57 protein-coding genes, 1 tRNA gene and 1 pseudogene (2 of these 59 cut by a window edge) are annotated in these 57671 nt (G+C 50.3%); 37 read left to right on the top strand and 22 right to left on the bottom strand.

Features of this window, described 5'->3' with window-relative positions; translation table 11 throughout:
• The 15 genes and pseudogenes from P4D80_RS17845 to P4D80_RS17775 form a co-directional block, all read left to right on the top strand.
• Positions 1 to 866 carry the 3' portion of a class I SAM-dependent methyltransferase gene (locus P4D80_RS17845; protein WP_421655354.1) on the top strand. 19 nt of this gene lie to the left of the window's left edge, so 866 of the gene's 885 nt are visible here — the last part of the coding sequence; the start codon falls outside the window, past its left edge; the stop codon is at positions 864 to 866.
• 2 nt (positions 867 to 868) lie between these two features.
• Complete coding sequence (locus P4D80_RS17840) at positions 869 to 1783, top strand: glycosyltransferase family 2 protein (protein WP_421655353.1); 915 nt, start codon at positions 869 to 871, stop codon at positions 1781 to 1783.
• A 373-nt stretch (positions 1784 to 2156) separates the two neighbouring features.
• On the top strand, positions 2157 to 3074 hold the full coding sequence (locus P4D80_RS17835; RefSeq protein ID WP_421655352.1) for a glycosyltransferase family 2 protein: 918 nt from the start codon (positions 2157 to 2159) through the stop codon (positions 3072 to 3074).
• Positions 3071 to 4165 (top strand): glycosyltransferase family 2 protein, encoded by a 1095-nt coding sequence (locus P4D80_RS17830; RefSeq protein ID WP_421655351.1) that lies wholly within the window; start codon positions 3071 to 3073, stop codon positions 4163 to 4165. Before P4D80_RS17835 ends, P4D80_RS17830 begins: the two co-directional genes overlap by 4 nt.
• 163 nt (positions 4166 to 4328) lie before the next feature.
• A pseudogene (locus tag P4D80_RS17825) lies at positions 4329 to 5088 on the top strand (IS5 family transposase).
• A 724-nt stretch (positions 5089 to 5812) separates the two neighbouring features.
• Positions 5813 to 7504 carry a potassium-transporting ATPase subunit KdpA gene (gene kdpA, locus P4D80_RS17820; RefSeq protein ID WP_421655350.1) on the top strand — a complete coding sequence of 564 codons (1692 nt, stop codon included), beginning with the start codon at positions 5813 to 5815 and terminating at the stop codon, positions 7502 to 7504.
• Between the two features lie 204 nt (positions 7505 to 7708).
• Positions 7709 to 9799 carry a potassium-transporting ATPase subunit KdpB gene (kdpB, locus tag P4D80_RS17815; protein WP_421655349.1) on the top strand — a complete coding sequence of 697 codons (2091 nt, stop codon included), beginning with the start codon at positions 7709 to 7711 and terminating at the stop codon, positions 9797 to 9799.
• Between the two features lie 127 nt (positions 9800 to 9926).
• Entirely contained in the window at positions 9927 to 10196 is a 270-nt protein-coding gene (locus tag P4D80_RS17810) for a potassium-transporting ATPase subunit F (RefSeq protein WP_421655348.1), read from the top strand.
• On the top strand, positions 10196 to 10840 hold the full coding sequence (kdpC, locus tag P4D80_RS17805; protein WP_421655347.1) for a K(+)-transporting ATPase subunit C: 645 nt from the start codon (positions 10196 to 10198) through the stop codon (positions 10838 to 10840). Before P4D80_RS17810 ends, kdpC begins: the two co-directional genes overlap by 1 nt.
• 25 nt (positions 10841 to 10865) lie before the next feature.
• Complete coding sequence (locus tag P4D80_RS17800) at positions 10866 to 11999, top strand: universal stress protein (RefSeq protein WP_421655346.1); 1134 nt, start codon at positions 10866 to 10868, stop codon at positions 11997 to 11999.
• Positions 12000 to 12001: 2 nt separating this feature from the next.
• Positions 12002 to 12481, top strand: a complete 480-nt coding sequence (locus P4D80_RS17795) for an anhydro-N-acetylmuramic acid kinase (protein ID WP_421655345.1) — start codon at positions 12002 to 12004, stop codon at positions 12479 to 12481.
• The gene (locus P4D80_RS17790) at positions 12429 to 12899 is read left to right on the top strand and encodes an anhydro-N-acetylmuramic acid kinase (RefSeq protein ID WP_421655344.1); all 471 of its coding nucleotides are present in this window, start codon (positions 12429 to 12431) and stop codon (positions 12897 to 12899) included. The genes P4D80_RS17795 and P4D80_RS17790 overlap by 53 nt, the downstream gene beginning before the upstream one ends.
• Before the next feature lies 1 nt (position 12900).
• Positions 12901 to 13287 carry an anhydro-N-acetylmuramic acid kinase gene (locus P4D80_RS17785; RefSeq protein WP_421659561.1) on the top strand — a complete coding sequence of 129 codons (387 nt, stop codon included), beginning with the start codon at positions 12901 to 12903 and terminating at the stop codon, positions 13285 to 13287.
• A gap of 66 nt (positions 13288 to 13353) precedes the next feature.
• A complete protein-coding gene (locus tag P4D80_RS17780) occupies positions 13354 to 13800 on the top strand; it encodes a hypothetical protein (RefSeq protein ID WP_421655343.1) in 447 nt (148 codons plus the stop codon).
• A gap of 187 nt (positions 13801 to 13987) precedes the next feature.
• Positions 13988 to 15547, top strand: coding sequence for a serine/threonine protein kinase (locus P4D80_RS17775; RefSeq protein WP_421655342.1), 1560 nt, complete (start codon positions 13988 to 13990; stop codon positions 15545 to 15547).
• Between the two features lie 63 nt (positions 15548 to 15610).
• Here the strand turns inward: P4D80_RS17775 and P4D80_RS17770 are convergent, their stop codons facing one another.
• Both P4D80_RS17770 and P4D80_RS17765 read right to left on the bottom strand, forming a co-directional pair.
• Positions 15611 to 16489: a universal stress protein gene (locus P4D80_RS17770; RefSeq protein ID WP_421655341.1), complete on the bottom strand. Its 879-nt coding sequence runs from the start codon at positions 16487 to 16489 to the stop codon at positions 15611 to 15613.
• A gap of 338 nt (positions 16490 to 16827) precedes the next feature.
• Entirely contained in the window at positions 16828 to 17025 is a 198-nt protein-coding gene (locus P4D80_RS17765) for an NblA/ycf18 family protein (protein ID WP_421655340.1), read from the bottom strand.
• A gap of 578 nt (positions 17026 to 17603) precedes the next feature.
• Here P4D80_RS17765 and thrC point away from each other — a divergent pair.
• From thrC to P4D80_RS17730, 7 genes are all read left to right on the top strand, one after another.
• Positions 17604 to 18905 (top strand): threonine synthase, encoded by a 1302-nt coding sequence (thrC, locus tag P4D80_RS17760; protein ID WP_421655339.1) that lies wholly within the window; start codon positions 17604 to 17606, stop codon positions 18903 to 18905.
• 301 nt (positions 18906 to 19206) lie between these two features.
• Positions 19207 to 19482, top strand: a complete 276-nt coding sequence (locus P4D80_RS17755) for a MoaD/ThiS family protein (RefSeq protein ID WP_421655338.1) — start codon at positions 19207 to 19209, stop codon at positions 19480 to 19482.
• An 89-nt stretch (positions 19483 to 19571) separates the two neighbouring features.
• Complete coding sequence (locus tag P4D80_RS17750; RefSeq protein WP_421655337.1) at positions 19572 to 20558, top strand: energy-coupling factor transporter transmembrane component T family protein; 987 nt, start codon at positions 19572 to 19574, stop codon at positions 20556 to 20558.
• A gap of 133 nt (positions 20559 to 20691) precedes the next feature.
• The gene (locus P4D80_RS17745) at positions 20692 to 21279 is read left to right on the top strand and encodes an NAD(P)H-dependent oxidoreductase (protein WP_421655336.1); all 588 of its coding nucleotides are present in this window, start codon (positions 20692 to 20694) and stop codon (positions 21277 to 21279) included.
• Complete coding sequence (locus P4D80_RS17740) at positions 21228 to 21947, top strand: cation:proton antiporter (protein WP_421655335.1); 720 nt, start codon at positions 21228 to 21230, stop codon at positions 21945 to 21947. Before P4D80_RS17745 ends, P4D80_RS17740 begins: the two co-directional genes overlap by 52 nt.
• A 5-nt stretch (positions 21948 to 21952) precedes the next feature.
• On the top strand, positions 21953 to 22528 hold the full coding sequence (locus P4D80_RS17735) for a cation:proton antiporter (protein ID WP_421655334.1): 576 nt from the start codon (positions 21953 to 21955) through the stop codon (positions 22526 to 22528).
• 74 nt (positions 22529 to 22602) lie between these two features.
• Positions 22603 to 23226, top strand: a complete 624-nt coding sequence (locus P4D80_RS17730; protein WP_421655333.1) for an NAD-binding protein — start codon at positions 22603 to 22605, stop codon at positions 23224 to 23226.
• A gap of 82 nt (positions 23227 to 23308) precedes the next feature.
• On the opposite strand, the gene P4D80_RS17725 is transcribed toward P4D80_RS17730, so the two are convergent.
• The gene (locus P4D80_RS17725; protein ID WP_421655332.1) at positions 23309 to 24649 is read right to left on the bottom strand and encodes a TIGR03279 family radical SAM protein; all 1341 of its coding nucleotides are present in this window, start codon (positions 24647 to 24649) and stop codon (positions 23309 to 23311) included.
• A complete protein-coding gene (locus P4D80_RS17720) occupies positions 24646 to 27264 on the bottom strand; it encodes a DUF3656 domain-containing U32 family peptidase (protein WP_421659560.1) in 2619 nt (872 codons plus the stop codon). The genes P4D80_RS17725 and P4D80_RS17720 overlap by 4 nt, the downstream gene beginning before the upstream one ends.
• A gap of 381 nt (positions 27265 to 27645) precedes the next feature.
• Between P4D80_RS17720 and ctpC the strand changes: the two genes are divergently transcribed.
• Positions 27646 to 28959: a carboxyl-terminal processing protease CtpC gene (gene ctpC, locus P4D80_RS17715; protein ID WP_421655331.1), complete on the top strand. Its 1314-nt coding sequence runs from the start codon at positions 27646 to 27648 to the stop codon at positions 28957 to 28959.
• A 27-nt stretch (positions 28960 to 28986) separates the two neighbouring features.
• Here the strand turns inward: ctpC and P4D80_RS17710 are convergent, their stop codons facing one another.
• Complete coding sequence (locus tag P4D80_RS17710; RefSeq protein ID WP_421655330.1) at positions 28987 to 29181, bottom strand: hypothetical protein; 195 nt, start codon at positions 29179 to 29181, stop codon at positions 28987 to 28989.
• Between the two features lie 370 nt (positions 29182 to 29551).
• Here P4D80_RS17710 and P4D80_RS17705 point away from each other — a divergent pair, with 370 nt between their 5' ends.
• The 8 genes from P4D80_RS17705 (at position 29552) to P4D80_RS17670 (ending at position 36308) form a co-directional block, all read left to right on the top strand.
• Positions 29552 to 30925: a type IV pilus twitching motility protein PilT gene (locus P4D80_RS17705; protein ID WP_421655329.1), complete on the top strand. Its 1374-nt coding sequence runs from the start codon at positions 29552 to 29554 to the stop codon at positions 30923 to 30925.
• Positions 30926 to 30945: 20 nt separating this feature from the next.
• Entirely contained in the window at positions 30946 to 31785 is an 840-nt protein-coding gene (locus P4D80_RS17700; RefSeq protein ID WP_421655328.1) for a circadian clock KaiB family protein, read from the top strand.
• A 188-nt stretch (positions 31786 to 31973) separates the two neighbouring features.
• Positions 31974 to 32873, top strand: coding sequence for a DMT family transporter (locus tag P4D80_RS17695; protein WP_421655327.1), 900 nt, complete (start codon positions 31974 to 31976; stop codon positions 32871 to 32873).
• 88 nt (positions 32874 to 32961) lie between these two features.
• A complete protein-coding gene (locus P4D80_RS17690) occupies positions 32962 to 33807 on the top strand; it encodes a YaaW family protein (protein WP_421655326.1) in 846 nt (281 codons plus the stop codon).
• Positions 33808 to 33809: 2 nt separating this feature from the next.
• Complete coding sequence (locus P4D80_RS17685) at positions 33810 to 35225, top strand: O-antigen ligase family protein (RefSeq protein WP_421655325.1); 1416 nt, start codon at positions 33810 to 33812, stop codon at positions 35223 to 35225.
• A gap of 127 nt (positions 35226 to 35352) precedes the next feature.
• The gene (locus P4D80_RS17680; RefSeq protein ID WP_421655324.1) at positions 35353 to 35988 is read left to right on the top strand and encodes a J domain-containing protein; all 636 of its coding nucleotides are present in this window, start codon (positions 35353 to 35355) and stop codon (positions 35986 to 35988) included.
• 22 nt (positions 35989 to 36010) lie between these two features.
• On the top strand, positions 36011 to 36220 hold the full coding sequence (locus P4D80_RS17675; protein WP_421655323.1) for a DUF3143 domain-containing protein: 210 nt from the start codon (positions 36011 to 36013) through the stop codon (positions 36218 to 36220).
• A complete protein-coding gene (locus P4D80_RS17670; RefSeq protein ID WP_421659559.1) occupies positions 36192 to 36308 on the top strand; it encodes a DUF3143 domain-containing protein in 117 nt (38 codons plus the stop codon). The genes P4D80_RS17675 and P4D80_RS17670 overlap by 29 nt, the downstream gene beginning before the upstream one ends.
• A 171-nt stretch (positions 36309 to 36479) precedes the next feature.
• Here P4D80_RS17670 and P4D80_RS17665 read toward each other — a convergent pair whose 3' ends face one another.
• The 5 genes from P4D80_RS17665 to P4D80_RS17645 form a co-directional block, all read right to left on the bottom strand.
• Entirely contained in the window at positions 36480 to 36596 is a 117-nt protein-coding gene (locus P4D80_RS17665) for an undecaprenyl diphosphate synthase family protein (protein WP_421655322.1), read from the bottom strand.
• Positions 36547 to 37230: a polyprenyl diphosphate synthase gene (gene uppS / locus P4D80_RS17660; protein WP_421655321.1), complete on the bottom strand. Its 684-nt coding sequence runs from the start codon at positions 37228 to 37230 to the stop codon at positions 36547 to 36549. Before uppS ends, P4D80_RS17665 begins: the two co-directional genes overlap by 50 nt.
• Before the next feature lie 339 nt (positions 37231 to 37569).
• The gene (cdaA, locus tag P4D80_RS17655; RefSeq protein ID WP_421655320.1) at positions 37570 to 38502 is read right to left on the bottom strand and encodes a diadenylate cyclase CdaA; all 933 of its coding nucleotides are present in this window, start codon (positions 38500 to 38502) and stop codon (positions 37570 to 37572) included.
• A gap of 106 nt (positions 38503 to 38608) precedes the next feature.
• Positions 38609 to 39331, bottom strand: a complete 723-nt coding sequence (locus P4D80_RS17650; protein ID WP_421655319.1) for a diaminopimelate decarboxylase family protein — start codon at positions 39329 to 39331, stop codon at positions 38609 to 38611.
• A 179-nt stretch (positions 39332 to 39510) separates the two neighbouring features.
• Positions 39511 to 40122, bottom strand: a complete 612-nt coding sequence (locus P4D80_RS17645) for a diaminopimelate decarboxylase family protein (RefSeq protein ID WP_421655318.1) — start codon at positions 40120 to 40122, stop codon at positions 39511 to 39513.
• 92 nt (positions 40123 to 40214) lie between these two features.
• Between P4D80_RS17645 and rimI the strand changes: the two genes are divergently transcribed.
• Together rimI and P4D80_RS17635 are read left to right on the top strand one after the other, a co-directional pair.
• The gene (rimI, locus tag P4D80_RS17640; RefSeq protein WP_421655317.1) at positions 40215 to 40916 is read left to right on the top strand and encodes a ribosomal protein S18-alanine N-acetyltransferase; all 702 of its coding nucleotides are present in this window, start codon (positions 40215 to 40217) and stop codon (positions 40914 to 40916) included.
• A gap of 168 nt (positions 40917 to 41084) precedes the next feature.
• Positions 41085 to 43556, top strand: a complete 2472-nt coding sequence (locus tag P4D80_RS17635; protein ID WP_421659558.1) for an ATP-dependent Clp protease ATP-binding subunit — start codon at positions 41085 to 41087, stop codon at positions 43554 to 43556.
• Positions 43557 to 43609: 53 nt separating this feature from the next.
• On the opposite strand, the gene P4D80_RS17630 is transcribed toward P4D80_RS17635, so the two are convergent.
• Positions 43610 to 44014, bottom strand: coding sequence for a DUF6398 domain-containing protein (locus tag P4D80_RS17630; RefSeq protein WP_421655316.1), 405 nt, complete (start codon positions 44012 to 44014; stop codon positions 43610 to 43612).
• Here P4D80_RS17630 and rsmG point away from each other — a divergent pair.
• Positions 44013 to 44798, top strand: a complete 786-nt coding sequence (gene rsmG, locus P4D80_RS17625; protein WP_421655315.1) for a 16S rRNA (guanine(527)-N(7))-methyltransferase RsmG — start codon at positions 44013 to 44015, stop codon at positions 44796 to 44798. The genes P4D80_RS17630 and rsmG overlap by 2 nt on opposite strands.
• A 171-nt stretch (positions 44799 to 44969) precedes the next feature.
• Here the strand turns inward: rsmG and P4D80_RS17620 are convergent.
• The 6 genes from P4D80_RS17620 to P4D80_RS17595 all read right to left on the bottom strand — a co-directional run bounded on the left by P4D80_RS17620 (position 44970) and on the right by P4D80_RS17595 (position 49039).
• A tRNA-Arg gene (locus P4D80_RS17620) sits at positions 44970 to 45043 on the bottom strand.
• A 14-nt stretch (positions 45044 to 45057) separates the two neighbouring features.
• Positions 45058 to 46242: a tocopherol cyclase family protein gene (locus tag P4D80_RS17615; RefSeq protein WP_421655314.1), complete on the bottom strand. Its 1185-nt coding sequence runs from the start codon at positions 46240 to 46242 to the stop codon at positions 45058 to 45060.
• 11 nt (positions 46243 to 46253) lie between these two features.
• Positions 46254 to 46610: a DUF760 domain-containing protein gene (locus P4D80_RS17610; protein WP_421655313.1), complete on the bottom strand. Its 357-nt coding sequence runs from the start codon at positions 46608 to 46610 to the stop codon at positions 46254 to 46256.
• Positions 46611 to 46960: 350 nt separating this feature from the next.
• Positions 46961 to 47464, bottom strand: a complete 504-nt coding sequence (gene scpB, locus P4D80_RS17605; RefSeq protein ID WP_421655312.1) for an SMC-Scp complex subunit ScpB — start codon at positions 47462 to 47464, stop codon at positions 46961 to 46963.
• Between the two features lie 380 nt (positions 47465 to 47844).
• The gene (locus P4D80_RS17600; RefSeq protein WP_421655311.1) at positions 47845 to 48726 is read right to left on the bottom strand and encodes an ABC transporter ATP-binding protein; all 882 of its coding nucleotides are present in this window, start codon (positions 48724 to 48726) and stop codon (positions 47845 to 47847) included.
• Positions 48727 to 48805: 79 nt separating this feature from the next.
• Positions 48806 to 49039: a hypothetical protein gene (locus tag P4D80_RS17595; RefSeq protein ID WP_421655310.1), complete on the bottom strand. Its 234-nt coding sequence runs from the start codon at positions 49037 to 49039 to the stop codon at positions 48806 to 48808.
• 150 nt (positions 49040 to 49189) lie between these two features.
• Between P4D80_RS17595 and P4D80_RS17590 the strand changes: the two genes are divergently transcribed.
• Complete coding sequence (locus P4D80_RS17590; protein WP_421655309.1) at positions 49190 to 51355, top strand: NAD(P)/FAD-dependent oxidoreductase; 2166 nt, start codon at positions 49190 to 49192, stop codon at positions 51353 to 51355.
• A 428-nt stretch (positions 51356 to 51783) separates the two neighbouring features.
• Here the strand turns inward: P4D80_RS17590 and P4D80_RS17585 are convergent, their stop codons facing one another.
• From P4D80_RS17585 to P4D80_RS17575, 3 genes are all read right to left on the bottom strand, one after another.
• Positions 51784 to 53664, bottom strand: coding sequence for a hypothetical protein (locus P4D80_RS17585; protein WP_421655308.1), 1881 nt, complete (start codon positions 53662 to 53664; stop codon positions 51784 to 51786).
• Positions 53665 to 53933: 269 nt separating this feature from the next.
• Positions 53934 to 54824, bottom strand: coding sequence for a polysaccharide pyruvyl transferase CsaB (csaB, locus tag P4D80_RS17580; protein ID WP_421659557.1), 891 nt, complete (start codon positions 54822 to 54824; stop codon positions 53934 to 53936).
• On the bottom strand, positions 54814 to 54987 hold the full coding sequence (locus tag P4D80_RS17575) for a hypothetical protein (protein WP_421655307.1): 174 nt from the start codon (positions 54985 to 54987) through the stop codon (positions 54814 to 54816). Before P4D80_RS17575 ends, csaB begins: the two co-directional genes overlap by 11 nt.
• Before the next feature lie 60 nt (positions 54988 to 55047).
• On the opposite strand from P4D80_RS17575, the gene P4D80_RS17570 reads away from it, so the two are divergent.
• Both P4D80_RS17570 and tsaB read left to right on the top strand, forming a co-directional pair.
• Entirely contained in the window at positions 55048 to 55785 is a 738-nt protein-coding gene (locus P4D80_RS17570) for a DUF3593 domain-containing protein (protein WP_421659556.1), read from the top strand.
• 745 nt (positions 55786 to 56530) lie between these two features.
• Positions 56531 to 57193, top strand: a complete 663-nt coding sequence (gene tsaB / locus P4D80_RS17565; protein ID WP_421655306.1) for a tRNA (adenosine(37)-N6)-threonylcarbamoyltransferase complex dimerization subunit type 1 TsaB — start codon at positions 56531 to 56533, stop codon at positions 57191 to 57193.
• Here tsaB and P4D80_RS17560 read toward each other — a convergent pair.
• Positions 57154 to 57603, bottom strand: coding sequence for a GlcG/HbpS family heme-binding protein (locus tag P4D80_RS17560; RefSeq protein WP_421655305.1), 450 nt, complete (start codon positions 57601 to 57603; stop codon positions 57154 to 57156). The two genes, tsaB and P4D80_RS17560, sit on opposite strands and share 40 nt — an antisense overlap.
• A gap of 40 nt (positions 57604 to 57643) precedes the next feature.
• Positions 57644 to 57671: the end of a BMP family ABC transporter substrate-binding protein gene (locus P4D80_RS17555; RefSeq protein WP_421655304.1), read on the bottom strand. Its footprint extends 1160 nt past the window's final position; the window shows 28 of its 1188 coding nt (coding positions 1161–1188); its start codon lies off the right edge, out of view; the stop codon is at positions 57644 to 57646.

Raw genomic sequence — 57671 nt, 5'->3', positions numbered from 1 at the left:
GAGAGAAAATCAATCAGAAATCACTAATTATTAGTGGATTTTTGGCAGTTTTTTTCCTTATATTCTCTCTATTACTTTGGATATATCTCAAGGAACTTTCAATAGTTTTTATCATAGCTACTTTGCTTTTTTTAATTACTTTTATTCAACTCGAAGCCTATTACCGGAATCAGAAAGTTTCTCTACAACAAAATGAGCAGTTGTTTGAATTGCTTGAGTTAAAGTCGCAAGCTGATAATCACTATCGGCAGATCGAAGCACTATTCTCAATTTTTAACTTGTTGGCTCTTCGTCATCCCCTACCTCCAATGAGGGGATGGGCAGTTTCCCCAGATTTTATGAAGCTAGTTATTAGCTCTGTTTTTGAACATAAACCCAGACTCGTAGTTGAGCTAGGTAGTGGTGTATCAACTCTCGTTGTTGGTTATTGTCTCCAAAAGCTAAATCAAGGTGAGGTTATCTCAGTGGATCATGAGGAATCCTACACTGAAATAACTAAAAATAGTGTATTGAATCATTCATTACAAAATGTTGTTCAGGTAATTTATGCACCCCTAAAGAATATAACGATATACGATAAGACATGGCTTTGGTATGACCCTAGTTTCCTTACGAGTTTGGAGCAACCGATTGATTTGCTCATTATTGATGGCCCACCAGGCGATTTACAAAAACTTTCTCGTTATCCTGCATTACCTCTTTTAATCGATTCACTAAGTGATAACGCCCTGGTACTTTTAGACGATAGTAACCGAGAGGATGAACAAGAGATTGTCAAACTTTGGAAACAAAATTTCTCATTGTCTAAAGTGGAACAAATTGTAACTGAGAAAGGTGCCCACATCCTGCAATTGAGTAAAAAGTGATTATGCCACCCACCATCAGTGTCTCAATGGCGGTTTATAACAGTGCTCCCTACTTGCAAGAATCAGTAGAGAGTATTTTGGGACAAACCTTTTCTGACTTTGAATTCCTCATCATAGACGATGGATCTACTGATAATTCCTTCGCAATCTTACAGAAATATGCCGCACAAGATTCTCGCATCCGTTTGACTAGTCGTGAAAATCGAGGCATTTCCAAAACTCGTAATGAGATGTTATTTCAGGCTCGGGGAGAGTTCATTGCTGTCATTGATGCCGATGACATTTCGCTGAGCCATCGTTTTGCTCGGCAAGTGGAATTCTTGCGCCAGAATCCGGAGTTCGTATGTGTAGGATCTTCAGTTGATTGGATTGATGATAAAAGCCGTTTTGTGGGCCACTGTTCAATGCCTGAGAACAATGATGAACTCCAACGATTGATGCTGGGTGGGGTTTCGCTATTGCATCATTCTTCGTCTATGTTTCGGCGTATTGCAGCCTTAGGTGTCGGAGGATACGATGAATCTTTGCAAACCTCACTAGATTTGGATTTGTGGCTAAAGTTGGGAGAGGTTGGCAAACTGGCAAACCTGAGAGAAACCCTGATTCTGTATCGGTTGCACCGAAATTCAGTTACCAATGTCAGACAAGTGCAGCAAAGTCAAGATGCCCTAACCGCCTGCCAAAATGCCTGGAAACGGCGGGGCATTCAAGGCGAGTTCTTTCGACAGCCAGCGAACCATATGCATCAGACCAACTTCTGGCTAAAGTGTGGCTGGGAAGGATTTATGAATGGAAACCGGGAGGTGGCAAGACGATGTGGGTTACGGGCGATCGCCATCAACCCTCTCTACCTGGAAAACTGGAAATTATTGGCCTGTGCACTAGTGAAACCAATGCCTTCGCCGCAAACGGATTGAGTGATTCGTACCGATGCTTGAAGAAATGTAACGCTTTATAAGCTGAACATGCGAATTCAATTTCAGACCAGGCGCTTATTAACAATTTCAGGAGTGCTGTGCTGAATTATCAATCTTCCATGGAGTTCATCCACCTGACGAGTATTGGGTTGCATCGTCAGCAAATGGGGAAAACCTATAAACGGCGGCTAGCCAGACGAGTACTGCAAAACAAAAGTTTTGAAGGGGGTGGAGGGGGTGAACCCCCCTTCTGGGGGCAAAGCCCCCAAACCCCCATGTTGCAAAATTTAGTGTTTGAAACACTAGTTAACTCTTATGGGTTTGCATCGCTTTTCTGCTCTGTTGTTCAAACGTTGCTTGGTGGAGTTGAGCAATGAATCAATCTCCAATCGTTTCAGTCTTGATGCCAGTCTTCAACGGTGGCCACTATCTGGAGGAAGCGGTCGAGAGTATCCTCAACCAATCTTTTACTCAGTTTGAACTGTTGATTATTAACGATGGCTCCACAGATGATTCCCTCAAAATTTTGCAGCAGTATGCGGAAAGCGATCGCCGAATTCGCTTATGGAGCCGTGAAAATCGGGGGCTGGTTCGGACATTAAATGAATTGATTGAAATGGCAAGCGGCAGGTTTCTGGCTCGGATGGATGCTGATGATGTCGCTTTACCAGATCGGCTGCTGCGTCAGGTTCAACAGTTAGAGAACCAGCCCAATCTGCTTTGTGTTGGTGGTGCCTATGACATGGTGGATCACCAGGGAGAATGGCTTCTCCACGTTTCGCCCGTTCTCCAAAATAATGAGATTCAACAACGACTTTTGTCCGGAAACTCGCCAATTCAGCATTCCTGTGCCATGATGCGGCGGTCAGCCGTACGGCAAGTTGGGGGATACGATCCGGCTACCTTTCCTGCCGAAGATCTGGATTTGTGGTTACGCTTGGGTGAGTTGGGGGAACTGGCTAATCTTGAGGAAACGATTCTAAAATATCGGGTTCATACCGCTTCGATCACATCAAAACGGTTAAAGCAGCATAGTCAGACGGTACGAAAGGTATGTGAACAGGCGTGGCAGCGCCGCGGCCTGAAGGATCCCCCTCGCTGTGAAAAGGTTGAGCAACGCTATCAACAATTGATGCTCCGGTGTGGTTGGCAAGCGTTTCTCAACAGACAGCGAGAGGCAGCGGTTTCCTATGGGGTGAGAGCTGTACAGGCACTGCCACTCGATCTGGAAAGCTGGAGGTTACTTGTTTGCGCCGCCATCAAACCTTTTCCTAAAGGAGATTCGGTATGAGCCCTACCGTTTCAGTTCTCATGCCAGTTTACAATAGTCAGCGGTATGTAGCGCTGGCGATTGAAAGCATCCTGGGTCAATCGTTTCAGGATTTTGAATTGATCATCACCGATGACGGTTCAAACGATACCTCACTGTCGATTTTGAAGCGCTACGCTGAAAAGGATCAGCGAATCCGTTTAATTAGCCGGGAGAATCGGGGGATTTCTCGCACCCGAAATGAGATGCTGTGGCAGGCAAAGGGTGAGTTCGTTGCTGTTATGGATGCGGATGATATTGCTCTTCCCGATCGCCTGACTCGCCAGGTGATGTTTCTGCGGCAGAATCCAGATGTGGTTTGTGTTGGCAGTTCTTACCAACTCATTGACGAAGAGGGCCGTCTGTTGCTGATCTGTTTTCAGTTGGCGGAGGACGATGCCACAATTCAGAAGCAGTTGCTGGCAGGGTTTGGGGCCATTCACCAGCCAACGGTGATGTTCCGGCGGGTACCTGCGATCGCCATTGGTGGATATAACCAGACGATGCCAGTCTGTGAAGACCTGGATCTGTGGATGCGATTGGGAGAAGTTGGCAAACTGGCCAATCTGCCCCAGCCTCTGGTGCAGTATCGGCTCCATCCTAATTCAATCAGTGAGAAAAACCCCAGCCTGGAAATGGAAAAAGCACGGGAGGCGTGCGAACGAGCATGGAAGCGGCGAGGCATAGAAGGACAATTTGAAGCCATTGGTGAATGGCGTCCGGGAAGTAGCCAGGCTTCCCGTCACCGTTTCATGTTGCAGTATGGCTGGTGGGCATTCAACAGCGGTCAACGCCAAACGGCAATGACTTACGGATGGCGGGCGATTAAAACCTTGCCTTTTCATCTCGAAGGCTGGAGGCTATTGGTTTGTGCGGCAATCAAGCCATTACCGACGAACCAGGCTGAATGTTTTGCGAAGGATCGGTTAGACACGATAGCAGGAGATCGGGGCGTTGCTGGAAAGCAGTATGAATCGAAACGAAATTTCGAGCATACAGCTTCATACCCACATTCAGTAACACCGGAGATCGGTATTAGGGGGAAAGAGGGTAAGCCTAAAGAATCCATGTAAGCCTTGGGTTGGAAAGACCAGGAAAATCAAACCAAATCAGGATTGACCTGTTATACGTACCTCCAACCCAAGGACAAAAGCTATGAAAATTCTAGGGATTGATTTAGGGTGTGTCATCAAATAGGTAAGCTGGGATAGCAGACATTTATCCCACAAGCTGAGCATGACCACTCGCCGCTATGCTTTACGAGATGACCAATGGGAACGCATCAAAGATTTATTAGCTGGCAGTGACCAGTGGGTTGGAGTCAAGGCGAAGGACCATCGGTTGTTTGTCGAAGCTGTCTTGTATCGCTACCGAGCAGGCATCCCTTGGCGCGACTTGCCAGACCGATTTGGGCACTTTCGCAAAGTCCACACCCGGTTTCGGCGGTGGGCCAAAACGGGTGTATGGGAGCGAGTGTTTAGGATGTTAGCCCACAATGCAGACATTGAATACGCGATGCTCGACTGATTATGCGCGCCCACCAATATAGTGCCGGGGCAGAAGGGGGGCTGCCGATGCCCAAGCTATTGGTCGCAGCAACGGGGGATTGAGTACTAAAATTCATGCCTTGGTTGATGCTTTAGGCAATCCGCTTGGGTTTCACCTCACACCTGCGCAGGCATGTGACTTGGATGGGGCGGATGTGCTGTTAACCGACCTCAAAGCAGACACCCTGTTGGCAGACACGGGGTATGATGCAAACCCACGAGTGATTGAACGATTGCAACAGCAGGGCAAAACGTGTGTGATTCCCCCCAAGCGCAACCGCAAAACCCAGCGAGACTACAACAAGCACCTCTACCAAGCACGCCCTCTGATTGAAAACCTCTCTGCCCAACTGAAGCTGTATCGGGCGATTGCAACGCGCTACGACAAGTTGGCACAGATGGTTCTGAGTGGGATTTATCTGGCGGCTTTTGTCATCTGGCTCAATTGATGACACGCTCTAGAACCCCTAGCAAAAAAGGTCTAAATGCATTAGGTAGTCATCATTAATTGGTAAAGGGGAGTGAGGGCTTCGTCCCCGCGCAGAAGTGGAACCCCTGCACCCCATTCAAATTTCAAGAAGGATGCTATATACCTAGAAATATATAGAGAGCCTATATTTCCAAATATAAACCCTTTGCTATCTATCAAAAGTTCGGATTTCTATGAAAAGATTCTATGAAAAGATCTGAAACATCTAGCTTGCGTGATCTCTAAACAGAGATTTCTAAACAGAATTTATATCCGTTGCTGTATGTTACTGAATCTGAAACAGGTGGACAATGAGGCTATCAAGCTATTCTTAAAACCAACAGCTTTTGCTGCTACCAAGTCTATGAACACTTCACCATCTGGGCTTGTCCAGATAAGGATATTGCCTGATAACATTCATTGTGGTGTTTTCTTGACTACAATTCGATTACCTCAAGATTGTTATTTGTTAGGTCTAATTCGCTCAAATCATGTAATTTCAGCGATCGCCAATTCAAATTATTGCCAGTGGGGATCTTGTTCTTACAGTTAGTATCCACCAGCAAGAGGGGGTAGGGGTTTCGCCTCCACGCAGGGGTGGAACCCCTGCACCCCGTTCAAATTTCAAGAAAGACGCTATTGAACACTCTGTTGCAAACTGCTGATAAAAACCGTTGAGAGTTCCTTTCTGGTAATTCTGATTTATGTGGCAAGGTTTTTTCCAAATTGCGCTGACAATTCTCATCATCATAGTCATTACTCCATTTTTTGGGGGATACATGGCTCGTGTATATCAAGGGCAGACAACCCTTCTCGACCCTGTGCTCGACCCTGTTGAACGAATTGTCTACCGCCTTAGCGGCATTCAAGCATGGGAAGACATGACTGGCTGGCAATATGCACGGGCAGTGCTTTATAGCAATGCTGTCATGGGCTTGCTGATTTTTCTGATTCTGATGAATCAAAGCTGGCTGCCGTTTAACCCGACGGGGCTTGGTACTCCCACCTGGGATCTGGCCCTTCACACGACCATTTCATTTGTTACTAATACCAATCAGCAGCACTACTCTGGCGAAACAACATTGAGCTACTTTAGCCAGTTTGCCGCTCTGGGTTTCCTCATGTTTACCTCCGCTGCAACGGGCTTAGCTGTTGGAATTGCCTTTATTCGCGGTTTAACGGGTAGACCACTGGGTAATTTCTATGTTGACCTGTTTCGATCAATTACACGTATTCTGCTGCCAATTAGCATCGTGGGCGCAATCGCTTTAATATCGCAGGGAATTCCCGAAACGCTGGCGGGTCCGGTTGTTGTCCGAACGCTAGAAAATCCGGATTTGCAACAGGCGATCGCTCTTGGTCCTGTTGCTCATTTTGAAATCATCAAAGAACTGGGCGAAAACGGAGGTGGCTTCTTTGGTATCAACTCTGCCCATCCGCTTGAAAACCCCAATGGATTCACCAACTTAATTCAAATTGTTGGAATGGTTTCCATTCCCAGTTCGCTCATTTACACCTACGGCGTGATGGTCAATAACCGCAAGCAGGCGTGGCTGGTGTATGGCATGGTGCTGGCAATTTACATTGCATTTGTGGGGATTGTGGCGATCAGTGAACACAATGGCAACCCTGCGGTTAATGCTCTCCTGGGTAGCCAGCAACCAAACCTGGAAGGGAAAGAAGTCCGCTTTGGCTGGGCCCAGTCTGCCCTCTTCGCCGTCACTACCACAGCCACTATGTGTGGTGCGGTCAACAGTATGCACGACTCTTTTATGCCAAACGGTGGCTTTGTTCAGCTCTCAAACATGTTTCTGCAAATTATTTGGGGAGGGCAGGGCACTGGTACCGCCTACCTGTTTGCCTATCTCATTCTGGCAGTCTTTGTGACCGGGCTAATGGTGGGTCGCACTCCCGAATTTCTGGGACGCAAGATTGAGAAACGAGAAGTGGTATTAACGAGTTTTCTGATTTTGCTCGTTCACCCGATCGCCATCCTGATACCGGCCGCCATTACCATGGCATTCCCTGAGCAACTAGCCGGTATCAGCAACCCCGGCTTCCACGGACTATCTCAGGTGATTTATGAATACACCTCCGCCGCTGCAAACAACGGTTCTGGTTTCGAAGGGCTGGGCGACGCTACCCTCTGGTGGAATCTAAGCGCATCCTTCAGTCTCCTGGTCGGACGCTACATTCCTATCATTGCCCTGCTGCTGCTGGCAGATAACGTTTCCCGTAAACAACCCGTCCCCATGACCTCCGGCACTTTACGCACCGATACTGGATTGTTCACAGGTGTCACCGCAGGCATCATCCTGATTATGGGCGCGCTAACCTTCTTCCCTGTACTGGCGCTCGGTCCCATTGCAGAAGCCTTTCAGGTTTTTGGAGGTTAGTGGAAATTGTTAGTTGTTGGTTGTTAATTGTTAGTCACGTGAGGGAGTGATCGGGTAACGGGGTGATCGGGTGAGGTTACTTTACTCCCTACTCCCTACTCCCTACTCCCTACCTCCCCTCTTCCCAAATCCCAACTCCTAACCTCTGGCTCCTGACTTCTCTCTTTCTTCTTCCCTCTTCCTTTTTCCTCTCCCCCCATTCCAATGAAACCATCCAGCTCGACTTCTCGTCCTTACCGGGTTCCCACTGGAACTCGTGCTTCTCGGAAACACACGCCGAAAGCGAAAATGAGTGGGCTCTATCAGCGGGCAATTCGAGATGCATTTGTCAAACTTGACCCCCGAATTGCGGTGAAAAATCCGATTATGTTCGTGGTTTACATCGGCACCGTTGTGACTGCACTGGTGACAATCAACCCAGGCTTGTTTGGAGATATACCCAACGAAAACTCCCGTCTGTTGAATGGGTTGATTACCGCTATTTTGTTTTTCACGGTTGTCTTTGCTAATTTTGCCGAAGCGATCGCCGAAGGACGCGGCAAAGCTCAGGCAGACTCACTCCGATCCACCCGTTCTGATATGATCGCCCGCAAACTCCTTCCCGATGGTTCCATTCAGGAAATCAGTTCCACAGCGCTACAACGAGGCGACCAGGTAAAAGTCGTTGCAGGTGACATGATTCCAGCGGATGGAGAAGTGCTTCAAGGAGTTGGCTCGGTCGATGAGTCCGCGATTACAGGTGAATCGGCTCCTGTTTTGAAGCAACCGGGTACTGATATTGCCAGTTCAGTCACTGGTGGCACCCGGTTGTTATCAGACGAGTTAATTATCCGGATTACGGCAGATCCCGGTAAAGGGTTCATTGATCGCATGATTGCCCTGGTCGAAGGAGCTGAGCGCCGCAAAACTCCCAACGAGATTGCCCTGACGGTATTGCTGGCTGTCCTGACTCAGGTGTTTTTAATTGTAATTGCAACACTAACCCCTTTTGCAAACTATGTACAGTCTCCGGTAGGAATTGCCGCATTGATTGCATTGCTGGTTGCATTGATTCCAACAACCATTGGGGGATTGTTGAGTGCGATCGGAATTGCTGGCATGGACCGCGTAGCTCAATTTAACGTAGTCGCCACTTCGGGGCGCGCCGTAGAAGCCTGTGGTGATGTGAATACCCTGGTACTGGACAAGACGGGCACCATTACCCTCGGTAATCGCCTTGCCGATCAGTTTATTCCCGTCAACGGACATACAGTAGAAGAGGTTGCAAACGTTTCGCTAGCCTCCAGTGTGTTTGATGAAACTCCAGAGGGCAGATCCATCGTAGGCCTGGCAGAGTCGATGCAGGCATCTATCGATTTCAAACTGGATAGGGCTGAAGGCGTCGAGTTTTCTGCCCGAACCCGAATGAGCGGGACAGATTTGCCTGATGGACAGGAAGTTCGTAAAGGAGCTGTAGATGCCATCAAAGGCTTTGTTCGCTCCCGTGGTGGCCAAATCCCCTCTGACCTGGATGCAGCTTTTGAGCAAGTCTCCCACCTGGGGGGAACACCCCTCGCCGTTTGCCAGGGTAGCGAAATCTATGGAGTCATCTATCTGAAAGATATTGTCAAACCGGGTATTCGAGAGCGATTTGACCAACTCCGCCGTATGGGCGTCCGTACCATCATGCTGACGGGTGACAACCGAATCACCGCTTCAGTTATTGCTGAAGAAGCGGGAGTAGATGACTTTATCGCAGAAGCAACCCCAGAAGACAAAATCGATGTCATCCGATCTGAACAATCAAAGGGAAAGTTGGTGGCAATGACCGGGGATGGTACCAATGATGCTCCTGCGTTGGCTCAAGCAAATGTGGGGTTGGCAATGAATTCGGGTACCCAGGCAGCCAAAGAAGCCGCCAATATGGTGGATCTGGACTCTGACCCAACAAAACTGATCGATCTGGTCACAATTGGAAAGCAATTGTTGATTACGCGTGGAGCGCTGACAACATTTTCGATTGCAAACGACATTGCCAAGTACTTTGCCATCATTCCTACCATCTTTTCTACCGTAGGAGTTGGAGCTCTCAATGTTATGGGGTTGAAAAGTCCAACCTCTGCCATTCTGGCAACCTTAATTTACAACGCACTGATCATTCCGGCTCTGATTCCGCTAGCGCTCAAGGGAGTCCAGTTTCGTCCTTTGACAGCGGATCAGTTACTGAAGCGCAATATTTTTATCTATGGAGTCGGAGGAGTGATTGCGCCCTTTGTTGCCATTAAGCTGATTGACCTGGTAATTCCATTGACATAAAAGGCACTTAGTATGATCTGTGCCCATCCCTAAGCAGAAAATTCCCCCTGTAACTGCCCACTCCCTACTCCCTGTTTTTCAACTGATTCACCACCATTCCTTCTTACACTCCCCGATGTGACTGTGTATGAAACCAATCATTCCAACCCGATCTCTAACGACTTCGTTTCTGGAAACCATTGCCAAAATCTGGTTTGAGTGGCGTAGACAGAAGCTGCCGCTGTACCTGTTTCTGGGCATGGTCTTTAACCTTCTGGTTCTATCACCCGCCGTTTATGCTGCTACAGGCGCACAACTGACCCAATCCCAAATCGTCTGGCTGGCCATGCTGGGAATGGTTACGGTTGCACTCTCCATCTACCTTTTCTTTGTTATGTTTGTACCGGAGAAATTCTGATGAGCTTTAGCCGAGAAGTTTCCAGAGCCATTCGCTCAACGCTGATTCTTTGGATTGTGACAGGACTGATTTACCCCTTTGCCATGATTGCGTTTGGGCAAGTAGTGTTTCCCTACCAGGCAAACGGAAGTTTAATTAAAGATGCTCAGGGTCAGGTGGTGGGTTCAGCACTGATTGGACAGCCCTTTTCGTCCGATCGCTACTTCTGGAGCCGCCCCAGCACGACCAACTATAGCACCGCCGATCCAAAAGCAGAGGATGCTGGAGTTCTTAAAACAGGTATTTCAGGTGCCAGTAACCTTGCGCCCAGCAATCCAGCTTTGCTAAAGCGGATTGGGGGGCTGCAATCGCCTGACTTAGAAAAGGCAATAGCTGGAACCCTTCCCACATTACAAAAAGCTGGGATTCAACCCACCGCCGATCTGGTCTATACCTCCGGTTCCAGCCTTGATCCCCACATTACGCCGGAAGCAGCCCTGCAACAGAGCGATCGCATCGCTAAAGCCAGAGGGCTGGATCGCCAGCAGGTCGAGAAGTTGATTTCACAAAATACCGACGGGCGTTTTTTGGGTATTTTCGGCGAGCCCGGTGTCAACGTTCTGAAACTAAACCTGGCATTAGATAACCAACAATCCCCTACCTAAACGCCTGCCCTTTCCTCCCTGCCCCATGTACAACCCCTCTTCTCCAGCACCAGATACGCTCTATAACGGCACCACTCGCCGGGGTAAGCATAAAATTTTTATCGGCATGGCTCCAGGGGTGGGCAAAACTTACCGCATGCTGGAGGAAGGGCATTGCCTGCGGCAGGAAGGAATTGATGTAGTGATCGGGCTGCTGGAAACCCACGGTCGCGAAGAAACCGCTCAGAAAGCCGAAGGGCTAGAAATCATTCCGCGCAAAACCATCGAATGGTCAGGCGTCAGCCTCACAGAGATGGATACCGAAGCCATCATTGCCCGTAAGCCCCAACTTGCCCTGATTGATGAGTTAGCACACACCAATGTGCCTGGCTCAGATCGGGAGAAGCGGTATCAAGATGTTGAAAAAATTTTGGCCGCCGGAATCGATGTCTTCTCAACCGTTAACATTCAACATTTGGAGAGTCTGAATGATACAGTCGCCCGCATCACAGGCATTGTTGTGCGAGAACGGATTCCAGACCGCTTGCTGGAAGAAGCCGATGAAGTAGTCGTAGTCGATGTCACCGCCGAAACCTTGCAAGAACGGCTGGTAGAGGGAAAGATCTATGCTCCAGAGAAAATTGACCAGGCATTAAACAACTTCTTCCAACGACGGCACCTGATTGCTCTGCGAGAACTGGCTCTGCGAGAAATTGCCGATAACATTGAAGAGGAAGTGCTGGAAGAGGCCAATTCTCAAGCAGAAGCGCCTCAATGTAATATTCATGAGCGAGTTCTGGTATGTGTATCCACCTACCCCAATGCGATCCAGTTAATTCGCCGGGGTGCCCGGCTTGCCGCCTATATGCACGCTCCTTTCTATTGTCTATTTGTTGATGACCCCGATCGCTTCCTCCCCAAACAGGAAGCTCTGCACATCGAAACCTGCGAACAACTTTGCAAAGAATTTGGTGGCAAATTTATTCGCGTAACCGGGCACGACAAAGCCAAAGAAATCGCCGAGGTTGCCAGAACCTACCGCATCACCCAAATTGTGATCGGCGAAAGTCAGCGATCGTGCTGGAAAATTCTCCTGAGTGGCTCCCTCACCCAAAAACTGCTGCGCTTGCTTAAGCACATCGATGTGCATATCATCGCAACTGAAAAGCAACCTCCCTAACCATGCTTGTAATTGGTCTGATTAGCGGCACCTCAGTTGATGGCATCGATGCAGCCCTGGTCAAAATTTCTGGATTGACCCACGACCTGAAAGTTGACTTTCTAGCAGGAAACACCTTCCCCTATCCAACAGCCCTGCGAGAGCAAATCCTGACCGTCTGTGCAGGTCAACCCCTATCCATAGCAGACCTGGCAGACCTGGATGATCAGATCGCCTGGTGCTTTGCAAAAGCGGCAATCGATCTTCAGTTAAACCATTCACCCGCCGAGTTAATCGGTTCCCACGGACAAACGGTGTTCCATCGCCCACCGAGTAAAAATAGGATAATAAGACAATGGAGCGATCAGGAAAACCAAACAGGGTTCTCCGCTCCAATCCACCATCCAAACCCTAAAATACCCTCCTACCCCCCTCGGCTACAGCCTCCAGTTGGGACGCGGAGCCCTCATCGCCCACCTTACACGCATTACCACCATCAGTAACTTCCGGGCCGCCGATATTGCCGCTGGTGGAGAAGGAGCGCCTCTCGTTCCAGCCGTTGATGTCGCCCTCCTCTCCCACCCAACCCTCAACCGCTGCATTCAAAACATTGGCGGAATTGGAAATGTTGCCTACCTCCCAGCCAGATCCCAAACATCCATCCCCTCCCCCTCTGGTAACTACAAAGACGTTGACCCTACCCATCCACCCCCTCCCCCACTCCCTCCCATTATCGGTTGGGACACCGGACCCGGTAATATCCTCATCGACCTGGCTGTCCAACGATTCTCCAACGGCAGTAAAACCTATGACAGAGATGGAGCCTGGGCAGCCAGCGGCACTCCCTGTCAGGAACTATTACAACAATGGCTAAAGCAAGAATTTTTTCAGCTCCCACCCCCCAAAATCCACCGGACGTGAACTGTTCAGTCCGGCCTATTTAGAACAATGCCTGCTGGATGCTGAGCCATTCTCGCTGAACCATGCCGATATATTGGCCACCCTGACCGAACTGACTGCCGCATCAATCGCCCACAGCTACCACCGCTTTCTCCCCCAACTGCCCGACGAAGTTCTCCTATGTGGGGGCGGCAGCAAGAACCTATACTTAAAACAGCGGCTACAAGCTCATCTGGGAGCAGTTTCCGTTTTAACGACAGATGAAGTCGGTTTGAGCGCAGACTTTAAGGAGGCAATTGCCTTCGCTGTACTGGCCTACTGGCGGCAAAAGGGCATCCCTGGGAATATTCCAGACGTGACGGGTGCAAGAAAAGCCGTCCTTTTAGGGGAAATTCACCAGGTGAGCTGAACAACTGCGTGATAGTATGAACTACCGCTGGCATGGCGAAACCCAATCAACGCAAGGGATAGGGCTGTGGCTCACACCTTTTTAATGCAGGCAGGACGCTGGACCTTTCAAGGTAACTGGCTAGAACGCAACGGAGCCCCCATTACCGTAAAAGGTAGAACACTGGTGGGTTGGAGCCGCGATGACTGGTTCACAATGGTGACAAAGCTCGTCTTTCCGGGGACTGACCGGGAAGAAATTTCGTTTCAGTATCGTGGACGTATGGATGCAGGAGAGCGGCAGTATACCTTTGTATTACAGCACAGCCTGCTGGGTCGGGTTGAAGGAGAAGGGTGGGTGGCTCCCGAATCGATTGTTCAGCGCTATTGGGTGCTGGGCGATCGCCAGCGACGGAGCGGCTTCGAGACCCTATATCGCATGAACGATGACACCTACTACCTCTCAAGCGGCATCATGGCAGGCCACTACCTCACCAGCACCATGGAAGCGATTTTGGAACGCCAACCGGAGTAGCCCTATCCCTGCCTAAACCAATTAAGCCGCAATAGATCGATAGCATCACTTTACGGGATAACTAAGAATATCGGTGTATTTACTAACTTGAAGTAAATGTTCAGGTCTTAACTCCTCGCCCAGAGTTTTCCCTGCCAGGATCTCGATTTTTCAAATTCAGGGCGAGGCTGTCGCTTTCAATCGAGGTATGACTACAGATCCCTACATTGGACGCCTGCTCTCAAATCGCTACCAGCTTGTGGAACTGGTCGGCAAAGGAGCTATGGGAAAAGTCTACCGGGCAGAAGATATTCTCCTGGGAGGGGTGATTGCAGTCAAATTTCTCTCCCAGACATTACTAAACAAAAAGATGCGCGATCGCTTCAAAGCTGAAGCCCGCACCTGCGCTCAATTGGGTCAGAAAAGCATCCATATTGTTCGCGTAACTGACTACGGGGTGGATGATCAGGATATCCCCTTTTACGTGATGGAGTATTTACAGGGAGATAGCCTCAGCGATATTATCAACACCCAACCCATCCCCCTTCCCCGCTTTCTTAGCCTGGCCCGACAAATCTGTTTAGGCTTGCAATGTGCCCACCAGGGAGTTCTAGTCGATGGCAAAATCTGCCCTATCATTCATCGAGACATCAAACCCAGCAATATTCTGGTCAGCCAGGAGACCAGCCTGGGGGAAATGGTCAAAATCCTGGACTTTGGTATTGCCAAGCTGATTCAAGAAGACAGTAGGCAAACCAACTCATTCATGGGTACCCTGGCCTACTCCTCACCGGAGCAGATGGAAGGACGAGAGCTGGATGCCCGCTCTGATATTTACAGCCTCGGCGTCATGATGTTTGAGATGCTGACCGGCAAAATGCCCTTGCAAGCTGAAACGCACTCCTTTGGTGCTTGGTACAAAGTCCACCATTTTCAATCTCCCCGCAGTTTTGAAGCAGCTAACCCCAGCCTGAAGCTACCCAAAGTGCTGGAAAACCTGGTGATGAGCTGTTTAGCAAAAGCGCCGGGCGATCGCCCCCAGTCCGCAACCGATGTGCTGAAAGCACTGGAACCGCTGGAACAGCGTTACAGCGCCAGCCGTCATATTAGCTACCGAATTTGGGAAGTTCTGGCAAAAAAATCCGACATTCTCGAGCTTCCCTCCAGACAACCTCCTCTGATAGACGAAGTCTGCCGCCTGGCTACCTGGCCTCAAAACAAACCCATCGCGCAAATCGTCTTTGCCCAAACTCTAATCAGCAGCAAGGGGCCTCTACCCGCGATCTGGGTAATGCTCCCTCAACAAGAAATTCAAAGTCTGCAAGTCAACAAACTTTATAACCGGATCTATAAAAACTTTCTTTGCTCCATGCAACCCCATCCCATGCTGCTCTGGGTCACCGCTGTCTACAACCGCCTGCATGGGCAAGACCAGGGACCCCGCTGGATGCCTTGCTACTTAGACTTAAAAACCTCTCAGGGCCAGGAAATGACCCGCTTGCTCGGTGAGAAAGGACAATATCAGGTTCTGCTATTTGCTCTGGAAACCCCTGAACACTGTTCCCACGCAATCTCCGTTGGCATTAATCCCTCCCAATGCTCACAACTGAAGCACTGGGCAATCACCAGCCAATCGTGGGTATCTACCGGCAAACCCACTTTTAGCAAAGATTTGCTAAAAGCCGAACTCGAAAAACTCAAACCCAAAGTCTCTGAAGAACTGGAAAAGAATTCCCTCAACGCTTCGATTCATATCTCACAGGAGTAAGAGGGGATGGGGGGATAGGGTATTTCCCTACTCCCTCACTCCCTCACTCCCAACTCCCGCCCTTCATCGACCAGGCGGAAAATAAAGAATAGGGTGCCAGCTTCGGTGTAAAAGTTCTCGGGTAAAGCTAGGGATGGATAACTCCTGAAATCTGCCCATGCTACCCGATGTGACAGCGATCGCACTAACATCTGCCATCTGTGCCACATCCAAAATCTCAACAATCGGGTCGCCCTGACGCACTTCAATGGGTTCTACCCTCAAGCCAATGGACTCCAGTTCAGCTTTCACGCCAGCTAGCTCCTTACGAGCAGGCTCAACCTGATAGTCTTTGGGTAATCCCCTCCGGGTCACGTCCTCAACCACCCAACAAAGGTGGCATCGTTGTAGGGAATTGACAGGTCTATCCACAGCCCGCCGTTTGATTTGTTCAACAAGGTATTTAGAAGTCTCACTGCCGTCGTAGGGAATTAGCAGATGGCGGAATAGATGCTGACAGCGCAACTCCAGTTCTTCCGAAGTGTAAGTTGAAAGCAGTTGGGGACGAAGGGTCATCAGTGGTATCGTTGTTCGTTCGCAAACCCTCATCGCCGTGCTACTAAACAGCTTTTCAGTAATGCGGCCCCGAAACGGCATCCCCAGGATGATTAAATCCGTTTCCAAATTTCCAGCTGTCTGCAAAATCAGGTCACTGGGGCGACCCGATTCAATTTGCACTTTGACATCTACCCCCTCCGGAACATTCTGCTGAGCCACACTCAGCCTTTCGCGAGCCCGGTCTACAGATGCCTGATCAATCCTTGGAATCGTTCCCCCGTCTAAAGGAACCACATGAAAGAAAACAATCTGCTTAGCCCCAGTCTTTGCTAGATGGGGAACAAAGCTTGCAAGACGATGCACCCCATCGGAGAAGTCGGTGCAAAAAAGCAAACGCTGAAACATGGAATTCAGGCGGCAAGATGAATGTCACTTTGTCCCTAACACTAGCACGCTCCACCACCTGAAGTGAGGTTATAGCAAATTCCACTTGGAAATAAAATTATTAGCTTCCACACTCTCAAACTGAATAACGGAACTGTAGAACGGTCAAATAAAGTAAGTAACGATAAAAGTAGAACTAAAGTAGAACTAAGAATTAAACTGCTGTCCAGCATTCTGGCAAATCCGTTGAAAGAAAGTCTCACAGTAATGCTAGTAGTCGCCTGACGCCCCTTCGCCCCAGCTCCTTTCCCTCAGGAAGCAGAGCAAGAGATAGAGGTCGCCTTGCGGCTAATGCAGCTTTACTGGAACTGAGGACCAGGCTCTAAACCCCACTGATGCTTCAAGAAATGCTTGTACATGTTTTCGCGCATTACCATCTGCTCGTAGAGCTTAACCAGAAAGTCTTGAGCCTGTTCACGGCTCATCTTCTGAACCTGGGTTTCGAAAGAGCGAATGCTGAATTGCTGCTCCAAAGTCAGTTCGATGGGTTTATCCATGTTTCGACTCCAATATGAGAGAGTAGTTGGTTAATCCCCACGGCTCCATAAGGTCTAGAGCAGTGGTTTTGTTATCGACGACTGCGAAGTTATCCAGTAGGGTTCCCTAAATCTGGAAACTAGCAACACTTTGTATTACAGAATATAACAATCATTTGACAAGATGCACATACCCCTGCGTGGGTAATTTTATGAGAGACTCCTGACACCAAAGGATGATTTTCTTTAATCATAGGGGTTTCAGGCTTTAGATTGATCCCACTGGTAGATGCTTTGAGTTCAATCTAAATTGCTTATCTAACGAATTAGACCTTTTCCCAAGGTGTTCTTAAAAGAGTCTGGGCTTTGTGGCACGAGAAAACTCCAATCAGGTTTAGAAGAATTTTGTCTGAGCTGCAAAGACTTTCAGTTCTCTGTAAACACTTTTCGATCAACAGCCCATTTTTCAAGCATAAAAGTCATTTTTCAAAACCCGATAATTTTTGTCGGGTATGTTTGACGAGGGTTTATGCCCATGTTAGTATCGGCTGCAATTGAGTATCAGAACCTACCACTCGCTTCCCAAGAGACTTTGACGCATGACTCAGGCAACCCAACTGCAATCTAAATCAACTGCCACCTTCCGGGCACTCAAGTGTAAGGAGTGCGGAGCGGAGTACGAGCCTAAAGCCATTCATGTTTGTGAGTTTTGCTTTGGTCCGCTTGAGGTGGCTTATGACTACGAGACTCTCCGCCGGACGGTGACCCGTCGCAGTATCCAGTCGGGCCCCCACTCCATCTGGCGCTACCGCCCATTTCTACCTGTTGAAACTGATCAGCCAATTGATGTGGGAACTGGCTTGACCCCCCTGGTACAGGCTCATCGATTGGCCCGTCGTTTGGGGTTGAATAAGCTTTATATCAAGAATGATGCCGTGAACATGCCCACCCTCAGTTTTAAAGATCGGGTGGTGTCGGTTGCCCTGACGCGAGCAAGAGAGTTGGGATTCTCGACTGTTTCCTGTGCAAGTACGGGAAATTTGGCAAACTCCACAGCGGCGATCGCCGCCCACGCTGGGTTAGACTGTTGCGTCTTCATTCCAGCCGATCTGGAAGCTGGTAAGGTCATGGGTACGTTAATTTACAGCCCAACGGTAATGGCCGTCCAGGGAAATTACGATCAGGTCAATCGGCTTTGCTCTGAAGTGGCAAATACCCACGGTTGGGGGTTTGTGAATATCAATTTACGCCCTTACTACTCGGAGGGTTCCAAGACATTAGGCTACGAGGTAGCAGAGCAGTTGGGCTGGCAATTACCTGATCATATTGTTGCGCCTCTAGCTTCTGGCTCTTTGTTTACCAAGATTTATAAAGGGTTTCAGGAGTTTATTAAGGTTGGTCTGGTGGAAGATAAGCCCGTTCGCTTTAGCGGTGCCCAGGCAGAAGGGTGTTCGCCGATCGCCCAGGCTTATCGGGACGGACGAGACTTCATTGCCCCCGTGAAACCAAATACTATTGCGAAATCGATCGCGATCGGCAACCCAGCCGATGGCGTCTATGCTGTTAATATTGCCCGTAAGACGAACGGCAGTATCGAGTCTGTCACTGATGCCGAGATCATCGATGGCATCAAGTTGCTGGCCGAAACGGAAGGCATCTTCACCGAAACCGCCGGTGGAACCACAATCGCCGTCCTGAAGAAACTGGTGGAAGCGGGCAAAATTGATCCCGATGAAACTACAGTGGTCTACATCACCGGTAATGGACTGAAGACTCAAGAAGCCGTTCAAGGCTACATCGGTGAACCTCTTACGATTGAACCCAAACTAGACAGCTTCGAGCGGGCCCTGGAACGCTCCCGCACCTTGGAGCGCCTGGAGTGGCAACAAGTGCTTGTATAAGGAGTTGTTATAGCATTCACAAATCATTTGTGATGAATAAGGGGTCGAATCCCCTACACAAGGGTTGCACCTCTGCACTCTGTTCAAATTTCAAGAAGGAGCGCTATCGTTGTTGATTGTTAGTTGTTAGTGAAGGGAGAGGTGTGAGGTATAGAGGGGTGGAGCAGAGAGATAGACAAGTTTTGAGTTCCAGTTTCGGATTTTCAACTCATTCCTCCTCCTGACGCATCCCCTCCCTCAGCCCTAACTCCCAACCCCCTGGCCCCTACCCTCTTAAACTCCAACCTAAAAATTCTTAACTATGCCCGTAAAAGTTCTCATTCCAACTCCGCTGCAAAAGTTGACCAACAACCAGGCAACAGTTGAATGCAATGGCACCACGATCGCTGAACTGTTGGAATCGCTGGAGCAAAGCTGCCCTGGAATTAAGGCGCGGCTGTGTGATGAAAGTGGCGAACTGCGGAGATTCGTCAACTTTTACGTCAACAGTGAGGATATTCGCTTCCTGGATGGTGCCAACACATCCCTCAAAGATGGAGATGAGGTCAGTATTATTCCAGCGATCGCAGGTGGTTAAAGACCTGAGCGTCCTGTTACCTCAAATGACACCAAGGTCTGGCAGATTAGAGTAACCTGATTCATGAGGGTTTTACTCGATAATCATTCATGGATCTGCTGCGTTCCCTTCCTCTGGGACTTTACCTGGAACAACCCGTCACCTGGCTGCATCGGCTTGATCCTCGCATCAAGCTGGCCTGGTTGATGACTTTCCTGGTTGCTCCCCTGCTGGCGAGCCCCAGTTGGCGAGTTTTGCTGGTTGGTTTGCTGATCGCCATCACCCTTTCGGCCATGATCCCCTTGCGCGTGTGGCGGCAGCAGATGGTGTGGCTATTGATGTTGAGCCTGTTGGTTTTTGGACTGACAGCCATCATGCCCGATGGGCTTAAAGTTCGTTCCCAACCCCGGTTGCCTGCGGATGAGCTGGAGTTTCAGAGGCAGCCTGCTACCTTGCCGCCAGCCCCCCAATCATCCTGGAATCCCTTTGCGATTGGACAGTCCGCTCCCCCTTTGCCAGGGGAGCAACGCAACCCTTCTATCCGCCAACCAACGGATTACAACTATGTGTTATTCAAACGAGGGCCGATTACGGTTACCCGGCGATCGCTCGATCTGGCGATTCGCTTCAGCACACTGTTGTTTACTCTGATCTACAGTGCAAATTTGTACCTGTTAACGACCGCACCCGAGGAAATCACGGCAGCAATTGAAAACTGGATGGAACCCCTGCGCCGTTTCAAACTTCCAGTCACCGAAGTTGCGCTCACCCTCACCCTTTCCCTTCGTTTCATTCCGCTGGTACTGGAAGAAATTCAGAACCTGATCCGTTCTGTCAGCACCCGTGCGATTAACTGGCGCAAGCTGGGGATGCGCCGCAGTGTTGAAGTCTGGTTAGTGGTTGCAGAACGGCTGCTGGAGAACCTGCTGCTGCGGGCCGAACAAATGGCCAGTGCCATGAAAGTCCGTGGCTTCACCAGTCCTAACCAGCACCGGGTGGAATGGTACCAGTTTCGCCTGCGGTTCAGAGATTGGCTGGCGATCGCAGCCCTGCTTGGATTCTGGATTGCTCGCCTATTTTGGGGCTGGGAAGTTTAAGCAATTAATATCGCTACCCCCTTACCATTAATTGCTGGTTGTTAGTTACTTGTTAAGCGAGAAACGAGGAGTGATGTGATCGAGCGAAGCTTGTCTATTCACTCCCTCCCCCCCTTCCCCCTTCCCCCCCTCTATGCCAGGAACCCCCAACCAAATCCTGATCCTGTTCGCCCATCCAGCGCTAGAAAAATCTCGAGTCAATCGGCATCTAATCCAGGCCGTTAGGGGACTGGACTCAGTAACGATCCATGACCTCTACGAGGAATATCCTGACTTCCATATCAACGTGAAGCTGGCGCAGAACTTGCTGCTAGCCCATGACATTATCGTGTTTCACCACCCCTTTTACTGGTACAGCAGCCCCGCCATTTTGAAGGAGTGGCAAGACCTGGTATTGGAGCATGGGTTCGCCTATGGTCATGGAGGAGTGGCCCTGCACGGCAAAAAATTTCTTTCAGCCATCACAACCGGTGGGAGCGAAAAGGCTTACTGTCGGCAGGGGTATAACTTTTTTACCATTCGAGAGTTGCTCGCGCCCTTCGAGCAGACAGCTCGCCTCTGCGGGCTGGAGTGTTTACCCCCTTTTGTTGTCCATGGCACCCATCAACTCCGGGAACAAGAGCAAATTGCCAAACATGCGGAGGATTACCGCAGGATCATCTCTGCTTTTTGCGAGATGGTGCGATCGCCTGGGATAAGCTCTCTCGGGTCAAGCTACTGAATGAAAACCTGGAACTGATTTTGCAGCCGGAGGTGCCCCACCATGCATGTGGAGACTTTTTTTACCAGGCGTTTGTGTATCTGGTGACGGCAGTAGTGTCTGTACCAATCGCCAAACGGTTGGGGTTGGGGTCAGTTCTGGGTTATCTGATTGCGGGCGTTCTGATTGGTCCGTTTGGGTTTGGCTTTCTAGGGGAGGGATACAGTGATGATGTGATGCACTTCGCCGAATTTGGTGTGGTGATGATGCTGTTTCTGGTGGGGTTAGAACTGCAACCAGAACTCCTGTGGCGATTACGCGTTCCCATTCTGGGTTTGGGAGGCTTGCAGGTAGCGGTAACGGCGCTAGTGATTGCGGTTATTGGGATCTTTGCTGGGCTTCCCTGGCAAATGGCGCTGGCGGTAGGCTTAATCCTGGCTCAATCTTCAACGGCGATTGTGCTGCACACCTTGAACGAAAAGGGGTTGATGAAGACAGAAGCAGGGCAGTCTGCTTTTTCAGTCCTGCTTTTTCAGGACATCGCAGTGATCCCCATCCTGGCATTTCTGCCTCTGCTGGTTATAAAACCTGATTCATCAGCCAGTCTGGCAAACAGCGGAGTAATCCTGGTTGCCGCTGGACAGGCGACAGAGCAGGGGGCCGCCCTCCCAGGAGGCTACAGACTCTAGTAGTCGTGGGAACGGTGGGTAGCATCATTGTTGTCGGAAGGTTTTTGATGCGCCCAATTTTCCGTTTCATTGCTGACACGCAACTGAAGGAAATCTTTACTGCAACGGCATTGCTTCTGGTAATTGGCATTGCCCTGGCAATGCAGCAAGTAGGGCTTTCACCCGCCTTAGGAACCTTTGTGGCTGGTGTGGTCTTAGCGGACAATGAGTACCGACACGAACTGGAAACCGATATTGCCCCCTTCAAAGGGTTGCTTCTGGGACTGTTCTTTATTTCAGTGGGAGCCAGCATTAACTTCAATCTGCTGGTTCAGCAGCCACTTCTGATTCTGGAATTAGTGCTGGGTTTGGCGATCGCCAAATTCATTATCCTGTTCGGATTGGGACAATTCTTCAAGCTACCCCTGAGCCAGAGTATTCTCTTCGACTGTGCCCTGGCCCAGGGAGGAGAATTTGCCTTCGTGCTGTTCTCCTTCGCTACCCAAAACCGGGTGCTTCCGGCTTCCATCACTAATCCTTTAGTGGTGGCGGTGGCGCTTTCCATGGCACTTACCCCGCTGATTATGATCATCAACGATTGACTGGTACAACCTCGCTTTGCTGAACTCACCCCGATCGCGACGATGACGAAATCGATGACAACGAAAATCCGGTTGTGATTGCTGGGTTTGGGCGGTTTGATCAAATTGTGGGACGGTTGCTGGCCGCCAATGGTTGCAAAGCTACGATTTTGGATCACAATCCAGGGCAAATCGAGATGCTGCGCCGCTTTGGGTTCAAAATATTCTATGGCGATGCCTCCCGCATCGAACTACTCCAGGCCGCCAGAGCAGCAAGAGCCAAACTGCTGGTTGTGGCAATTGATGAACGTGACACCATTTTGGAAGTAGTTGAACTGGCCCGTAAACGCTTTCCCCACCTGAAAATATTGGCACGAGCAATTGACCGTAGCCATGCCTACGAGCTGATTCGACGGGGTGCGGATGGGGTGCAACGGGAAACCTTTGGCTCAGCCCTGGAAATGGGGATGGAAGCCCTTAAGCTTCTAGGGGTTCGGTCTTACAAAGCCCGCCGCGCAGCCCTTACCTTCAAAGAGCACGATGAAGAAGCCCTGCGGGAGATGGCCTTTGCCGAGAACCGTGATGAAACCGTCCTGATTGCGCGATCGCGCCAGCTAGCCCAGCAGTTAGAACAACTGCTACAAACTGATGACCAGGAATTGACCCACGAAGTCGATCTAGCCTGGGATATTTCAGCCCTGCGGCAGGATAGAGGGTAAGGGAGTTGTTAGTTGTTAGTCGTTAGAGAGGGGTGAGGAAGTGATAGGGTAATGGGGTGATGAGTGAGGTTTCTTTACACCCTCACTCCCCCCCTCTCCCCTTACACCTCTCAACCAACTCCTCCACGCCGCTGACAGGCAGGATTCGAGTATTCAATTGTTGAGCCAGGTCGGCAACGGTCATGTCATCCAGGAAGCGAGTATCTCCCTGCTTAAGCATGAGGGAGGGAAGCAGGACACCGTCCCCCAGATCCTGGTCCTTCAGGGCATTGAGAATGTCCTGTCCGGTGAGCAACCCCGTCACGGTCATGGTCTGTCCCCAGTATTTGCTGGCGATCGCCACCATCCTTACCTCCAGCCCCTGCACCTGATTCAACCGCTGCACAATCGGCTGAAAAGCAAGTTCCACCGCATTTCCCACAACCCAGGTAAAGTGACGCGGCGACTTCAGGCGCTTCGGTAACTTGCGGGCAGCCTTTTGAAACTCCTTCAGAAATAGCCGAATTGAACCAACGCCATTGCCAATCTGGGGATAGTCCTCGTAATCGGATTCTGGCGGTAACTCCTGTTTGGCGATCAAAAACCATTCATCCGCCAACCAAACCACATTAGAACCATACTGTTGCCGAAATTTGGCTTGCAGCTCTTGTACCTGAGCAATCACTTCCTGGGCTTTTTCAGGTGTGACTGGAATGAGTTCATCCCCATCTGGACGAAAGCGCGTTAACCCGACGGGCACCACCGCCACTGAAGCAACCGCCGGAATGTCCCCTGCGTGAAACTGAGACAGATCCAGCAAGGTTTGCGTTAGATGGTTGCCATCATTGATTCCAGGGCAGAGGACAACCTGCGCATGGATTTGTAACCGCCGTTCTTGAAACCAGCGCAACTGTTCCAGGATTTTTCCAGCGCGAGGATTTTTTAATAGGCGAATTCGCACCTCTGCCTCTGTGGCATGTACAGACACGTAGAGTGGGGATAGCCGCATTTGTTCAATCCGTTCCCACTCTTTGGGGCTGAGATTGGTCAACGTCAGATAACTGCCGTAGAGAAAACTGAGTCGGTAGTCGTCATCCTTTAAATACAGAGTTTCTCGCTTTCCAGGTGGTTGCTGGTCGATAAAGCAAAACGGACAGCGATTATTGCACTGAATCAACCCATCAAACAGGGCCGTGTCAAACTCCAACCCCAGGTCTTCGTCGTAATCTTTTTCAATTTCAATCTGGTGCGTTCTGCCGCTCCTATCCAAAACTTCCAGTTCCAGCACTTCATCGGCACAGAGAAACTGGTAGTCGATTAAATCGCGGGGGCGTTGACCATTAATGGCAACTAGGCGATCGCCCACTTCAAATCCAACCTCAGCCGCAATGGAATCAGGCAATACCGTAGTAATTAGCGCTGGACGGATCGAAGCTTCACTCATAGGGTTGCCCCCCGTGTTACCCCAAGCTGGCTCTGTAGCTTCAATTCCCGCCAGAGCTGAGCACCGCTCATTTTCCCTTGCAGTAATTGACGATAGCGTTGAATGGTCTGTATCACTTGTTCAGGAGTTTCATTGACAAATTCAAGCCGAAAGTGACGCAAACCCAGAGCTAAAAGACGCTGAGCATACTCGGCTCCAGTTTGGGCCGTTCCGTTAAATAGGGTATTGCGACAGCCAGCATCCGCTTGCAAAATGTGTTCAGTCCCGACGCGATCGCGCAACTTCACCGTATGTTTCTCGCAAGGTCGTCCACAGTTTGTATAGTCAGTTCCCGTAGACAGAAAGGCGCAGAATACACAATGCTCCATATGAAACATAGGCATGTGCTGGTGAATCGTTACTTCAAACCACTGCGGTGGACTCTCCCTGAGTAGATCTTCAAGCTGGCTGATGTTCAAATCGTAAGATGCCGTCAATCGCTCTAATCCAAAGGAGTGTTTGAAGTAGGAGGCAGTTAGGGGATTGGCAATATTCAGGGAAAAATCCCCAATACAGCGCTCCCCCGCAAAAAATTGCAAATGATCATAGTTGCGCACCAGATAGCCATCGGCGTTGGACGATCGCACCTGTTGCAAAATCCACTGTTCTCCAGGTTTGGTAATTCGTGGTGGGGCTACCCATAGGGAGGGAATGGGGAGGAGTGGGGAATGGGCAGAAGCGTTTTTGTGTTCCTGAGTCCTGACGAGTTTTACCGCTTCCCGGTACGCCCGCGGGTCTTCAAATTCACAGTAAAGCGTCTCAATTTCTGCTTTCAATGCCGCCTGCAACTGATTCAAATTTCGCACCAGCACAATCAGGTGGGGCAGGTGGGAGCATTGATCGTTGCGCTGCTCGATCAATGCTCCCTGGTTTGGCAACAAATCCCTGAACGAAACATTCGACCGCAGTTGCCAGCGTTGAGGCTTGGCTCTTAATTCCTCCAGTTGGGTCACCACTTCCCGCCGCAAACGGTTCAGTTCGCTCACAGGCAACATTACTGCCCCCTGCAGATGGTTCGCCAGACCTTCCAGGCGAAACGGAGTATTTCCCAACCGGCTGAATTGTTCTTGCAGGCGATCGCGCGTCAGGGGTCGGGTATGGGCCTCCACCAATGGCATGGCAGACTCTACCTGAACGATGTGCCCCTGCTCATCATGGGCGATTGCCACCAGCGGTTGCCCCACCTCGCCATAAATCTCAAGCCGAATTGGGCGTTGAAACTGAGGCCCATCCCCCGCAAACGTCTGGCGTAACTGCCGATCCAGTTCCGGGTCACTCGTCTTCCAAACCCTATCGCCTTCCCGCACCCGTTGCAGATTCAAATCCCGCCGTCCAAAGGTTAACCATGCTTCCTGCCCACGCCTCTCAACGGCATAAACCCGTCCCCCTTCTTCCTGTGCTTCGGGATGCCCTCCATCAAACACAACCCCATCCCCCGGTTTCACTGGAGCATCAAGCCAAATCATCACCTGATCCTTCTTAATACGCTTAACTTTGCCTAGGTAAACCCCCCGTTTCTTACCAAAGCGAGCGTGAACCAATTCCTGATTGTTAACCCCATGAAACCAACCTGGATACAGACCGCGAGAAAAGGCCATTTCCAGGTTGTAGCGATCAGGGGAGGGGCGAGGAGTGAGGGGGAAGGAGAATGACTCCGGTTGACCCTGATTCTCCAAGTCACTGGACTGTAGAGTTTCTGCGTCCGTAAGAGAAGCGATCGCCCGATCTAAAGCCTGACGATACACCCGTGTCACATTCGCAACATACTCCGGAGTCTTCAGACGGCCCTCTATCTTCAAGCAACTTACCCCTGCCTGAACCAAATCTGGCAACACATCCAGCCCCATTAAATCCTGAGGGCTGAGCAGGTACTTGCGATCGCCCAACTCCACCAGATGCCCATCCGCAATCAACTCATAGGGCATCCGACATGCCTGGGCACACTCTCCCCGGTTGGCAGACCGTCCACCCAACGCTTCACTCGTCAGACATTGCCCTGAATACGCCACACACAGCGCTCCATGTACAAATACTTCCAGAGGTAGCGAAATGCCTCGCTCTCCAATTTGCTTCTGAATCTTCTCAATTTCCTGAAGCGAACATTCCCGCGCAAGCACCACTAGCTGACAACCCAAGGATTGAGCAAACTCCACACCGGCGGCACTAGTAATGGTCATTTGGGTAGAGGCATGGATCGGAAAGTCCGGAGACAAATGGCGAATTAACCGGCAAACCCCCACATCCTGCACAATAACCGCATCGACCCCAGCAGCAATGATAGTTCGGAGATATTGTTCTACCTCTGCCAATTCACTAGAGAAAATGAGGGTATTGAGCGTTACGTAGCCCTTCACCCCTCTGCGATGCAAGAACCTCATCAAGCAAGGCAAATCAGCTTCCGTGAAATTATGTGCCCGCATCCGCGCATTGAACCGCTCCAGCCCAAAGTAGATGGCATCCGCTCCATTTTCAACTGCTGCTCTGGCACAGTCCCAGTGACCTGCCGGAGATAGTAGCTCTGGTCGCCGCAAATCTGTTACAACCGAACCAGGAGAGAAATTTGAAATTGAACGCATTGGTTTAACAAAACCTGCCTGGTATGGAAGATCCATAGCCATCATATCGCTGCCAACAATGGATGGGAGGTCATACGTGATGGCTGGGTCTTCAGCATGGGATTCAGCAGTTAAGTAGCTAGACACAATTAAATTAAGGATAATTTTCGGGGGGGGTGGAGGGGGTTTCACCCTCTGCCTGGGGCCTATGCCCCCCTTTTGACAATTTAATGATGGCTACTAATGATGGCTACCTGCTTATGTTTATGAAATTCAACAAAAATTTAAGCACGATTTTCCCTTTAGAAAATCATTGTCTTAGGAACTATTCCAGCGTCTTCTGCAAATTGTCTGTGCTAGATTGGGCATAATCTCTTGCAGTTTTTCCTTCGGCTCAAGACTATGACAATCACAAAACGTGGGCTTGTTCTAGGCGCAACCGCCGCTGCCGTTAGCGCTGTGACCATTACTGGAGCTGGGCTTCATCTATCTGCGGGGCAGGCCTTCTTCAGTGAAAGCCCGAAGGAACTTGTGGATGAAGTCTGGCAGATTATCGATCAGCAGTATGTTGATGGCACCTTTAACCAGGTAGATTGGAAGACAGTCCGCAAGGAGTATTTGAACCGTTCCTACACTAGTAAGGAAGAGGCTTACAAGGCCATCCGGGAGATGCTCAAAAAGCTCAACGATCCCTACACTCGCTTCATGGACCCGGATGAGTTCAGAAATATGCAAATTGACACCTCCGGTGAACTAACCGGAGTTGGAATTCAACTGGCCGCAGATGAAAAAACAAAGAAATTGACTGTTATTGCTCCTATAGAAGACTCTCCTGCCTCCAAAGCCGGAATTTTAGCCAAAGACATCATTTCTCATATCGATGACAAGAGTACAGAAGGTATGCCGGTTGATCAGGCGGTGAAACTGATTCGGGGGCAACCAGGAACTCTAGTTAAGCTCACGATCCTGCGAGGAAACAAGCAGCTTGAATTTAATCTCAAGCGGGCACGTATTGAAATTCATCCAGTACGCTACAGCTATCAGAAGACTCCCACCGGCGGCGTTGGTTATATTCGTCTGATTCAGTTCAGCCAGAATGCACCTCAGGAAATGCGGAATGCGATTCAAAAGCTAGAAAACCAGCAGGTGAGCGGCTATATTCTGGATTTGCGCTCTAATCCTGGTGGCCTGCTTTATACCAGTATTGACATTGCTCGCATGTGGCTCAAGGAGGGGGCGATCGTCTCTACAGTTGATCGCAAAGGTGAACAAGAACGGGAACGGGCAAACAATCGCGCCCTGACTGATAAACCCTTGGTAGTTCTGGTGGATGGCGGTTCTGCCAGTGCCAGTGAAATTCTTTCCGGGGCCTTACAGGACAACAAACGGGCAGTGCTAGTAGGCACCAAAACCTTTGGCAAAGGTTTAGTGCAGTCCGTCCGCAGTGTGGATTGTGCCACTCCCAGTTCCAAAAACTGTGCCGGTCTGGCAGTGACGATCGCCAAATACCTGACTCCCAGCGGTCGAGACATTAACAAACATGGTATCGACCCCGATGTAGAAGTCAAACTCACCGATGAACAACGAAAAGATCTGAGCACCAATCGCGACAAAATTGGTACTACCGCCGATCCTCAGTACGCGAAAGCGCTCGACATTCTCACCCAACAAATCAAAGCCCAGCAGACTCCCAGAAGAACTGATAGCAAAAGTTAAGAAAGAGCGATCAACACGCTTTTTGCCCTAAGCCGGCTGGCATTTTCCAGCACGAATTAGCCCCACTCGTCGAGCGATCGCCTCTTCCTGAGAGGCATAAGGTCCCCATTGCTCCAGGTTGGAGGCATCTTCAGTTTTTAACTCCTCAACCTGAGCCCCAGTTACCACTGCACATTGCCCATTCTCTCGCTTCACGATATACCAACCTTCCGTCTGACTCATATTCCTTTACTCCTTCACATTCCCCCTTCACCTTCCATTTTCCATTAGCAGAAAGGCACTGTCCCCACCCCGCATCCATCCATCTACCCCTCCCCTAACTAACAACTAACAACTCCATCTGATAAAAAGAGCACCCTTTTGGGAAGACTGCACTATAAAGAGGCGTTTGCTATCTTAGTAAAGACGTAAGGATCAGGAAATTTACCACTGCCTGATGGGGGATTTACCACCATGCTACTCGTCAAGTCATGATCCAACTATCCTTCGCTTATCCATTGCGCAGAACCATTACAGGCAATTCAACAAACTCTAACGAACTTTACTGGAATTGGCAGGCCTCACCTCTCCTAGACGTGTAGATAAGTAGCATATGACAGAACAACAGCGTCCGCCCAGTTCGCCTCCCCCGCCACCCCGTGTTCCACCTGCACCCCCACCACCTGCTAGAGGCACAGCGAACGGAGCGACAACCGCTATGTCGCCTGCTGCAAGCATTCCCACTATGGTTTCGGTCCAACCTGTTGGTTCAGGCATTCCAACCGTAGTGGCTCCCCCCGCGGCTCCTTCCCAAGCGCCCACCCATACAACCATCACTCCGCCCCCCGCGGCTCCTCCAGCTCATCCAGCGGTCCATCGTCCTACCCCACCCTCCATTCCAGGTGTTCCTCGCGGACCTGGCAATGGTTCTCCAACCCTGGCGGAAATTGTCAAGCATGCCTTTGACAAAGGTTATTCAGATGTCCATGTAGGAGTGGGTGAAGTTCCTCGCTACCGCAACCGGGGCGAAATCGACCCCACCGATTGGCCCGTCACTGATCGGGAAACCTTTTATAGCTGGTTACACGAAATCCTCAGCGATGAAGAAATTCGCAGATTCGAGGAAAATCTAGACTTTGATGGCGCTACCCAGTATGACTTTGCCCGTGTCAGGATCAACATCTTCGACTCGCTGCGTGGTCCGTCAATGGTTTTACGCCTCATCCCCCTCAAGATTCTCACCCTTGAGCAACTCAACCTGCCGCCCGTTTTCAAGGATATTTGTCACTACCACAAGGGATTGATCCTGATTACCGGCCCGACAGGTTCGGGTAAATCTACCACTTTGGCAGCGATGATTGACTACATCAATAACGAAATGCCGAAGCACATCATTACGATCGAAGATCCGATTGAGTTCGTCCATACCAGCAAAAAAGCACTGATCAAACACCGTGAAGTGGGAATGCACACCCGCAAGTTTGACAACGCTTTGAAAGCAGCCTTGCGGGAAGATCCCGACATCATTCTGGTGGGTGAGATGCGGGATAAGGAAACTGTAAATACCGCTCTTAAAGCCGCTCAAACCGGGCACCTTGTGATGGGTACGCTACACACCAATAGTGCGGTGAAAACGATCGAACGAATTTTGCAACTCTATGAACCTGAACAGCAAGCACCGATGCGAGTCTCTCTGGCCGAGTCTCTAGTTGCTGTGGTTGCTCAGGGGCTTTGTCGGACAACGGATGGCAAGCGGGCAGCTTTCCATGACATTATGATCAATACTGATGCCATCAAGGACTACATCCGCCGCGGTGAAATCGAGGAAATTGAACAGATTATTCCCAGATGCACATTTGATGGCATGTGTACGATGAATCAGTCGCTTTATAAGCTTTACGAAGCTGGGCGAATCACTGAAGAAACCGCACTAGAGATGTCGCCCAAACCAAACGAAATGGCTCAAGCACTCAGAGGTCGTGTGTAATCGAGATCAGGGGAAAACCTGTGGACCCTCTTTCAAAAAGCTCTCCGGAATTATTTAAGGGAATTGCCCTCTTTACCCCGGCGGGAGATCTGGTTTACTGCTCTGATCCAAACAAGCAAAACCGTTGGCATCTGCATCTTTGCATGATGCTGCGAGATATTTTAGGGCTATCAGAGCCACCTCATTTTTTGGTACCCTGCTACACCGCTACGGTTGATCGGTGGCTTGCTCCCTATTCCAGTCAAGTTCAAACCTTTGCTGAGGCAGCTCCAGCCATTTTGAGATATCAGCCGCTTCTTAATCAAATATTTGGTACGGGCAATCTGGTGTGGCATCCTACCTCGCCACAGGAGGGGCTGTGTGACCCGGCTGTACTCTCGGTTTATCGCAACCAATTTCCACAGCTTTGGGAAACCCATGACCTGATTGTCCAATGCAGTCAAACTCGGCCCAAACATTTTGGGGAGGTAACAGGGGCAGTGACAGCGACTCCGATACCTACCGATCCAATAATGTCTATACCTTTACACCGAGCCTTGTCCCGAACCACGGAACCTCCACAGGGCTATGTGTTTCGATTGTTTGTATCAGGTTCCAGTACAGGAACAGAACGCATTCTGCAAAACCTCTATCAGTTTCTGGAGAAGTCTCTCAGCCATCCCTATACGCTCAAGGTAATTGATGTAACTCAGCATCCTGAGCTGGCAGAGCAGGATCAAATTTCGGCGACCCCAACTTTGGTCAGAGTTTATCCTCTTCCAGTGCGCCGGGTTGTGGGAAACCTGGAGAGTGTAGACCATTTGCTAGGCATGATGGGAATGCTGGATGAGGGGAGAGGGAGATGGTTAGAAACCCTTTAATGCAAAACTGCGGAAAAGTGCTAGTAGATCAAAACAAAAGTTTTGAAGGGGGTGGAGGGGGTTTCTCCCCCTTCTAAGGGCGAAACCCCCACGCCCTCATGTTGCAAAATCTAGTGTTTGCAACACCAGGATCTCTACAGTGTATCTTTGCCAGGAGATGTGATTGATCGTTAATCAGCAATCTTAAGTTGCGTTCTGCGATCGCAGCCCTGCTCTTGCTTGCCCTCATTTGGGGGTACAACTGGGTACAAATGAAAATTGCCGTGCAGTACGCCCCTCCTTTCACCTTTTCGGCCATGCGGATTGGGTTGGGAGCCGTTAGCCTCTTTCTGGCAATGATCTGGTTGCGAAAGCCCTTGGCTCCTAGAGAAATTAAGGGAACCTTTTGGGCGGGTGTGCTGCAAATTGCAGGAGTTTACGGACTGGCAACCTGGGCACTAGTCAGCGGCGGAGCTGGGAAAACGTCAGTCCTGGTTTATGTCATGCCAATTTGGACTTTGATTTTCGCCTGGATATTTCTGGGGGAGCGAATTCGTGGCATGCAGTGGTTTGCGATCGGGTTGAGTGTGGCCGGGATGTTGCTGATTCTGGATCCCTTCAATTTGGCTGGAACCCCTGCGAGTAAGATACTGGCTGTGCTGGCAGGGGTTAGCTGGGCGGGCGGGGCCGTGGTTGCCAAGCGCGTGAGGCAAACGGTGGATCTGGACCTGTTGTCGTTTACCTCCTGGCAGATGGTTGCGGGGGCAATGGTGATGATTCCGGTAGCCCTGTTAAAGCCTGCTACCCCAGTCGTTTGGTCTGCCCCATTTATTTTCGCACTGATTTACAACACTGATTTACAACATCATTCCGGGAACGGCGATCGCAACCTTACTGTGGCTATTAATCCTCAACCGTTTACCGGCTGGCACTGCTGGGCTTGGGGTTTTGCTCAACCCGGTAGTTGGCGTTATGGCTGCCTGGTGGCAGTTGGGGGAAACACCGGGCATCACCGAGGCCGCTGGAATGGTCTTAATTGCGATGGCACTGATGGCAAACGCTATTCATGCACTCTCCTCAACTCAAAAGATGGGTTAACTCTTTCCTAATTAAATTAATTCCTGCAATTCCCTTCATCTCCCACGTCTATTTAGTAGAATGTGGGAATGAAATCGCAGTAGGTGAGGAGAGTTAGCGGTGGATGAGTTAAGGACTGCGCTTGAGTTAGCAACTGATGATGAGTTGCGGGACCTGACGGAGATTCTTTTCCGCCGAAAGTTTAATCCCCTCGACTATGTCAACACTCCAGATCCAATCGAAGTTCAAAGTCAGGAGCGAGAGGATTGGATTAAAGCAATTGAGCAGCGATTTCGGTTTTTGGCAGCCGATGGGGTTACTGTTTTAAGTCGCAGAACAGGGCAGCTTTCCTATCGTCAGATTTTAATCCAGGTCTGTCGCTATCTGAAGTTGCCCTATCGCAGTTCAATGTCCACCACCGATCTAGAAGCAGAAGTTTTCCTGAATCTACTGGCCCGTGCCTGGAAACAGTTGCCTGCTTCAGAACAGGGGGCATTGAGAGTGCGGTTGCAGCGATCTCTGACCCATTCGCAAATTCTGCCCCAGTTACCTTCTGCCCTGCAACAGGATCCATTAAGCTTGCTTGTGAAGGGTAGCAGCGCCCTGGCCGTTACTTCTGTGTTGCGTCCAATTTTGCTTCAGCATATTGCCCGCCAGTTCGCCATTCAATTTGCCAGTTACCAGGCTGCTCAGCAGGCCATAGCCCTGGGTGGAACAGTGGCAGCTAATCAGTTTCAGCACTATGTTGCCCTTCAGATGGCTCGTCGGGGAATGGCTGTGAGCGCCGCTCGTTATGCAATGGTACGAGGTTTCTTTGCTGTACTGGGTCCGGCTTTGTGGGTCTGGTTTTTTGCCGATCTGGGGTGGCGGGCGATCGCGACTAACTACGGACGTATCATTCCCATCATTTATGCCCTGGCTCAAATTCGCATGACTCGCTCTGAGTGTTTTGAACCTGCTTATTGAACTTGAAACGGCTGATCCGATCCCCGCGCCATCCTGATTCCTCGCTACAACCCTTTTGGGAAGGCACCCAATTAGCTGTGCTGTTATTGCCATTTAGTTCCCTGCTGGGCAGTGTGGCGATTTCTTTGATTTCGCTAATTCTGCTAAAGCTCCGGTTCAAGTCCATTGCTCACCGACCCGTTAATTGGGGGCTTTTGGGTGTTGGATTGCTCATGATATTGAGTGCCATCCTGGCTTACCACCCACCAGATGCATGGTTGGGTTTGGCTAACTTTCTACCCTTTTTCATTGTTTTTGCTGCTCTGAGTGAACTGATTCAAACCCCCAACCAGTTGCGCAGAATCGCCTATATCCTGGTCGCCAGCTCAGTTCCTGTTGTCCTGATTGGCTTTGGGCAGCAGTTTTGGGGCTGGGCCGGACAGGTGCAGGTCTTTGGCAGTATTGTGACCTGGACGATCGCCCCTGGTGGCAGTCCTCCCGGTCGAATGGCGTCAATCTTCTTCTACGCCAACGTTTTGGCCAGTTTTCTAGTCGTTAGCTTGATTTTGAACTTGGGTCTTCTTATCGAAGCCAGCCTCAGTCCCCAATCAGCTTCAGGGAAACAAAAAGATCTGGAAATCAGCCATTTCTCCTCTACCATTCTCCGTTCCCCGTTCCCCATTCCCCATCTCCGCATCGTCCTCGCTCTGGCGCTGGCTGGCAACGCGATCGCCCTCGTTTTCACCAATTCCCGAAATGCCTGGGCCGTTGCAATTCTGGCCTGTCTTGCTTTTGCCCTTTACCTGGGCTGGCGCTGGTTGTTGACAGGAGTTGCCATTGTAGCCGGGAGCATTTTGGGAGCGGCGTTTGCACCTTCGCCTCTGCGAGAGGGATTGAGGGCGATCGTTCCTGCATTCTTTTGGGCCAGGTTAACCGACCAGCTCTATCCAAATCGCCCCTTTGCAGAGTTGCGTACAACCCAGTGGAAATTTGCTTGGTCCCTGGCACAGCAACGTCCCTGGCTGGGATGGGGGCTACGAAATTTCAGCCCACTCTATCAGTCGCAAATGCAGTTTTTCATTGGTCATCCCCACAACCTGCTGCTGATGCTGGCGGCTGAAACTGGGCTTCCAGCCACTCTGTTGCTGTTGGCTCTGGTGGGCGGGGTGGTGTTTCAGGGTGTTTCCCTTCTCTATCACTGGAAGGCCTTCGTTACTATCGAGAATTTCCTACCCCCTACCCCATTACAAGACAGCCGCGATCGCCTGATCCTCTTTACTTATCTGACAGCCTTTCTGGGCTGTACGCTGTTTAGCCTGTTGGACATCACCCTGTTTGACGTTCGTATCAATCTACTGGGTTGGCTTCTGTTAGCCGGGATTTGCGGGTTAGTTTTTGCTCAAGCAGAGAAGAAAAGAAATGGGACACCTGCTACCTGACCCACTCCATCATTCATGCACTCCTGTTGTCTGCTGCCTATGCCTATCGCCTATCTGCTATCCGCCCGGTTACAATATCTGAAGCGGGTTAAATCCGATTAAGGTGTTAAGAAGGGCAGGATTCTGCGTGACTCAAGGTAAATCAACGCCAAACAACGGCGAGCAGAAAAACCTGTATCAAAAAATCGTTTCTTCCAGTTATTACGGGCTGCTGGGAGTTCACCCCAGTGCGTCAGCGCAGGAGATTCGGCAAGCTTATCGAGAACTGAGCAAGCTTTATCATCCAGATACCACTTCCTTGCCTGCTGCGATCGCCACTAGCAAGTTTCAGGAATTGAACGAAGCCTACGCCACCCTCAGCAATCCAGAGCGCCGCTTCAAATATGACCAAAAAATCGGTTACTCCCGGATTCCTGGGGTTCATCCTTTACCAAATTTGCGGCAAGCCTCTGCCCAATCCCGCCCTCAGTATTCCTCCGCCTATCTGGACCCGACTGATCGTCCCCTCTCTCCAGGAGAATTGTTTGCTCTCTTTATCCTGGGAATCACATTTATAGCCTGCTTAGTCCTGGCTATTGCAATTGGGATTACGCGTGGAGAAACAGTACTTCAACCTGTCATGGCTCAAGATCTTCCTGCACAAGTCACAGATGCTAAACCTTTAGATCAAAAAGCCATCGCTCCAGCCGCAGCTAATACAGCTAATAAATATTCACCATCCCACCCAGCCAATTCTATTACTACTCCGGCTTGCTCTGATTGATTTTCTACCTGGTTGTGATCGCATGGCACTTCCTCCTCCCGAAACCCCACTATACAACCACCCCCTGCCCGATATTGAGCGATGGCTGGTAAGTCAGGGATGTGTTCAGGACAAAACAGAGTTGCACTGCTGGCGAATCGAACGTCCCGATTGGAATGCAGAACTGTGTCTGGATATTGATCAGCTAACCGTTCGCTACTTTAATTTCAAGACCAATACCCCCTTCTTCTGAACAACCCAATCAGCCCATCATCCAGCGAGCCTTCAAATACTCCCTCAGCCGGAAAGATATTGAAGATGCTGTTTTTTCAGGACCTTGAGGAGTTGTTGGTTGTTAGTTAGGTGAGGGGGCATAGATGGGTAAATGGGTAGATGGGTTGCTCATTCACTTCTCCATCCATCCACTCTCCCACTCATCCACCCCCTCCTGCCTCCTGCCTCCTGCCTCCTGCCTCCCGACTCCTGCCTCCTGCCTCCTAACTCCTTTCCTTCTACAACTTGCCAAATCGTCTTTCCCGTTGCTGGTAGGCGCAGAGTGCCTGATGAAATTCCTTGCGATCAAAATCGGGCCAGAGAGTATCCGTCACGTAAATTTCGGAATAGGCCATTTGCCACAGCAAAAAAGTTACTGATTCGCATCTCTCCGCTTGTGCGGATCAGTAGATCAGGGTCGCAGCTCCCAGTTGTATATAGATGGCGCTCAAACAGAGCCTCATCAATCTGGTCAGGTTGGAGTAGTCCCTGCTCAACCTTAGTCGCGATCGCCCGGCACGCCTGCACAATTTCCTGCCGTCCCCCATAATTAGTAGCCACCGTAAACTGAATGCCCTGATTATTTTCAGTCGCTGCGACCGATCGCTCAATCTCTTCTCGCAGCGAATTCGGCAGCGCATGGAGATTTCCCACAAACCGGATGCGCACATCCTCCTGAATCATTTCCCGCAGTTCCTGCCGCAGCACCCGCTCAAACAGAGTCATCAAAAATTCCACTTCCTCCAAAGGACGACCCCAGTTTTCGGTTGAAAAAGCATAGGCAGTCAAGGCTTCGATTCCCCAATCCCGACAACAACGCAGCAAATCTTTTAGAACATCAACCCCGCGGCGATGGCCCATAACTCTTGGCATTCCTCGCTGCTTTGCCCAGCGACCATTACCATCCATAATTACAGCAACATGTCTGGGTAGTCGTTCTTGAACAAGATCAGCAGGCAACTCTTGCAAAACAGTTGAATTTGCAGTCATTTTTTTTTCCAAGCAGCAGACGATTGAACCTCAAAGAAAAGAAGGCAGATAAAGTCCCACAAACAGCAACAGAATAACGCAGTCAGGCATACAGAACACCCTGCATACATGCTCTGGCTGGCATGCCAAATGGGTTTTTAGGTGGCAAAACCCGCTTTAGCGAGAAGCCAAATCTTTCCGATCGCTTTCAAAGCCATTAACGCTAGCTTTGTTGGTAGCGTCAATGGTTTTGCTTTCAGACTTGCGAATTCTTTGTCCAGGCTTAATGTTTTTCAAGATCCTCCTACCATCTCACGAATAGCGACCCATTGTCTTGTATCCAATTTTGCTGTCTTGTATTCAATTTTTCCTTTTCCAATGCCCCAGCAGGCGTAAAAATATCGCTCTTCCCCTTTCCCCAATCTGACGACCCAGGTTGCGAAAGTCGGGGGCAACAGGTTCCCGATCAACGGTTTGAGAAAACCGCGCCTCCAACAATTCCTTTAGCTTGCTGCTGGTTAAGGGACGATTTAGAATTCCCCGTTCAGCTAATGAAATTGAGCCCGTTTCTTCTGAGACCACCACACAAACACAATTCTCTACCCGCTCCGTAATTCCCATGGCTGCCCGGTGGCGTGTTCCCAACTGGCGAGAGGCGGTTCGCTCTGATAAGGGCAAAATCACACCGGCTGCTACAACCCGACCATCTCGAATCAAAACGGCACCATCGTGTAATAAAGTTGTGGTTTGGAAAATCGTCTGGAGAAGTTCCTTAGAAACCTCTGCATCCAGTTTTACACCTGGCACGGAAAAATCTCGCTCATCAATTGGGCTACCTGTTTCCAAAATCAGCAAGGCTCCTGTCCGATTTTGCGATAATTCCTTGACCGCGTCTACAATTTCATCCGTTACGCTTCCTGACTTTAGACTGGTTCGCCGGGATGACTGGAACATTTGCAGCACCTGACCCCGCCCCAACTGTTCCAGAAATCGGCGAAACTCAGATTGCAGGATAAATGCCATGGCAACTGCGGAGCCAATGACCAGATTACTGAGCACAAAACTCAACAGGTGCAGTTCCAGCCGACGGCTGAGGGCGGCTGCCAGCATGAGAATGATGAACCCCCGCACCATCCACAGTGTTCTGCGCTCACCAATAATCACTAGCATCATGTAGGTGACAGCTAGTACTAATCCGATGTCAATGAATGAGCGGAGGTTTTGCAAAATTAGACGCAATAGGGATTCTATCCAGCCAGGGTCTGTCAGCCATTGCCTCCATAGATATCCCATTGATCTGGATTAACCCTGAGCCTCTACTAAAGTGGTGAGTTCTGAGTGATGAGTTTGGAGATCTAAACTACAAATAGTTTCAAATTCAAAACCCATCATTCTTAATTCATGACTGCTTCAGTCTTTCTGGCAAACGATCCTGCCGAATCAAGTCTTGGTAGGTTTCTCGTTGCAGAATGATATTTGCTTCTCCCTCTCTAACCAGAACAGCAGACGGACGCGGTATGCGGTTGTAGTTAGAGGACATACTGTAATTGTAAGCTCCCGTTGCCATCACAACGAGAATATCTCCAGGATGAGTGATGGGTAAAGAAGCATCTTTAATCAGAATATCTCCTGATTCACAATGCTTTCCGGCAATAGTTACCGTTTCAGTGATTGGGGCAGACATGCGATTTGCCGCTACTACCCGATAGAGTGATTGATAGGTAATAGGACGGGGATTGTCAGACATTCCGCCATCTACAGTAAGGTAAGTGCGGATTTCGGGAACGATTTTTTGACTACCAACGCTGTAGGCAGTTACGCAGGCGGGACCGATGAGCGATCGCCCCGGTTCACACAACAATTTGGGTAAAGGTACCTGTTGTGCCTCACATGCCACTTTCACAGACTCCACCACAACCCGAACCCACTCCTCAATACTGGGAGGATCATCAGACTCGGTGTAGCGGATACCCAATCCACCGCCAATATTCAGTTCTTTCACCGGGAGCCCATACTGAGCAGCCTTACTTAACCACTGGACCATCACTGCGCCGAGGTCATGATGAGGTTGAAGTTCAAAGATTTGAGAACCAATATGGGCATGAAGACCGATACAGTTCATCCCTGGCTGCTGGCCGAGGAAAGCAAAAAACCTCATCTAACTGGTTGGGGTCAAACCCAAATTTGCTATCTAGGTGTCCTGTGCGGATGTATTCATGAGTGTGGCACTCAATTCCAGGCGTCAGGCGAATCATCACCTTAATTGGGAAAGCAACTCTCACTCCTCCCTCCTGAATGGATTCAGGAGGGAGGAGTGAGGGGTGAGGGGTGAGGGGAGTCTTGAGTCCTAAGTTTTGAGTTTCGAGTTCTCCCCCCAAGTTCTGCCGTCTGAGCCAGATTAACCAGGAGTTTCAACTCATGCCAATTATCAACAACGATATTGCAGCCAGACTCGACAGCAAACCGTAGTTCATCAAAGGACTTGTTATTACCGTGAAAATAGAGCTGAGTGGGGCTGACTCCAGCCTGGAGAGCAGTGTAAATTTCGCCACCAGAGACAACGTCAATTCCTAATCCTTCGCTGGCTGCGATCGCCACCACCGCCAGACAACTCCACGCCTTCGAGGCATACAACACCTGAGCTTCTCCAGGGTAGTAGCGGGCAAATGCCTGCCGATACTGTTGACACGCCGATCGCAATGTTTCCTCATCTAAAATGTAGAGAGGAGAACCAAACTTGCGAACTAGGTCAACTACATCACACCCTCCAATCTCCAGGTGGTCATCTGCGTTGACTCTCGCCGTCAACGGAAGAAGTTGCTGATTTGGAGAAAGAGATGGTTGGGCATGCTTGCAATCGGGTAGATACTGACGCCCCGAATTTTGCACCTCCACAGCGTAAGTTGATAGCATTGCGTCGTCCTTAATCTCTACTGCAATCGGCGTGAGTCATCTACCAGTTTACAATTGCAGACTGTCTATCCTTTGGAATTCTTGAACCTTTTGTGACTTTTCTCTCACTTCAACCTCTCACTGAAGACCTGCTACCTGCCGCGATCGAACTCGACCAGCGGTGCTTTGGTGGGCTTTGGACCCTAGATGGTTACAGGCGAGAGCTTGACAGCCCCAACAGTGCTTTGCTGGTCTTAAGAGCAGGGAAAGAATTCGTCGCAACTCAGGGTAGGCGTGGAAACACCGCCCCTTCTTCTCACCCCTCTCTAACAACTAACAACCAGCCCCCAACCATCCCTCCTCCCCATCCCCCAGCCGCCCCATCCCTCCTCCCCCCCCTCCTTGGAATTGGCTGTTACTGGGCTATCCTGGAAGAAGCCCACATCACCCTTTTGGGGATCGCTCCAGAATACCAGCGGCAGGGGTTGGGACAGACTTTGTTCTACGCTCTGCTGCGGTCCGCTTACCTTCAGGGATTGGAGCAGGCAACCCTTGAAGTTAGAATTTCTAATCAATCAGCCCTTTCCCTATATCAAAAGTTTGGGTTTCGAGAAGCTGGGCATCGAAAGAAGTACTACCAGGATACGGGGGAAGATGCCTTGGTCCTTTGGCAGGGGGGGCTGCAATCCCCAGCGTTTTTGCAAAATCTACAGGATTGGCAGGAGACTATTCGCGATCGCCTGCATACCTCTGGCTGGCAACTCGATCAGGACTGGGATCGGGCAATTGTTAAAAAATTAGGGTTGACTCAGTAGACCATTTCCGTTAACAATCTCCCCTCGGGGGAATTTCCAACACATGGACGGCTTGTTTCCGCAAGTTCGGTAATTGCGCATCTACCTGTGGCTCTATATGAGCAGACAGGGAATTTCGCTATGCTAGAATCAGCAGTACCGGCACGCAGCAGGTTACAGAAACACGCCATGTTTGAACGCTTTACAGAAAAAGCCATCAAGGTGATCATGCTTGCCCAGGAGGAAGCTCGCCGACTTGGGCATAATTTTGTGGGTACAGAGCAGATCCTTCTGGGTCTGATTGGAGAAGGGACCGGCGTCGCCGCCAAAGTACTAAAGTCTATGGGCGTGAATCTCAAAGACGCCCGGATCGAAGTCGAAAAAATTATTGGTCGGGGCTCTGGGTTCGTGGCGGTTGAAATTCCGTTTACCCCCCGAGCCAAGCGAGTTCTGGAGCTATCTCTGGAGGAGGCTCGTCAGCTAGGACACAATTATATTGGAACTGAACACCTACTACTGGGTTTAATTCGGGAAGGGAAGGGGGTTGCCGCCAGAGTTCTGGAAAACCTGGGGGTTGATCTTTCCAAAGTTCGTACCCAGGTCATTCGTATGCTGGGTGAAACGGCAGAGGTCACCTCCGGTGGCAGCCAGGGGCGTACTAAGACACCTACCCTGGATGAGTTTGGTTCTAACCTGACTCAGATGGCCGCCGAAGGTAAGCTGGACCCGGTGGTGGGTCGTCAGAAGGAAATTGAGCGGGTAATTCAAATTCTGGGTCGCCGCACCAAAAACAACCCGGTGTTGATTGGCGAACCAGGGGTTGGCAAAACCGCGATCGCTGAAGGTCTGGCTCAACGCATTGCTAATGACGACGTACCCGACATTCTAGAGGACAAGCGCGTCGTCACACTGGACATTGGATTGCTGGTTGCTGGCACCAAGTATCGGGGTGAGTTTGAAGAGCGTCTGAAGAAAATCATGGATGAGATCCGCTCCGCCGGAAACGTCATCCTGGTCATTGATGAGGTTCATACCCTGATTGGTGCAGGGGCGGCTGAGGGGGCGATCGATGCTGCCAACATTCTCAAACCAGCTTTAGCACGGGGGGAACTTCAGTGCATCGGAGCGACCACCCTGGATGAGTACCGCAAGCACATTGAGCGCGATGCGGCTCTGGAACGTCGATTCCAACCTGTGATGGTGGGTGAACCCAGCGTTGAAGAAACCATTGAAATTCTGCGGGGTCTGCGGGAGCGTTATGAGCAGCACCACAAGCTGAAGATATCCGATCAGGCTCTGGAAGCGGCTGCCAAATTATCTGATCGCTACATTTCTGACCGTTACCTGCCCGACAAAGCCATCGACCTGATCGATGAGGCTGGTTCCCGTGTGCGTCTGATCAACTCCCAATTACCTCCCGCCGCGAAGGAATTGGATAAGGAATTGCGTCAGGTGCTGAAGGAGAAGGACGACGCTGTTCGTTCTCAAAACTTCGACCGGGCGGGCGAACTGCGCGATCGCGAGATGGAAATCAAAGCCGAAATCCGGGCGATCGCTCAAAGTAAGAAGAACGAAGGCACAGGCGAAGAATCCTCTCCCGTCGTGGATGAAGAAGACATCGCTCAAATCGTGGCCTCCTGGACTGGCGTCCCGGTCAATAAGCTGACAGAATCCGAATCTGAGAAACTGCTGCACATGGAAGACACCCTGCACCAGCGGCTGATTGGTCAGGAAGAAGCGGTGAAAGCAGTATCTCGCGCTATTCGCCGGGCTCGAGTTGGTTTGAAGAACCCCAACCGACCGATCGCCAGCTTCATCTTCTCCGGCCCCACCGGGGTTGGGAAAACTGAGTTAACCAAGGCTCTAGCCGCTTATTTCTTCGGTTCTGAAGAAGCCATGATTCGGCTGGATATGTCAGAATACATGGAACGCCATACGGTTTCTAAGCTGATTGGTTCACCTCCCGGCTACGTCGGCTACAACGAAGGCGGGCAATTAACCGAAGCTGTTCGGCGGCGTCCTTATACCGTTGTTCTCTTTGACGAAATTGAAAAGGCGCACCCCGACGTCTTTAACATGCTGCTGCAAATCCTGGAAGACGGTCGCCTCACCGATGCCAAAGGTCGTACAGTTGATTTCAAAAATACCCTGCTGATCATGACCTCAAACATCGGCTCGAAGGTGATCGAGAAAGGAGGTGGTGGTCTGGGCTTCGAGTTCTCTGCGGGTGATGCTGCCGAGTCTCAGTACAACCGCATCCGTTCTCTCGTCAATGAAGAATTGAAGCAGTACTTCCGCCCGGAATTCCTCAACCGTCTGGATGAGATTATCGTCTTCCGCCAGTTGAACAAGGACGAGGTGAAGGAAATTGCCGACATTATGTTGAAGGAAGTCTTCATCCGCCTGAAAGATCAGGGCATCACCCTGGAAGTAACCGAGCGATTTAAGGATCGCCTGGTGGAGGAAGGCTACAATCCGGCTTATGGTGCTCGCCCACTGCGTCGTGCCATCATGCGCCTGCTAGAAGATTCCCTGGCTGAAGAAATTCTTTCCGGTCGGATCAAGAATGGCGATACTGCCGTCGTGGATGTGGATACGGAAGGGCAGGTCAAAGTCTTACAGGGTGAAAAGCGCGAGTTGTTGCCGCAAGGGGCCGAGTAGTCCTGACAACTATTTTTTCTAACATTGAAGGCGGTAGGGAAATTTCTCTACCGTCATTTTTGTTCTTCCTCTAGTAAGGAATACCAATTTATAGCTGTCGCCAGGTTGCTTAGGACATTGGAATTAGAGAGGGAGTGGGGGCTGCGCCCCCAGCCAGGGGTGAAACCCCTGCACCCCGTCCTAACCACAATGACTACCGCTATAACAATCAAATTGGTATAAGAAATTAACCCTTTCCGAAATGCTTCTTCTTGAATTGCTTGCAGAGCATGGTGAGCATCCATAATGAAACTATTGACGGAAATCATCCATGCAAGCGGGTTCCTGTCAACCATATTGGGAAGACACCAGTTCGGATCCAGCTGATGCATATCCATCAGTTCCCGAATTTGCTTCGACTTTCCCTGTCCTTTACTCTGTCTTACTCCAAAAGCCTGGTATAGCTGTGTTGCTTTCATGACACCCCATACCCCACACCTTGCACGCCTGCCTGACCTGGCAGAAGTGTGGCAAACAACAATGGATTGGCGGCCGATCGCCGAGCAGCAAACCAAATTTCAGCAACTTTATGGGCAAATTCTGGAGGGAAACCGCCTGCTCAATTTGACTCGCATCACCGACCCCCAGGAATTTTGGGAGAAGCACCTGTGGGACTCTTTGCGGGGAATTCGGCGGTTTTTACAGCCGCCGGGGAAAGATGGAGAGAATTTCACATTCAACTCGCTGAATTCAATCCGGGCGATCGACATTGGTACAGGTGCCGGATTTCCGGGTGTGCCGATCGCGATTGTGAAACCGAGCTGGCAGGTTATGTTGATGGATTCCACCCGCAAAAAAATTCAGTTCTTAAATCAACTGCTGAGTACGCTCGAACTTTCCAATGCCACCACCCTGGTTGAACGGGCGGAGAGCGTAGCCCACCAGCCTAACCAGCGAGAAGTCTACGATCTGGCTTTGATTCGGGCCGTAGCGATCGCCCCCGCTTGTGCCGAGTATGCACTGCCATTGCTCAAGGTTGGTGGGTTAGCGGTTCTTTACCGGGGACAGTGGACTGCGGAGGAAACTGTTGCACTGGAACCGGTAATAAAGACCCTGGGCGGGCAGCTTGAGGCAGTAGAAGCCTTCAAAACGCCCCTGACTGGGAGCGATCGCCACTGCCTTTACCTGCGAAAAATTGCCCCAACCCCGAACCGCTTTCCCCGTGCCGTAGGGGTACCTGTGCAAAAACCTTTGAAATCATGACCAGTTACCTTGTTACTATAGCTGTTGCCAAGTTGCTTAGGACACTGGTTTCAAGGGGGGAGTGGGGGCTGCGCCCTCAGCCAGGGGGTTCACCTCTCGACCTTCTTCACCAAAAAGCGAAAAGCCCTGAAGATGGCTTATTTCAAGGCTTTCATTAGTAGCTGCTATTAACGGGACTGGCGGGACTCGAACCCTCGACCTGTCGCTTAGGAGGCGACCGCTCTATCCAACTGAGCTACAGCCCCAGATTTTATTGCAATCATAACACTTCACCAGATTGCCATTTCTTATCCCAGGGGCCACCGCCGACTTCCAGCCCACAGAGGTTACTTTGAGCCTGGAGCAAGAGATAGCGGGAATTTCTTGAAGGTGCGATCGCACAATCTCCGGATATTTCCTTAGAAAGAGCGCGTTGCCATAATCGAACCTGCACCTGCCCGCGAGTCGTGTCCCGGCAGGCAAACACCAGTCCCTGAGTGGTGGGAACGCGCACCAAAGTGCCTGGATGGGTTGTTGTGCCAATTACTTCAACTGCAAACGCATGATTTTCTGCCGAGATGCGCCATTCCCCACAGGGGGCGACTTCCCAGTGAACAGTTGAGTTCCAGGGGACAAATTCATAAAACTTGCCTTGGTAGTGAATTCCAACCATCCCGACTGATTCCATCCACCACAGTACCCTACGCTTTCCGCCCACTGCGGTTAGAGCCAGATCGGTAGCATTTTGAAAGCAATTACAGTTAAGCCAAAACCACTTCTGAGGAAACGCGCCACCCCAATTTTTCTCGCTATAGGCAGGAGCGCGACTAAATTCGTAGCGCTGGCCATTCCATTCGATCCAGCCTGTGGCTAACCCGTGGGCCATCAGAACTTGCCAACCGGGTTCAAAAATCTGGAACGAAGCCAGCCAGCCAGCGGTCGATCGCTGAGGACTGTGAACATCTCCCCAACCATAGATGGGTTCAACCTGATATTGCCAGCGGGCTGAAAGACCAGAAGGTTCCTTTAATGTGCCCTGATGCCAGGTCGCTGTTACCTGATAACCTTCTTCGATCAGGGCTTCGAACTCGTTAGCGGGTAAATAACCGGGTTTAAGGGTCGAGATAGCTGGTTGCTGGATGCTTTCGTTCCTGGATTTCAGTTTGCCCCAGTTCCCTAACCCCAGCTGGTGCTCCCAGGCCCAGAAGGTTTTGACTAGAGGAAAGGTGCGACAGAGGTAATGATCCGCTGGACCCAGGACTTGGGCCGCCCCCCCACTGTAAGGACTTCCTCCCCTGGGATCTTCGATCGAATACATGAAGGCAAAGGAATCTCCCAGCTCTGGTAGCGTGACCCGGAAGTACCAGCCTTCAAAGAAGCGGCGATCGCCACCCTGCCAGTGAAAGCCACTGTGGGGAGTCTGGAAAGAATGGAGATCAGCCTGGAGAGATGATTGCAAGGTCACCAACCAGAATCCTACTCCGCATCGCTCAGTTCGCGATGAATGGAAAAAGAGCCTGTCAACGCGTCCTCCATTTCCATCCGCTGTTCCATCTGGCGCAGGAAGTAGCCTGTCATCATAGCAGAGGCAAGTAAACCTGCCAGGTTATCCCGGTCGGTCGTAATTTTGACGTTAAATGCCTCAGAAGGCAGCATTCCTACCAGTCCCTGAACGTTGTGGGAAATGATTTGCTTGACTTCGGGCGTCACAGACTTCGCCACCTGAGCTAGTACTTCCGGCGGTTGATGCTGAAGATACTTTAGTAACTGGTTTCCGTCCGGTTCTTCCGTTTCAGTTCCAAAGAAGTCTGCGCTGTCAGGGTTAAAAACCATGGAGATTCCGATATCCTTTCTCAACTATTCTGACACTTCTCACTCTAACTTCAACCAGTTGTTCGTTGTTGGTTGTTAAGTTCGTTGTTGGTTGTTAAGTAGGTAGTCATAATTAATTTGTAAAGGGGAGGAGTGGGGGCTGCGCCCCCAGGCAGGGGGTTTCACCCCCTCCACCCCCAAAACTATCCTTAATTTAATTGCGCCCAGCTACTTAGTTCAGTGAGCAGAGAAGGGTGAGGGGTGAGATGGGAACTCAAAACTCCCTTACTCCATCAATCCCCCACTCCATCACCCATCCACTCCTTTCCCCCTACCCCTTAACACTTCTACTCCCGATTCCCAACTCCCAATCAGTTTTTTGACTTCAGAATTTGCTCAAATTCTGGAGGTAGTTGGTGAAGTTGAAAGTATTGGTGAAATTTGTCGGTGACTTGCAACCAGTAGGAACGCCCATCGGATTGCCTTCGCTTTCGGACGAATCCCAGCTCAACAAGTTCCTGAACGTGTTGATAAGCACCAGAACCACGCAGATCCACCAGATCCGTTTGGGAAATGGGGCCTTTGAGGGCGATCGCGGCCAATGTTCTTAGCGCTCCGACTCCCAGATCTGCCGGAACCAGGGTTTGCACCAAATGGTGAAAGATTTCTCGCAGCTGCAAAGTATAACCATCAGGTGTTTCAACCACTTCAAGGGCACTGTCCCGCCGGGCATAGTCTTCCATCAACTCAATCAGCCCTTCCTCGGCGGTGTCGCGATCGCACCCGGCAAATTCGGCAATTTCGGCAACGGTGAGCGGCTGTGCTTTGAGGTAAAGGATGGCTTCAATGGTGCTGGCAAGACGAGGCATGGACATTGAAAATGCAAAAATATACCGATTTAGAAAATTTTGACAGCGGATGCCTGATGGAGGAAGCCAGGAATTAGAAGCCAGAATTAGGATTAATTGTGGCTCCTGGCTCCTGGCTCCTAACTTCTCAAATCGGTCGTGAATCAAAGAAATGTAGAATCATAATTTACCAAGGTTCTCAGGTTTGATTGACTCAAATCTGAAGACAGGCAAATGAACGACTCCTGACGATTGTTACAAATTTTCTCACACTGCTTTAATGCACTACCCTCAAGTCAATCTGTTGCATTTAACAATCCAAATTGGTGTTAGAAATGAGAAAACAAAGAGCGATTTATCCATTTTGCATCTTTGAAATAAATCCAATAAATCTGTTCATTCTGCATTTAATCTAGGTTTCTCCCCGTCAGTTCCACAAAAATGTCTTCCAAGTTTGACGGTCTGACCATCATGCCTGTTTTGTTAGGTTGCTGATCGAGATAGGCGTTGGCATCTTCCAGGGTTGGAAAAAATTTGTAGTCCCAGCGGTCCTGCATTTGCTTCATCACCAACCCCTCTCCGTGCTTCTGGCGAAATTCTCTCAGCGTGCCCAGTTCAATCAGCTTGCCGCCATCCATAATTCCAATCCGATTGGGTACCGCTGATTCGCTGAAGGTGGAATCACAGAGGTACTCCACCTCGTCCATATAATGCGTGGTTAGCAGGATAGTCATTCCCTGCCGATTCAGGTCGCGGATGATTTCCCAAAGACGGCGGCGGGTCTGGGGATCAAGGCCCACCGTAGGCTCATCCAGAAATAAAACTTCTGGTTGGTGCAGTAAGGCTCTGGCAATTTGAAGGCGGCGCTTCATTCCACCAGAGAGGGTTTTAACCGGATCATTCCGACGTTCTACCAGATCAACATACTCTAGCCAGCGGTTAATCTCTTGTTGGCGCTGGGGATTGGGGATATGGTGCAAGCGACCGTGGAACTCCATGTTCTCCCAGACTGAAAGGTCATTGTCAACGCTGGTTTGCTGCAAAACGACCCCAATTCGCCGCTTGACCTGCAACGGTTGTTTCACCACATCGTATCCGGCCACCCGAATTTCTCCCTGGGAGGGAGTGGTTAAAGTAGTCAACATTCGGATCGTAGTGGATTTGCCCGCTCCGTTTGGTCCCAGCAAGCCAAACATCTCTCCCGACTGAATCTCAAAGGAGAGGTTATTAACAACTGGCACTTTGTTGTAATGCTTATAGACGTTCTGAAGAGAAACCGCAATGCTCATGGAGAACAACCCGAACGGGTAGGCAAAGGAAAGATTCTTAAAAGTAAGGTACCATCCCTGTTCTCACCCAGCATCCCCATTAAGGCAGCTTTTCCCAGGCGACAGCGACAATTTCGCTAAGCCACTGACGCTGTTTTGTATCAAGCAGAGCATCGTCCGCCAGAACTTCTGCCATCAGCTCATCGAGTGATTGCCCATTTGAACGGGCAACCTGAACGACACCAGCGATCGCTGCCGCAATCAACTCTTCAGTCACAGGACTTTGTCTGAGAGCAACGACTTCTTGGGGATTCGCTGGAATAGGATAGTTCATGGTGGACTTAATACTACAAATGAAAAATGCCCTAATGAATTATGAGAAATTTGTAACGTTTTTTGTCTAATCGTGTTTTGTAGTTTAGCGCATTTTAAGGCTTTCTTAACTGAATTGTCTCAGCCATATCATAGGAGTCTTGCAAACGGAATGAAGGAAATTCTTTATCTTGAGATACCCACCCCTGCGACTGAGGAAGTCAGACGCTGGTTACAACTTGATTTTGACCCTGGAACTGGAAAAAAGGTTCACACCCAGAGTGGTATCCGGTTGCAGTTCTCCGAAACTACACCTCAATCAGCCTCCATTTCTGAAAACTCCAAGAGTAAATGTAACGAACTCTCAATATTTACCTGGTCCCTCCAGCGCACCACCTACCTCAAAGTATTTCGCTGGTCAGAAACTGCCCTCCCTCAGGAAGATCAAATCCTGAAGCGCCTGAAGGCAGACATTTATCGCCAGTTCCCCAGCCGCTATCCCATTCCCCCGGTGGTTGACCTGTCACAACAGTCAATTTTTTCTGCCCTGGCCGACCATTACCCCCTCACCGTTAAATACTTTCAAAAAATGCCGAATGGGGAGCACGACCTGACCCGAGTTTACTGGTGGGAGCAACGCTGGCGAGAAGGCGTGAGGAATCCGCAACAACCGAAGCCAGTCATCTTCAAAAGTCAGGAGCAGACAACAGGCAACAGACGACAGGAGGGTGCCCACTCCACAGATAACAACTCCGCCACTCCGCCACTCCCCCCTTACGACTTGATTTACGTGGGGGGTGCCCTTGGTGTCATCCATGCGGCGGTGATGGCTCGGTTGGGCTACCGAGTGCTTTTGATTGAACGGTTACCCTTTGGGCGAATGAACCGAGAGTGGAATATTTCCCGCAGTGAGTTTCAGAGTTTGATTGACTTGGGGTTGTTTAACCAGGCTGAGTTTGAGAACTTGATCGCACGGGAGTACATAGACGGGTTTCACAAGTTTTTTGATGCCAACAATCCTCCCCAGGCAAAAGCTCCCGTACTACACACGCCAACTGTCCTGAATGTGGGCCTGGATGCGGAAAAGCTGCTGCGGGTCTGTGGTGAGAAGTTACGAGAGGCAGGGGGAGAAATTTGGGATGAAACCGAATTTCTGCGGGCCGATATTGACCTAGAAAAGGTTACCCTTCAGCTCAAACATCTGCCTACGGGGGAAACGCGAGTAGCCTCTGGAAGACTGCTGGTGGATGCGATGGGGACCGCTTCTCCGATCGCCTGGCAACTAAATGGTGGGCGTGCCTTTGATAGCGTTTGCCCAACGGTGGGAGCGGTGATCTCCAGTGGGTTTGAGCCGGGAGTGTGGGATGCCCGCTATGGTGATGTGCTGAATAGTCATGGAGACATTTCCAGGGGGCGGCAGTTAATTTGGGAACTGTTTCCTGCTGAAGGGGAGGAGTTGACTTTTTATCTGTTTCATTACCATCAAGTGCATCCAGACAATCCTGGCTCGCTTCTAGAAATGTATGAGGATTTTTTCACTATCTTGCCCGAATATCGCCGCTGTGACGTGGATCGGTTAGTCTGGAAGAAGCCAACCTTTGGCTACATCCCAGGGCATTTCAGTACAAGCGGTCGCGATCGCCGGGTTGCTTTTGATCGGTTGATTGCAATCGGCGATGCTGCCTCGCTCCAATCTCCTTTAATTTTTACAGGCTTTGGCTCGCTCGTTCGTAACCTGCCGCGTCTGACGCACCTGCTGGATACTGCGCTCAGTCATGATCTCCTTTCGGCCAAGCATCTGAACCAGATCCGGGCTTACCAGAGTAATGTTGCTGTCACCTGGTTATTTTCTAAAGGCATGATGGTGCCGACGGGACGAAACATTCCCCCAGAGCGAATTAACGCTATGCTCAATACCTTTTTCGGCATCCTGGCAGTAGAACCTCCCGCAGTCGCAGAAGCCTTTATCAAAGATCGGGTAGACTGGCTCTCCTTTAATCGAATGGCAATCAAGGCTGCCCGGAAAAATCCGGCCCTCCTCCTCTGGATCTGGGACCTAGCCGGACCTCAAGATATACTGCGTTGGTTGAGTAGCTATCTGGACTTTAGCGTCAGTGCGTTTATCAGCGCTCTCTTGAGTAGCTGGTTTCCCCATTTTCTGACACAGATTCAGCCATGGCTGGAGCCCCGTTTCCCCGAACTCTGGTTATGGCTATTGGCTAAGAGCTATGCATTTACCGATGGGATGGGGCAACCTCAGGCGATGGGAGATCGCAGCAGACGCATTCGATCCAAACAGGACGCCCAAAGAGCAATCCTACAAGACCCTCGAAGGTAAGGAATAACGACAAATCTAAGTAAGTAGTTATCATTGATTGTAAAGAAGGAAGCAGGGCTACGCCCCCAGGTAGAGGGGTTACCCTTTCCACTCTCCAAATTATCCTTAATTTAATTAATTTAATTGTGTTAATTTAATTGTGCCTAGCTAAATAGCTAATGGGCGTTGCTGAATTTGGATATGAAAATTTGGATATGAAATAGATGCTGTATGCTCGAAACTTTGTTTTGATTCATACTGCTTTTCAGCAACGCCAAATAGCTAATGGTCTGCTAAGCAAATCTTGAAGAATTTGCCACCCTTAAAACTTTCTAAATTAGTTTTTTCGGGTTTGGATAACCAGGCAAAGTTCCTTTGATAAACCGCCAAGCTCTTAACAACTGCCCCTACAACACAGGAAAGCTGCGCTTCAAAGCAGTTTGACAAGGTTAGCGTGCTTTCGGAAAGGTTGGTAAATCAACGGCAGCCAAGGATTTAAGCTTTCTCGATGAACGCAGAGGGTAGACAACCGGAGAAGGCCAGCCTGCCGAAAGCAGGGCGTTACTGGTGGAGGGATTGCTAGATACCTGCTCTGGCTTGTCTGGTTTGCTGGAGGTTGTAACCGCTGCGGGTTGAGCCTCTTTCTGACTATCCTCAGCTGGGGTTGGGGCGGAAACTGGACGCAGGTGGCTACTGCGGGATTGCCTGCCAGAACGAGGTGTCCAGGAAATGAGTTCCAGCGGCTTTTGGCTATGGGCAGTTGGCTCATCCCCTTGGCTAGATTGACCAGAAACAGAACTGGAGTCAGTCGGCAAGTTCGTCGTGGGCGGGGCTTCAGGTGCAGGAGACTCATCCGCCTTCCCAACCGCTTCCACCGACGTTGACAAAGACTCGGAAGGCCGCGAGCTGCCAGTAACTGGAGGATCAATCAATTTTGCCAGGTCATCCCAGAGTGAGTCTTCGGACGAGGAAGATTGTCCCCACTGGAAAGCTTCGAGAGGATTACCTAACTCATCGGAATCCAAAGGAACTGCTGCCAACATCTGTAGCAGTTTTTCATCAGCTGGCGGTGTGGAGGATGATTGAGCCAGGTCTGTTTGAACGTTGCTGAAGTTGGTGTTCTCAGATTGCAGGAATGGACTCAGATCAAAGATGTCATTAGAGGGCTGTCCGTCTTCGATTGGATAGGATGACCCTGTCGGGGCATCTGCAAAGAGTTGGTTCACCCAGGCGGTGGTCGCCTGTGGATCATCTGATTCCCCTGAGGGATTCTGGAATGCAGTGTCTACATCGAGCCTGTCTGCCTCATTATCTGTGTTGGGATGTAGGAGCTTAGACAGGGGTCTAGGCAAGTCGTCCCTGCTATCACGTGCATCCAGTTTAGCTTCGGATACCGCAGACCAGGGACGCACTGGCTGATTCTTGGGTGCCAGGACTTGCGCCAGAGCAGAGGGTGGGATGGAAACGGTTGGAGCAGGTGGATTATTGTCCATGTTAAGGAATTGACTATGCCTCTGAGCAGAAGGCATTTCTAGACATTTCTCCAGGGCCGCTTTGAATTGCAGGGTTTGCTGCTGCTGGCGATGGAGGCGTGTCCGCAAATCGCGACAGGTATTTTCGGCTTGCAGGAGTTGTTGTACCTGTTCGTTGTATCGCTGCTGAGCAAGGGCACAATCCCGCTCTAACTGCGCAACGCGTTCCTGGCTGCTCTCTAATTGCTCTGTCAGAGTCTCTACCAGAATGCGCTGACGTTGAGCCGATTGCTTAGAAATATCAAGTTCTTTTAGAAGGTCGTTAACTCGTTCCTGGGCGGCTGCCAGTTCCTGCGCCTGCTGGGTTTCTGAAATAGGGGTTGGCAGAGGTTCGGTAGACGCGGTGTGAAGAGACCGGGCAAGTTCTAATTGCAGCTCGATCTGCTGTTGGGTCAGATCTTGTTCAAGTTCCACAATGCGATCGCGCAATACTTTATTTTCCCGCTGAAGCCGCTGGAACTGCACAGAAAATTCTTCGGGTATAGATAGTTGGGGTTCCTGAATCGGGGGAGTGATCGCCTGCGTCTCCTGGGAAGGAGTATCTCCCAAGGCAGTCATTGCCGAAAAAACCTCAGGATCAGCATCAAAAGTGTTGGAGCAGCCTGTTTCTTCCGCCTTCGGAATGGCGTCCACACTCATGGCACCAGGGAAGTCAACCGTTTGCCACCCCTCATCACCAGAACCTTCTGTAGAGGCAGACTCCAATGCCTGAGCAACTCCATCAGAAGCAATGGTGGGAGTTGTCTCGGCAGGTTCAGACAAACCGGAATCGTGATTGAGGCGTTCAGCTTCACTCATAACTCTAATCCTGCAGGTGAGAAATCCTTAAGCGCTACGCCATATGGCGATAATCATCATATATCCAGTTTCTAAATCGGTTCGTTGAATTTATCAGGCTAAACGACGAGTTAATCCAATTGAAACCTACTCATCATCGAAATATTGCAGTTGAATTCTTCACTTCCTATCACAGAAGCTTTGGTTGCAGCAGTTTTGTTAGACAAATATACAAAATTGAGGAGACTGGGGATTAGGGGCCAGGGGGCTACTTCCTTCCTGCCTCTCCCCTACAGGGTTGCCAGTGCTTTTTGCAAAACTTCCTGATGAATTAACGCCCGGTCAACCAGGAACTGTATTTGATCACTTGAGAGGGGAAAACCGTTGGCATATTGCTCAATCCAGGTTTGGCTAATCAGGTTCGGATCGTCTGGAATGGCGGACAGTTCCCATCCGGGGAGGGACAGGTCCTGCATAAGCTGGCTGACTTTGGGGTCATAGCTGAGCGCAAAACAGCGACATTCTTCGGCGGCGGCCATGATCAACCCGTGAAAGCGCATGGCGATCGCCATCTCGACTCCGCGAAATACCCGCTTCAATTGCTGCGGGTCTTCCAGACCGATGACCTGGTTGGGTCCAGGAAGGTGGGGTTGAATAGTTTGGGCGATCGCCAGATCCTGGCTTTTTTGAAATGGCACCAGCAGAATGCAGGTTTGGGTTGCCTTCTGAAAATCGATTAGAGCCTGGGTCAGCACTGCCAGTTTGGTGGGTGTCAGCAAGGGATGGGGACGCAGGTTTATAGCCACCCTGGGGGCAGGTAAATCCCAAAATCCACTGATGGGTTTGGAATCCATTGCCCATACCGGATCGGGAGCTAGAGTAAAGGGAATGCCCCAGTCGGCCAGATATTTGGCGGAACCGCGATCGCGGACACTCACTGCCGCACAGCCTGCAAAGGTCTGTCTGGCAACCCAGCGAGTGAGGGGTCGTTGCAGTGGGCCAATTCCCTGCGCCCAGGCGATCGTTTTCAATCCCAGAATTTGAGCCAGCTTCATCAAACCCGTGTAGTAAAGTGGACTCACCGCGCTGGTCGCATCCTGAATTAGAGTACCCCCTCCCCAAATAAACACCTGGGACTGCCGAAAAGCTTGCAGGAGCGCATGCGGATCCTTACGGTTGATGGCCCTGACCTGATAGCGATCGCGGGTCTGCTGGGGGATTACCCGACAATACCAGTGGTGCTACGTGCTGTGGCAGCATTTGCAGCAAAGATACTAACAGTGCTTCATCCCCCCCATTGCCCTGACCGTAATAGCCGCACAAAATCGCCTGAACTGTTCCCATAGTGTTGAGTTTTAAGGTATGAGTTCTAAGTTAGAGGAATGTGTTACAAACTCATAACCTATCTTTCCTCTTCACCCCTTTATCCCTCATCACCCACCCCTCCCCCTCCCCTCTCACTACTGCCATGCACGCTCTCTCTCCATCCCCACCTGGGTGATTCACACCTCAAGCGTTATTGAATGGGTTGCTGCCATCTGGTTCATCTGGCTCTATGGTGAAGTGACAGGCAACCGCGCCTGGTTTATTTTTGCTCTGGCAATGCTACCTGCGCTGGTAAGTGCCATGTGTGCCTGCACCTGGCATTTCTTTGACAATGCCCAATCGCTGGAATGGCTGGTCACACTACAGGCGATGATGACAGTGGTGGGGAATGTAACACTGATGCTGGCGGCCTGGTGGTTGTGGCGGCAAGGGAAGGCGAACCGGGAGCGTGGGCCAGGAGTTGGAGTAGGGGCGATCGCGCCGCTGTTTCTACTCTTCCCTGACCTTCCTATCTCCAAAGATTCGCTCTTTGCGATTTCTTTGTTTCCCTACCTGGCTTTTCTGTGGTTTCTGACCCGCTCCCAGCAAGCGCCCCGGCTGGCACTGATCGGGTTTTACATGACGCTGGTTTTTGTTGGGGTCACCATTCCGGCGGGCATTTACGCAAAGGTTGCCTATGGCGAAAGCCTGGCCAATGTAGATTGGTTGCATGGCAGTGCAGAGTCCTTTTTGACGCTGTCCAATATTCTGGTTGTATTAGGCTTTCGACAAGCAGTCATAGAGCGGCGACAGGAGGCGAATGATGGCATGAAATAAACTCCTGACGGAGGAATTTAAGATTCATTCAAGAAAAATTTTTAGAATTGTAGGTATCGGATCAGTCAACTATTAAGCCTTGCTTGTAAATTCAATTGCTTGTAAATCCAATAAGTTCACATGAATAAGTCGATTTTCAATATTTATTAGGAGATATTACATAAATGAATAGTTGGGAAGATATCTTTAAATCGTGTAGAGAGCAAGAGGAAAACCTGAGGCGAATAAACCTGAGGCGAATATTAGAGAATCCAGTACAGTTTCCCCAAATACCTCAGTCGCGGCTACCCACGTTGCCTTTCCTAACAAACGTGGCGGGCTTACTATACTCTGCTCATCAGAATGTACCGGATTTATCTTCATTGATAGAAAGGCAAGGTTTACAGAGGACTGATTACCAAAATCAAATAGATCTCTCTTCGGTGCTTGAAGGGCGGACTCTACAGCAGCCTTCTCCCCAAAACTTGCCTGATTTGCATCTGCGAATGGAAGGGCACAACTTCCTGCCAGCTAACCATCAAAACCCACTTAACCTGTCTCCGTTACTACGAGAGCAAGGTCTATATCCCATTCATCATCCAGGATTGCCTGATCTTCGTTGGGTAGAATCTTGGGATACTCATAACTTAACCTCTGCCAGGAATCGAACAGACGAGCACAGTGGAGTAATGGGGCTGGCAGCCGCTTCTGCTATTGTCTTGCTTGTTCTATTAAGCCTTTTGTAACTAGGAATATTTCACGAAATTTGACCTCTGCGCCTTTCAATTCCAACCAATACGGTTTAGCCCTTCATACCGTCAGCCCTGATCTGGGACTTGCCATCAGTAACTTTTCAGGAGATTCCCGCTCTCAGGTTTGGGAACTGGGACGGGAGCTATCCACTCATTTGCATGTTTATCTGGCAGAGTTTTTGAAACCGCAGACTTGGAAAGATCTGACCTGGATAGCGGTTGCCAGGGGACCCGGAGGCTTCACCGGAACTCGAATTGGTGTCGTGGCTGCCCGTACCCTGGCACAGCAGTTGGAGATTCCCCTGTTTGCGATTTCAACCCTGGCCACGATCGCCTGGGCTGAGCAGCCAAACCTACCCCAGCAGTGCGCGATCGCAGTTCAAATGCGAGCCCAACGGGAAGAACTTTTCTGTGCAATTTATCAGCCTTCTCCCGATGGAATGCAGTTGAAAGTCCTTGTGCCAGATACTGTAATGACTCCAGAAGCATGGCAGCAAACCGTGACACGCCAGAGGCAACCTTACCATCTGGTCAAAGTCGAAGGAGGACTGGGATCTTCAGTATGCAGTCTTCTAGATCTGGCTCACTGTGCCTGGCAGCAGGGAAAACGCCCTCATTGGTCAGGGGCTTTGCCGTTTTATGGGCAGCATCCGGTGGATGGAGGAATGATGGGATGAATTGCGGCTTTCAGAGCTGCGATCGCGGCTTCCGCGACCTCGATGTCTTCCTCATCTGTACCGGAGCCAACCCCAATTGCACCAACGACTTCGCCATTGATCTCGATCGGTAGTCCACCAGCGATCGCGGCGTAACGGTTTCCCGTCGCCAGTGCAATTCCATGAGCCAGCTCGGTAGGTAGATTGCCCGTTGCGACCCGATGGGAGGCAGCGGTAATAGCCTTTTGAATCGCAGAGTGCTGACTAAGTAACTTTGCCCCTTCCATGCGCTCAAATGCCATGAGATTGCCTCCCCGATCCACAACTGCTACACACTGGGGAACTCCCATTTTTTCGGCATGGGCGATCGCGGCTCGCAACACCACCCGTGCCCCCTCAAGCGACAACTCCGATACCTGACGAACATACATGGATCTCCTGGCTCCTCTATCGATGGGTTGGTTGAACTATTCACGATGTTTTCACGTCCCCGGCGACT

It is taken from the genome of Leptothermofonsia sp. ETS-13 (genome assembly GCF_049200465.1).
GTDB lineage: Bacteria > Cyanobacteriota > Cyanobacteriia > Leptolyngbyales > Leptolyngbyaceae > Leptothermofonsia.
Note: the sequence above shows the minus strand (reverse complement) of the source record. Positions and strands in the feature narration are given on the sequence as shown.

What these genes read in the sequence shown, in the direction of transcription:
- P4D80_RS17840 (WP_421655353.1), top strand. Translation starts at nt 869, where the DNA reads ATGCCACCCACCATCAGTGTCTCAATGGCGGTTTATAACAGTGCTCCC.
- P4D80_RS17835 (WP_421655352.1), top strand. Translation starts at nt 2,157, where the DNA reads ATGAATCAATCTCCAATCGTTTCAGTCTTGATGCCAGTCTTCAACGGT.
- P4D80_RS17830 (WP_421655351.1), top strand. Translation starts at nt 3,071, where the DNA reads ATGAGCCCTACCGTTTCAGTTCTCATGCCAGTTTACAATAGTCAGCGG.
- kdpA (WP_421655350.1), top strand. Translation starts at nt 5,813, where the DNA reads ATGTGGCAAGGTTTTTTCCAAATTGCGCTGACAATTCTCATCATCATA.
- kdpB (WP_421655349.1), top strand. Translation starts at nt 7,709, where the DNA reads ATGAAACCATCCAGCTCGACTTCTCGTCCTTACCGGGTTCCCACTGGA.
- P4D80_RS17810 (WP_421655348.1), top strand. Translation starts at nt 9,927, where the DNA reads ATGAAACCAATCATTCCAACCCGATCTCTAACGACTTCGTTTCTGGAA.
- kdpC (WP_421655347.1), top strand. Translation starts at nt 10,196, where the DNA reads ATGAGCTTTAGCCGAGAAGTTTCCAGAGCCATTCGCTCAACGCTGATT.
- P4D80_RS17800 (WP_421655346.1), top strand. Translation starts at nt 10,866, where the DNA reads ATGTACAACCCCTCTTCTCCAGCACCAGATACGCTCTATAACGGCACC.
- P4D80_RS17795 (WP_421655345.1), top strand. Translation starts at nt 12,002, where the DNA reads ATGCTTGTAATTGGTCTGATTAGCGGCACCTCAGTTGATGGCATCGAT.
- P4D80_RS17775 (WP_421655342.1), top strand. Translation starts at nt 13,988, where the DNA reads ATGACTACAGATCCCTACATTGGACGCCTGCTCTCAAATCGCTACCAG.
- P4D80_RS17770 (WP_421655341.1), bottom strand. Translation starts at nt 16,489, where the DNA reads ATGTTTCAGCGTTTGCTTTTTTGCACCGACTTCTCCGATGGGGTGCAT.
- P4D80_RS17765 (WP_421655340.1), bottom strand. Translation starts at nt 17,025, where the DNA reads ATGGATAAACCCATCGAACTGACTTTGGAGCAGCAATTCAGCATTCGC.
- thrC (WP_421655339.1), top strand. Translation starts at nt 17,604, where the DNA reads ATGACTCAGGCAACCCAACTGCAATCTAAATCAACTGCCACCTTCCGG.
- P4D80_RS17755 (WP_421655338.1), top strand. Translation starts at nt 19,207, where the DNA reads ATGCCCGTAAAAGTTCTCATTCCAACTCCGCTGCAAAAGTTGACCAAC.
- P4D80_RS17750 (WP_421655337.1), top strand. Translation starts at nt 19,572, where the DNA reads ATGGATCTGCTGCGTTCCCTTCCTCTGGGACTTTACCTGGAACAACCC.
- P4D80_RS17745 (WP_421655336.1), top strand. Translation starts at nt 20,692, where the DNA reads ATGCCAGGAACCCCCAACCAAATCCTGATCCTGTTCGCCCATCCAGCG.
- P4D80_RS17725 (WP_421655332.1), bottom strand. Translation starts at nt 24,649, where the DNA reads ATGAGTGAAGCTTCGATCCGTCCAGCGCTAATTACTACGGTATTGCCT.
- P4D80_RS17720 (WP_421659560.1), bottom strand. Translation starts at nt 27,264, where the DNA reads ATGCGTTCAATTTCAAATTTCTCTCCTGGTTCGGTTGTAACAGATTTG.
- ctpC (WP_421655331.1), top strand. Translation starts at nt 27,646, where the DNA reads ATGACAATCACAAAACGTGGGCTTGTTCTAGGCGCAACCGCCGCTGCC.
- P4D80_RS17710 (WP_421655330.1), bottom strand. Translation starts at nt 29,181, where the DNA reads ATGAGTCAGACGGAAGGTTGGTATATCGTGAAGCGAGAGAATGGGCAA.
- P4D80_RS17705 (WP_421655329.1), top strand. Translation starts at nt 29,552, where the DNA reads ATGACAGAACAACAGCGTCCGCCCAGTTCGCCTCCCCCGCCACCCCGT.
- P4D80_RS17675 (WP_421655323.1), top strand. Translation starts at nt 36,011, where the DNA reads ATGGCACTTCCTCCTCCCGAAACCCCACTATACAACCACCCCCTGCCC.
- P4D80_RS17665 (WP_421655322.1), bottom strand. Translation starts at nt 36,596, where the DNA reads ATGGCCTATTCCGAAATTTACGTGACGGATACTCTCTGGCCCGATTTT.
- uppS (WP_421655321.1), bottom strand. Translation starts at nt 37,230, where the DNA reads ATGACTGCAAATTCAACTGTTTTGCAAGAGTTGCCTGCTGATCTTGTT.
- cdaA (WP_421655320.1), bottom strand. Translation starts at nt 38,502, where the DNA reads ATGGGATATCTATGGAGGCAATGGCTGACAGACCCTGGCTGGATAGAA.
- P4D80_RS17650 (WP_421655319.1), bottom strand. Translation starts at nt 39,331, where the DNA reads ATGAACTGTATCGGTCTTCATGCCCATATTGGTTCTCAAATCTTTGAA.
- P4D80_RS17645 (WP_421655318.1), bottom strand. Translation starts at nt 40,122, where the DNA reads ATGCTATCAACTTACGCTGTGGAGGTGCAAAATTCGGGGCGTCAGTAT.
- P4D80_RS17635 (WP_421659558.1), top strand. Translation starts at nt 41,085, where the DNA reads ATGTTTGAACGCTTTACAGAAAAAGCCATCAAGGTGATCATGCTTGCC.
- rsmG (WP_421655315.1), top strand. Translation starts at nt 44,013, where the DNA reads ATGACACCCCATACCCCACACCTTGCACGCCTGCCTGACCTGGCAGAA.
- P4D80_RS17630 (WP_421655316.1), bottom strand. Translation starts at nt 44,014, where the DNA reads ATGAAAGCAACACAGCTATACCAGGCTTTTGGAGTAAGACAGAGTAAA.
- P4D80_RS17610 (WP_421655313.1), bottom strand. Translation starts at nt 46,610, where the DNA reads ATGGTTTTTAACCCTGACAGCGCAGACTTCTTTGGAACTGAAACGGAA.
- scpB (WP_421655312.1), bottom strand. Translation starts at nt 47,464, where the DNA reads ATGTCCATGCCTCGTCTTGCCAGCACCATTGAAGCCATCCTTTACCTC.
- P4D80_RS17600 (WP_421655311.1), bottom strand. Translation starts at nt 48,726, where the DNA reads ATGAGCATTGCGGTTTCTCTTCAGAACGTCTATAAGCATTACAACAAA.
- P4D80_RS17595 (WP_421655310.1), bottom strand. Translation starts at nt 49,039, where the DNA reads ATGAACTATCCTATTCCAGCGAATCCCCAAGAAGTCGTTGCTCTCAGA.
- P4D80_RS17590 (WP_421655309.1), top strand. Translation starts at nt 49,190, where the DNA reads ATGAAGGAAATTCTTTATCTTGAGATACCCACCCCTGCGACTGAGGAA.
- P4D80_RS17585 (WP_421655308.1), bottom strand. Translation starts at nt 53,664, where the DNA reads ATGAGTGAAGCTGAACGCCTCAATCACGATTCCGGTTTGTCTGAACCT.
- P4D80_RS17575 (WP_421655307.1), bottom strand. Translation starts at nt 54,987, where the DNA reads ATGGGAACAGTTCAGGCGATTTTGTGCGGCTATTACGGTCAGGGCAAT.
- P4D80_RS17560 (WP_421655305.1), bottom strand. Translation starts at nt 57,603, where the DNA reads ATGTATGTTCGTCAGGTATCGGAGTTGTCGCTTGAGGGGGCACGGGTG.